We start from the raw sequence: 57,342 nt of genomic DNA, 5'->3' as shown, positions 1-57,342 counted from the left end.
GCGGCGAGCGCGGCGGCGGTGTCCTGTGACTTGACGGTGAGGATCAGCACCGTGTCCGCCGGCAGCGGCTCGTCGCCGGGCCCGTCCGCCGCGGTGAGCCGGGCGGTGACCTCGCCGTCGGGCTGCCGCAGCGTCAGACCCCGTTCCCGGATCACGTCGAGGTGCGCTCCCCGGGCCACCAGGGTCACGTCCCGGCCCGCCTCGGCCAGCCGCACACCGATCGTTCCGCCGACCGCGCCCGCCCCGATGATCATGTATCGCATGCCCTCATTCTGCCCGCCCCGCCGCCCTGGCCGCCCCGCCCGCTGACCCCACGTGTCCCCGGCCCCGCCCTCCCCGGTCGATCATGGACTTGTGGTGCCCGATCCGGGGATATTCGCGGCTTTCATCACCCGCCACAACTCCATGATCGACCGCGCGGGGCGCGGGCCGCGCGGGGCGCGGGCCGCCCGGGGCGCGGGCCGCCCGGGGCAGGGGGCGCGGGGAGGGGCGGGTCAGGCCGTCAGGCCGGCGTTCGTCAGGATCGGGCCGGCCAGCAGGAGTGCGCCGGCGACCAGCGCGGCCAGGTTGATCAGGGCGAAGACCGTCACCCAGAAGATCGCCGGGAACGGGGTCAGCCCGGCGAGCTGGTCGGCATCGGAGGCGGGCATCCGGCCCCGCGAGCGCAGCCGTTGCAGCTCCACCACCGGCCGCACCCCGCCGAGCAACAGGAACCACACCCCGGCGTACGCGAACGCGGCCTGGACCTGCGGCGATGCGTACCAGGAGACGGCGAATACCAGCGCACCGGTGACCAGCAGCGACACCACGCCGAAGGCATTGCGGATCATGACGAGCATGGCCAGCAGCAGGGCCACCGCCACCCAGAGCAGGAGGGTGATCCGGTTGCCGCCGAGCAGCCAGGCGCCGGCCAGCCCGACCAGCGGCGGGGCGACGTACCCGGCGAGGAGGGTGAGGATCATTCCCGGCCCGGTGGGACGACCGGCGGAGAGCGTCAACCCGGACGTGTCCGAGTGCAGCCGGATGCCGCGCAGCTTGCGGCCGGTGAGCAGGGCCACCAGGGCGTGCCCACCCTCGTGCGCGATGGTGATGGCGTTCCGGGCGATCCGCCAGGGCAGACGCGTGGACACCACCACCAGCGCGACCGCCGCGGTGATCAGCACCAGCAGCGCGGGCGGGTCCGGCTGCGCGCCGAACAGCGTGTCCCACAGGTCGCCAAGCCCGTCGATCGACATCATGGGGCGCGAGCCTACCGGCGGCGTTCCGGGTCGCTCCGGAGGCATCGGCTCGTATCCTGTGAGACTGATCGGGTGGCGAGTGGAGCGGGAGGTGAGCGCCGGTGAGCACTGCGCCTCTGGAGCCGCACGTCGGCCTGTGGACCGAAGCCGACTACTTCGCCCTGGGCGAGACGCCTGACCGGATCGAGCTGCTCGACGGGAGCCTGCTGGTGAGCCCTGCCCCGAGCCGACGGCACCAGCGGGTGTCGCGCCGGCTGGCGAACAGCATCGAGGCTGCCGCGGAGCCCCGCGGCCTTTTGGTCTACGACGCGATCAACGTCCGGCTCGGCGTCGACCGGGTCGTCATCCCGGACCTCGTCGTGACCGACGACGACGACGAGGGCACCTTCCTCGACGCCGACCGGGTGCGCTTGGTCGGAGAGGTCGTCTCACCGGGCAACGCAGCCGCCGATCGCCTGCTCAAGATGCAGCTCTACGCCATCGCGCGAATCCCCTGGTACCTGCTTGTCGAGCAGGACGGGGACGGGCACTCGTTGCGGTTGTACCGGCTGGACGGTGAGCACTACGTCGAGGACCAGATCGCCAAGGCCGGCGAGACGTTGACAGTCGTCGAGCCGTTTCGTTGGCAGCTCGACCCGGCCGCGCTGCACTGATCCTTCCGACCCCGGGCAGCGGACCTTCATGAACCATCAATGAAGCTTTCTTCAGCCGCACTTGCGATCTTGGGCACTAACCTCCAAAGATGATTGTCGATAGAGCGATCCTCTTGGAGGCACTCATGGCCCGTACCCCGTCATCGCTGCGCCGCGCGCTCGCGGCCGGCCTCACCGTCCTCGCCACCGCGGCGGCGGCCCTCGTCGCGACCGCTGGACCGGCGGCCGCGGCCACCACACCCGGCATCGACGTGTCCCGCTACCAGGGCACCATCAACTGGACCAGCGTCCGCAACGCCGGAGTCCAGTTCGCCTTCATCAAGGCGACCGAGGGCACCAGCTACAAGGACCCGAACTTCAACGCGAACTACGTCAACGCGTACAACGCCGGGGTGATCCGCGGGGCGTACCACTTCGCCCGGCCCAACATCTCCGCCGGCTCCACCCAGGCAAACTACCTGGCCTCCAATGGCGGCGCCTGGTCGGCGGACAGCCGCACCCTTCCGGCGGCGCTGGACATCGAGGCCAACCCGTACAGCGGTGGCTACTGCTACGGGCTCAGCACGACCGGCATGCGCAACTGGGTGCAGGACTTCCTGAACACCTACCGCTCCCGCACCGGCCGGTACGCGGTCATCTACACCACCACGAGCTGGTGGAACCAGTGCACCGGCAGCTGGACCGGCCCGTGGGCGAACCACCCGCTCTGGCTGGCCCGCTGGTCGAGCACGCCGGGCGCCCTGCCGGCCGGGGCATCGGTGTGGAGCTTCTGGCAGTACACCAGCACCGGCGCTGTCTCCGGGATCAGCGGCAACGTGGACCGCAACTACTGGAACGGCGACCGGAGTCGTCTGATCGCCCTGGCGAACAACACCTGACCGTGCCGTTGGCGGCAGCGGGATCGACGATCGACTCACGGTCGACAATCGGTCCTGCTGCCGCCACACCGTCGTTCAGGCCCGACGCCGACTCAGGGCCGGCACCACAGCTTCCTCGCGGGCCAGCGCACCCCGGCGCGACAGCCGCCAGGCGGCCACCCCGGAACCGGCAACGATCACGACGCTGAGCAGTGCGATGAGCGCCGGAACCCCCACGGCGACCAGCAGCAGGATCGCGTCGCCGAGCGCGACGAGCATCCACAGTGCCAGCCGAGGCCGGGTGTCCCTCCGTCGGTAACCCATGTCGTGCCTCCCTCCGTCGTCGAAGGTCAAGTACCCAGGACGACGGAGGGTCATGCGAATGAGTTTCAGTCCTGACGGTCGGGCACGAAACCCTTGGCGATCCGGTCGAAGTTCGGCAGGTTGGCCTGCCAGTCCTTCTCGGCGATCTCCCACCGCAGGGCGTACCCGCGATCGCTGGCCGTCACGAAGCCCCGGTTACGGACGTGGATCCGCTGCCCGTCCCGGGTCTCCAGCCACTCCCAGTCGCCGCAGGTCTTCCAGAAGTCGCAGGACTTGATGCCGAGGTTCTGGTAGTTGCTGACGATCCGCTTGCGGTTCGGCTCCTGCTCCTGCCAGTCCGCTACCGCGTCCTTCTTCGGGCTGTTGGTCCACTGCACAAGCAGCTTTCCCGGACCGTTGGACTGATTGAAGACGACTGTGTTGCCGTTGACCTGGCTACGCACCCAGCCGTCGGGGATCGGCAGGCTGAAACCGGTGGGGTCCTTGTGCAGCTTCCATCCTGCCGGTAGCGCGTTCGGGTCCGCCGAGGGCGTGGCCGAGGGCGTCGGGCTGGGCGCGCCGCTGGTCGGCGGCGGTGCCGCCGGTGCGGACGTCGGCGCAGCCCCCGAGGTCGCGGCGGCCGCTGTCGGGTTGGCCTGTGGGGTCTTCTCGTCGTCCTTGGTGAGCATCGGCACGATCACCGCGAGGCCGATCAGCAGCAGCGCGACCAGGGCCCCGACCAGCACGTTGCGGCGGGTGTTGTTCGGCTTCGTGCCGTCCGACAGCGGCACCGCCGCGCGGCCGGGAGGACCCACCGGAGGCATGAGCGCCGTCGGCGTCGACGGCTTGCGCTGCACCGGCGCCACCGGCGGACCGTCGACGACGGTCGGCTCGTCGTCGTCGTTCGTCGTACCGTCGCCGGTCGTGTCGCTCGTCGCCGTGACCTTCGCGGTCGGGTCGGCGTCGGCCGGGGCCGGGCGGTCGATCGTGGCGGTCGGCTCCGACGCGGCCGGACCGGCGTCCACACCGGACGACACCACGGCAGTCGGTGTGGCGTCGGCCGTCGTCGTGGGAGCCTCGGCCGGTGCCGCGTCCGCGGCCGAGGTCACGGCGGCGACAGACGCGGCGGCCGGCGGTGGCGACACCGGCCGGTCGGCACTCTCGGCAGGTCGTGGTGCCGGCACCAGCGGCGGGCGCGGCTCGCGTGGGCCGTTCGGCCCCGGCCGGCGTACGCCATCGAGCAGTGAGATCCCGCGCGACCGCTTGCCTCCGGCGCGGCGCAGCAGGCGCTCCGCCACCTCGGCGGTGATCCGTTCGTTCGGGTCCTTGCGCAGCAGCCCGTTGAGCACGGCCTTGAGCGGGCCGGCGTTCTTCGGCGGCGGGATCGGCTCGGTGGCCAACGCGGCCAGGGTGCCGATCGCCGACGGCCGGGCGTACGGCGACTTGCCCTCGACCGCCGCGTAGAGCGTTGCACCCAACGACCACAGGTCGGCCTCGGGCCCGGCGGTGCCGTCGCGGGCGCGCTCCGGGGAGATGTACGCGGGTGACCCGAGCACCATGCCGGTGCGGGTCACGTTGGGGTCGCCGGGGATCGTGGCGAGACCGAAATCGGTCAACACCACCCGGCCGTCCTCGCCGAGCAACACGTTGCCCGGCTTGACGTCGCGGTGCATGACGCCCGCCTTGTGCGCGGAGCTGAGCGCACCCAGCACGCCGAGCCCGATCTCCACCGCGCGGGCCACCGACACCGGGCCGTCCTCGGCGAGCGTGTCCTGCAACGACTTCGACGGCACGTACTCCATGACGATCCACGGATCGCCGTCGGTGCGCAGCACGTCGAAGATGCGGACGACGTTGGCGTGGTTGAGCCGGGCGATGGCCCGGGCCTCCCGCAACGAGCGCTCCCGCATCTCGCGGCGCTCCTCGTCGGTGAGGCCGGGCGGCGGCACCAACTCCTTGATGGCGACGTCCCGATGCAGCACCTCGTCACGCGCCTTCCACACCCGGCCCATGCCACCCTGGCCGAGCGGCGACAGGAGCCGGTATCGGTCAGCGACAAGTTGGGGAAGCGCGTTCGACATCGCTGAGACGGTACCCGGACCCGCCGACGCTCACACCGTCGGCACGCCACTGTCCGCTTCCCGCGACTTCGCGCGGCGTACCCTGGCGTCATGTCTGCCGAAGAGCCGCTGATCCGGGTCGTCCGCGGTGTGCCCACCGCCGAGGAGTTGGCCGCTCTCGTCGGGGCGGTCGTCGTCCGCTCCCGCCCGGCCGTGACCCCCGCCCCGAAGACCGCGTCCGCCTGGGCGCGCAGCGGGCGACCGGCCGGTCCCGGCGGGTGGCGCGCCGCCGGGCTGCCCCGCTGACCCGACCTACCCGGACGGGGGCTGCCAGGGGCCGGTCGAGCCGTTACCCTCACTCAGGGAAGTGGTGCCGTCACACGTAGGGAGGATCCGTGATCCCTGAGGAGGACCGGCCAGCGCCCTGGTTGCGCGGTTACGGCGGCATCGAGGCCGACATCAGCCAGCTCCGCGACTTCGCCGACCGGCTCGCCGCCGAGGTCGAGAGCAACTACGCGCCGCACCTGTCGTACATCGCGGAGGACATGTCGGCGAAGCTCCCCAACCCGTGCGACGCCTTCGTCGAGCTGGTCACGTTCCTGCACGCCCACCACGAGACGCAGCAGGCCACCGCCGACATGGTGTACGCCGTCCGAGGCGCCACCGGCCACCTCGCCGCCGCCGCCGACCGAGTCGCCACCCACTACGCCGACAGCGACGCCTTCACCGCCGCGCGGGTGGTCGACGTCCGACGTGCCCTCGCCGACCCGAGCGCCGTCCTCCCCGGCGGGCCGACGCCGATGCTGACCGACCCGACCAGCCCCGACATCGAAGGGCCGGTGGTGCTGCCGTGATCGAACGAGGCACCGGCCGCACCTCCGGCCTCACCGACTGGCAGCTCATGGACGTCAACAGCATGTGGGCCTGCCTACAGGACCACGACACCACCAACCACTGGAAACAGGTCGCCGGCTGGCGCAAGGTCTGCGACCTCGCACAGACCCACCTCGGCCGTCTCCACGAATACCGGCGCGGCCTCGCCGCCGCCTGGCCACCCGAAACCAGCGCCGCCTCCAGCACGTACCTCGCCGAACTCGACGAGCTCATCGACAAGGTCCAACGCACCCACGACGCCGCCGCCGCGAACTACACCGCACTGTCCGCCGCCACCCAGGCCATCGGCACCACCCGCGCCGCGCTCCGCAAAATCCACGAGGTGTACGCGACCAAGCTCCAACAGAAGCAGGCGTACGACGCGATGGCCGCCGACCCGAAAGCGGTGATGGGCAACCGGGTGACGACGCCGCCGGTTGCGGACGGGGAATTGGAACAGCTGAACGCGCAGGCCCGGAGCATGATGTTCGGCCTCAGCAGCGAACTCCAACAAGCCCAAGCAACCCTCCAAAAACCACCCGCAGCACCAAGAAGTACGCGACAGCCGGACGATCCCGACGTATACAGCGACTATCCGTCCCCTGTCATCCCGCCGATACTGCCGGTACCGATGCCCAGCCCTTCACCCTACAAATCAGCGACTCTAAATGGAGAACGGTCCAGCACCACCCCCTCGTTGCCAGGGATGGGGCCAATTCTTGGCGGAGCCACGTCGGGAGTTCCCTCAGCACCCAGCCTCACATCTCCGCCCACCATTCAACAAATTGGAGCGTCAGGCTCACCAGCCGTCGGCGGAGCTAGCTTCACGCCAGGGATTCCCCCCACTCCCACTAGCCCAACAGCCACGCCTACGATAAGGCCCAACCAGCCTGGTCCCCAAGCGAAGCCGATCAACTTCGGAACCCGGGAAGGCACACCCCACACCACGCCAGCAGTTCGCTCAATTCCTTCCCCTAATGGGCTAATTGGAGGTCTTCCAGGATCGAATCTAGGCCCGCCTGGGGGAAATGCCGGCAGTCCGAAAAGAGTCAATCCCATTGGCGGGGTCATCGGCGGCGGCGGCGCTGGGACGGCACCCACAGGTTCAGCCGGAAGCCGGCCGGGTGGGGGGCGCAGCCTCGCCGGAGGTGTGAACAATTTCCCGGTGGGTGGCGCCCCAGGATTATCTACAACTGCGGGACGGCTTGGACTACGACCATCAGAGGCTGACAAGGAATCTCGCCGCTGGGATCCGGACGACCCCTGGAAGACTGATCAAGGCGTCCCACCGGTAGTTCGCCCCTCAGATAGGGATGATCCGATCGATCCTGGTCCAGCAATCGGATTCAGTAAGTGATCAAACCCCTGCTCACCGGCCTTTCCACGCTCACCCTAGCTGGAACGCTGCTTCACGCCGGTCTTGGCGAGCCGCTGGACGATGCAGACCGCGTGCGGGGTGACCAATGGCATTTGTCATTTCTGCACACCAATCAGGCACATCTGATAAGCGAAGGCTCTGGCATAATCGTCGCCGTGCCGGACACCGGAGTCGATCCACATCCAGATTTGAGCGAAAATCTGCTCGTCGGAACCGACGTTGTTCCCGGAGGGAGCGGAAAAGGCCACCAAGATCGAGACAGCCATGGCACGGCAATGGCTGGCTTGATCGCCGCGCACGGAAGCGCAAACCACCAGGGCGCCCTTGGAATCGCACCCAAGGCGAAGATACTTCCAATATTTGACACCCCGGCTGACCGTGACGGCGATCCTGATGCGCTGGCATCCAGCATCGAGTTCGCCATTACCGAGGGTGCCCGGGTTATCAGCATTTCGGCGGTCGCCGGTGCGAGTGTGCGACTTCAAAAAGCTATTAGATCCGCCATGGACGCAGACATTGTAATAGTGGCAGCGGCAGGTAATTGGCCTCCTGATACCAGCGTTCGCTATCCAGCCAGCGAAGAGGGCGTGATCGCGGTCGGTGGCGTCGATCGCGCTGGAAAGCGCGCCGCCATCTCAGTAACCGGGCCGGAGATCGACGTGGTCGCGCCCGCCGTCGACATCTATAGCACCAGCTACGGTGGAAAATACTCGAAGGGGACCGGCACATCGAGTGCGACGGCGATTGTGGCCGGGGCGGCGGCTTTGATCAGGTCCAAGTACCCCTACCTGCCTGCCCGCGAGGTCGCGCACCGGCTCACGGCCACCGCTATCGACAAGGGTCCACCTGGGCGTGACGACGAGTACGGCTACGGCGTGATTGATCTCGTGGCAGCGCTGACGGCAGACGTACCGCCGCTGGGGTTCGAATCGGCGAGCGCTCCGGTCGGGGCTGGCCCTACGACGTGGGCCGGCGGCCAGCGGGGTGATGATGACGGCGCTGCCACAGCACGTGGCCTGGCCACCCTGGGTGTGATCGTGGCTGCCGGGGTCGGGTGGGCGGTGGTGGCGCGGCGTCGCCGCCGTGGTGACGATCCGCCGCCCAGGATCAGCCGCTGACCGGCGCGAGAACGCTCTGATCGCCTCGGGTTTCGCGGAATCGGGGTGTCCGGCAGCGTCGGATACCCCGGTTTCGCGAAGGGCGGGCGTCGCCGAGGTCAGGTTGGCTGATCGACTCCAGGTCCCCGATGTGGCGGTATCCGTTGGGCTGGTTAGGCCGATATCGGCGATGTGGAGTGGATCATGGGCGGGCGGCGCGCGACGTTGGGGAGCAGCGCCGGACGCGGCGACTGGGTAGCCGGTAACGTCGGGTTCGTGTCTGATTCTCTGCCGCTCCGTCTTGTGCTCGCGTCGGCGAGCCCTGCCCGTCGTAAGCTCCTCCAGGCCGCTGGCATCGAGCCGGATGTGCTGGTCAGCGGGGTGGACGAATCCCTGGTGATGGCCGACCGGGCCGAGGAGTTGTGCCTGGAGTTGGCGCGCCTCAAGGCCCAGGCGGTGCTGACCAGGTTGAGCCCGGCCCGTGATCAGCGGACGCTGGTGGTCGGCTGCGACTCGGTGTTGGCCTTCGACGGGGAGATTCTCGGTAAGCCGGCGGATCCGACGGACGCGACGCGCCGTTGGCTGCGGATGCGGGGGCGCAGCGGGGTTCTGCACAGTGGGCACTGCCTGATCGACGCCGTCGCCGGGCGGCGCGCTGAGGCGGTGGCCTCGACGACCGTTCACTTCGCCGACATCAGTGACGACGAGATCGCCACGTACGTGGGCAGTGGCGAGCCGCTGGCGGTGGCCGGGGCGTTCACGATCGACGGGCTGGGCGGGTCTTTCGTGGAGCGGATCGAGGGGGACCCGGGCACGGTGGTGGGGTTGTCGATGCCGCTGCTGCGCCGTCTTCTCGCCGAACTCGACCTGCGGATCACCGATCTCTGGACGACCGTCGCGCCGGGCGGCCAAACCGTCGAGCCGATCGGTAACGTCCGTTCATGACCACCAAATCGATCCCGCTCACCGACGAGCTGCACGCGTACCTTGTCGCACACGGTTCCCCGCCGGACGAGATCATCCGGGACCTGGCCGAGGAGACCCGGTCGGTGTTGCCGGAGCACGCCACGATGCAGGTGGCACCGGAGCAGGCGGCATTTCTGACCTTCCTCACCCGACTTCTCGACACGCGGCAGGCCGTCGAGGTCGGCACGTTCACCGGGCTCTCGTCGCTGGCGATCGCCCGCGGTCTGCCCGAAGGTGGGCGGCTGACCTGCTTCGACATCTCGGAGGAGTTCACCGGCATCGCCCGGCGCTACTGGGATCGGGCCGGTGTGCAGGACCGGATCGACCTGCGGATCGGCCCGGCCGGGGACCGGCTTCGGGAGTTGCCGCAGGAGCGCTACCTGGATTTCGCGTTCATCGACGCGGACAAGACGGGCTACCCGGTCTACTGGGCGGAGTTGGTGCCCCGGATGCGTCCGGGTGGGGTGATCGCTGTCGACAACGTGTTGCGCGGCGGCCGGGTCATCGCGCCGCAGGACGTCAGCGACCGGGCGATCGCCGCCTTCAACGACGAGGTGCTCGCCGACGTACGGGTAGATCCGGTGATGCTGCCCATCGCGGACGGCCTGACCCTGGCCCAGGTGCGCTGAGCGACGGCTTGATTCACTCGGTTTCCTGAAAGTCGCGGTATCCCAAGCGGCAGGACACCCCGACTTCCAGAAAACCGAGTCGATCAAGCCAGGCCAAGGCCGGGCCAAGCCAGGGGCCGGACCAAGCCGGGCAGGGCCGGGCCGGGCCGGGCCGAGGACCAGGGTCGTACGTCAGCGGACGCTGCGGGCGAACTGTCGCGCGGCCCAGACGACGCCCAGCACGGCGAGCACTGCGGTGATGCTCAGGCCCTGCCAGACCTTGTCGCTGCCCAGGTCGCCGGCGAACAGCGCGCGGGTGCCGTCGACCGCCCAGGAGAACGGGTTCCAGTCGGCGATTCCCTGCAGCCAACCGGGGGCGAACGTCAGCGGCAGCAGGATGCCGGAGAGCAGCAGCACCGGCTGCGCCACGGTGTTCATCAGCGGGGCCAGCGCGTCCTCACTCTTGACCTTGAGCGCCACGCCGTAGGAGACGGCCGAGGTCATCAGGGCGATGAGGGCGAGCATCAGGTACGCCAGCAGCAGGTCGCCGAGGAAGACCCGCAGGTCGAACAGGAGCGCCAGCAGGGTGATGATGACGGCCTGCACGAGGAGCGAGACGACGTCGCGCAGTGAGCGGCCGAGCAGCAGGGCGAGTCGGCTGATCGGGGTGACCCGGGAGCGTTCGATCACCCCTGCTCGCAGTTCGGCGATGAGGCCGAACCCCTGGAACAGGCCGCCGAAGATGGCCAGCAGCACCAGCAGACCGGGTACGAAGATCTTGTAGGCGGCGGCCTGGGTGGGTGCGTTCAGGGCTGGCTTGAGCAGCGGGGCGAAGAGCAGCAGGTACATCACCGGCTGGAACACGCCGACGAAGACCCAGACCGGATTGCGCAGCAGCAGCTGGGTCTGCCGCTGGAAGATCAGCCACGTGTCACGGGCGAATTTCATGAGTCGTCTCCGAGTGGTCAGGACTCGCGCAACGAGCGCAGCGAGCCGCAACGAGCGCAGCGAGCCGCGACGAGCGCAACGAGCCCGCAGCGAGCGGTACGAGCGAACGGTCAGGACTCGCGCAGCGAGCGGCCGGTCTTGGTGAGAAAGACGTCGTCCAGGCTGGGCCGGTGCAGCTCGATCGAGCGCAGCTCCAGGCCCGCGTGGTCGAGTCGGCGCAGCACCTGCGGGATGGCGGTGGCGCCCTCGTCGACGTAGAGGCGTAGGCCACCCTCGTCGACGGTCTCCAGCTTGTTGACGAACGGCTCGCCGTCGAGGGCCTTGGCGGCCTGCTGGGTGGCGCTCAGGTCGAGGCCGACCAGCACCACGTCGCCGGAGATCTCCCGCTTGAGCTCGGCGGGGGTGCCCTCGGCGACGACCTCGCCATGGTCCATGATCGCGATCCGGTCGCAGAGCGCGTCGGCTTCGTCCAGGTAGTGCGTGGTGATGAAGACGGTCATGCCGTCGCTGCGGAGTCGGCGGATCTCGTCCCACATGTGGGCGCGGCTCTGCGGGTCGAGGCCGGTGGTCGGCTCGTCCAGGAAGACGATCTTCGGCTCGTGGATGATGCCGAGGGCGATCTCGACCCGTCGGCGTTGACCGCCGGAGTAGGTCTTGCACGTGCGGTCGGCGTACTCGGTGAGTTGGAAGGCGTCCAGCGCGCTGACGGCGCGGCGCTGCGCGTCGGCCTTGCCGATGCCGTACATGCGGGCGTGCAGCACCAGCTCCTCGCGGGCGGTGGACTCGTCCCAGGTGCTGCCGCCCTGTGGCACGTAGCCGATGCGGCGGCGCACCTCGGCCGGGTCCTTGCGCAGGTCGGCGCCCGCGATGGTGGCTTCGCCGCCGTCCGGTTCGATCAACGTGGCGAGCATCCGCAGCGTGGTGGTCTTGCCGGCGCCGTTCGGGCCGAGGAAGCCGAAGATCTCGCCCTCGGCGACCGAGAGGTTGACGCCCCGCACGGCGTCCACGGTCTTCGTCTCTCGACCTGCGCGGGAGCGGAACGACTTCCGCAGCCCCCTGGTCTCGATCATTTCTGCTCCTGGTCGTTCGGGCCGGTCGAGCCGGCCGCCGAAATCGGGCCGGTCGAGCCGGCCGCCGAAATGGGGCCGGTCGAGCCGGCCGCCGAGTGGGACGACGCCGGACGGCGCACTCCCCCGCTGTGCCATCAGCAGGCTAACGCGATATAGCTTTTTTAGTCAACGTTGATTATTTCGCGCCGGGCTCGGGCCGCTCCTCACCGTCCCGCCACCCCGGCCAACCATCCGCGTTCTCCAGTTCAGCAGGCAGGTACGACACACCCGACTCGACACGTTCCGCGATTCGCTCGCACCAGCCGATCTCCGCCTCCGCACGGGCGGACCACAGCTCGACCATCCAACTGACGTGCACCGGCTTGGCGTTACGGATCCAGTCCGACTCGAGCGAGGCACGCATCGAGGCGACGTTGGCGCGGAGCAGGTTGGCCCGGTTCCGCAGGGCCGCCGCCGCCTCCGAGCGGGGCATCGCTGGCAGGAACGAGAACGCCGCGGTGAACGGGTCGGGCGGCTCGCTGAGGTTCCACCACAGGTTGCGCAGCAACGTCTCGAACTCGTCCTCCCCCTTGGCGGTCACCTCGTAGGTGGTCCGCGCGGGACGAGCGCCGACCTGCTCGGTCGCGACGGCGTTGAGCAGACCTTCCTCGGTGAGTTTGCGCAGCGCGTGGTAAATCGATCCGGGTTGCACGTTGGCCCACTTGTCGGCGCTCCAGCTCAGCAGCTCACGGCGTACGTCGTAGCCGTGCACGGGCTGCATCCACCGCACCAGACCAAGGATCATCATTCGAGTCGCAGACACCCCACAAGCGTAATAGCCAAGTTTGACTAAGCCGGGGCGGTGCAGTGCCGCATCCCACACTGAGTGATCGTTAGGGTGCCGGCAGGGTGGCCGATACACTCCCCGTCAGTAACCTGCCCGGGAGGAGCCACGAAGGTGCGCAAGGTACTCATCGCCAACCGCGGCGAGATCGCCGTCCGGGTGATCCGTGCGTGCCGTGACGCCGGCCTGGACAGCGTCGCCGTCTACGCGGACTCCGACCGCGACGCCCTGCACGCCACCCTCGCGGACGAGGCGTACGCGCTCGGCGGTGACAGCGCGACCGAGACGTACCTGCGCATCGACAAGCTGCTCGACGTCGCCGCCCGGGCCGGCGCCGACGCCGTACACCCGGGTTATGGCTTCCTCAGCGAGAACGCCGACTTCGCCCAGGCGGTCATCGACGCCGGGCTGACCTGGATCGGCCCCACCCCGGAGGCCATCCGCGACCTGGGCGACAAGGTCACCGCCCGACACATCGCTCAGCGCGCCGGCGCGCCGCTCGTCCCCGGCACCCCGGACCCGGTGGGCAGCCCGGACGAGGTGATGGCGTTCGCCGTCGACCACGGCCTGCCGGTCGCCATCAAGGCGGCCTTCGGTGGCGGCGGCCGCGGCCTCAAGGTCGCCCGGACCATGGAGGAGATCCCCCAGCTCTTCGAGTCGGCCACCCGGGAGGCGGTCGCGGCGTTCGGCCGGGGCGAGTGCTTCGTCGAGCGCTACCTGGACCAGCCCCGGCACGTCGAGGCGCAGGTCCTCGCCGACCAGCACGGCAACGTGATCGTGGTCGGCACCCGGGACTGCTCGTTGCAGCGTCGGCACCAGAAGCTCGTCGAGGAGGCCCCCGCGCCGTTCCTCACCGACGCCCAGCGGGCGCAGATCCACGACAGCGCCAAGGCGATCTGCCGCGAGGCCGGCTACCACGGCGCCGGCACCGTGGAATACCTGGTCGGCATGGACGGCACGATCTCCTTCCTGGAGGTCAACACCCGCCTGCAGGTCGAGCACCCGGTCACCGAGGAGACCGCCGGCATCGACCTGGTCCGCGAGCAGTTCCGGATCGCCGACGGCGACAAGTTGCGGATCACCGAGGACCCGACGCCGCGCGGGCACGCCATCGAGTTCCGGATCAACGGCGAGGACCCGGGCCGCAACTTCCTGCCCGCTCCGGGCACCGTCACCGCGTTGCGGCTGCCGACCGGCCCGGGCGTGCGGGTCGACACCGGCATCTCGGCCGGCGACGTGATCGGCGGCAACTTCGACTCGCTGCTCGCCAAGGTGATCATCACCGGTGAGACGCGGACCGAGGCGCTGGAACGCGCCCGTCGCGCGCTGGACGAGATGGTCCTCGACGGAATGGCCACCGCGCTGCCGTTCCACCGGCTGGTCGTGCGGGACGAGGCGTTCACCGCCGAGCCGTTCAGCGTGCACACCCGGTGGATCGAGACCGAGTTCCACAACACCGTGCCGCCGTTCGCCGCCGCCGTCGGCGCCGCCGAGGCGCCGGCCGAACGCGAGACCGTCGTGGTCGAGGTCGGCGGCAAGCGCCTCGAGGTCAGCCTCCCCGCCGGCTTCGGCGGGAGTACGACCACCGCGGCACCCGCCTCCCGCAAGCCGACTCGGCGCGGTGGCGGCGGCGCGAAGGCCGGTGCTCCGGTCGGTGGAGACGCGCTCACCTCGCCGATGCAGGGCACCATCGTCAAGATCGCGGTTGCCGACGGCGACACGGTGGCCGAGGGCGACCTGGTGGTGGTGTTGGAGGCGATGAAGATGGAGCAGCCGCTGCACGCCCACAAGGCGGGTACGGTCAGCGGGCTCACCGCCGAGGTCGGTGCCGTGATCACCGCCGGGGCCCCGATCTGCACCATCGCCTGACGGCGGGGCGAAGGACCGGCCGGGCTGCGACGGCCGGTCGCCGGAGTGCCGTCCCGTCCGCTTTGTCGGGCTGGGCGCCGCACGGCGGGGGTGGTTTGCGGCACCGGCGTGGGCGATGGCGACCAGGGGCGGGAATGATGGCCGGGTGCGGTTCCTACACGGCGCGGTTCCCGCGCACGACCTGACCTATACCGACGTCTTCATGGCGCCGGCCCGCTCCGACCTGGGTTCCCGGCTCGATGTCGACCTCTCCACCAGTGACGGCACCGGCACCACCATCCCGCTGGTGGTGTCGAACATGACGGCTGTCGCCGGGCGGCGGATGGCGGAGACGGTGGCCCGTCGAGGCGCGATCACGGTGATCCCGCAGGACATCCCGATCGAGGTGGTGGCGAACGTCGTCGCCTGGGTCAAGCAGCGGCACCTGGTCTACGACACACCGATCACCCTGGGGCCGACCGAGACCGTGGGCGACGCCATCCACCTGCTGCCGAAGCGCTCGCACGGCGCGGTGATCGTGGTCGACGACGCCGGCCGACCGATGGGCGTCGTCACCGAGGCGGACACCACCGGTGTGGACCGGTTCGCGCAACTGCGCCACGTGATGTCCACCGAACTGCACACCGTTCCGGCGGACGCGGACCCGCGTACCGGGTTCGACAGGCTCTCGGCGGGCCGACGTCGGCTCGCCCCGGTGGTGGACGCCGACGGTCGGCTCGTCGGGGTGCTGACCCGCCAGGGCGCGCTGCGGGCGACCCTCTACACACCCGCCGTGGACGACCGGGGCCGACTGCGCATCGCGGCGGCCGTCGGCATCAACGGTGACGTGACCGGCAAGGCCCGGGCGTTGCTGGAGGCGGGGGTGGACACCCTGGTCGTGGACACCGCGCACGGCCACCAGGCGCGGATGATCTCCGCCCTCCAGGCGGTCCGGAAGCTGGACCCGGGAGTGCCGGTGGCGGCCGGCAACGTGGTCACCGCCGAGGGGGTACGCGACCTGGTCGAGGCCGGCGCGGACATCATCAAGGTCGGCGTCGGGCCGGGCGCGATGTGCACCACCCGGATGATGACCGGCGTGGGCCGGCCGCAGTTCTCCGCCGTCCTCGACTGCGCGGCGGCGGCCCGCGAGCTGGGCCGGCACGTCTGGGCCGACGGCGGGGTGCGGCACCCGCGGGACGTGGCGCTCGCGCTCGCCGCCGGGGCGTCCAACGTGATGATCGGCTCCTGGTTCGCCGGCACCTACGAGTCCCCCGGTGACCTGTACACGGACGCGGACGGCCGGCGGTACAAGGAGAGCTTCGGGATGGCGTCCGCTCGGGCGGTCAGCGCCCGTACCGCCGACGACAGCCCGTACGACCGGGCCCGCAAGGCGGTGTTCGAGGAGGGCATCTCCTCGGCCCGGATGTACCTGGACCCGGCCCGCCCCGGCGTGGAGGACCTGATCGACGAGATCATCGCCGGGGTGCGCAGCGCCTTCACCTACGCCGGCGCCCGCAACCTGACGCAGTTCCACGAGCGGGCGATCGTCGGCGTCCAGAGCGCCGCCGGCTACACCGAAGGGATGCCCCTCCCCACCAGCTGGTAACCCCCCGGTGCACTCCGGTCGATCATGGAGTTGTGGCGCCTGACAGATCGGGCGATGGTGGGCGAACCGTCCACCACAACTCCATGATCGACGCAGGGAGGGGGTTACGCCGTCAGGCGGCGTAGGACTTCGCGGGCCGCGTCGCTCGGGTTGTCTCCCACTCGGTTCGGTAGGGCGCCGGCCAGCCAGAGGGTGGCGAAGCCGTGGGCGATCGACCAGGCGGCGAGCGCGTCCCGGTCGGTGTCGGCGGGCGCGCCACCGCCGGGCAGGGCGGCCACCCCGGAGCGGAGTGCCGCGCCCGCGCGCTCCCGTGCGGCGAGCAGTTCGGGGTCGTCGGCCCGGTGCAGCTCGGGCCGGAACATCACCTCGAAGTACGCGCGGTGCCGGACGGCGAAGTCCACGTACGCGACGCCGGCTTCGAGCAGGTCGTCATCGGCTCGGACGAGCGCCTGCGCCAACCGGTCGAACCCCTCGGCGGCGAGTGCGGTGAGCAGGCCCGCCTTGTCTCCGAAGTGATGCGCGGGTGCGGCGTGCGAGACGCCGGCGCGGCGGGCCAGGTCCCGCAGGCTCAACGCGGTCGGTCCGACCTCCTCGATGGCTTCCTGCGCGGCGACGAGCAGTGCGCGGCGGAGATCCCCGTGATGGTACGCACGCGTTTCAGTCACGCCGGAATCCTATCTTGCCATTGACAAGATGCTCCTTCGCCCCGCAATCTTGTCACTGACAAGTTTGAGGAGGACTCGATGGCACCCCTGATCGCCCTGCTCGTCGGCACGACGCTGGCCCGTCTCGCCGGTCTGGCCGGCGTCTCCGCGCTGGACGGATGGCACCCGGCGCTGCGCGTCGGACTGGCCGCGATGTTCACGCTGACCGCCGTCGCGCACTTCGTCGGCGAGCGCCGCGCCGACCTGATCGCGATGGTCCCGCCCCGCCTGCCCCGACCGGGCCTGCTGGTCACCCTCACCGGAGTGCTGGAACTGGTCGGCGCGGTCGGCCTGCTGGTGCCGGCCACCGCCCGGGTCGCGGCGGCCGGGCTCGCCCTGCTGATGCTCGCGATGTTCCCGGCCAACGTCTCGGCCGCCTACCGGAGATTGACCCTCGCCGGACGCCCGGTCACCCCGCTCGGGCAGCGCACCGCTCTGCAACTCGTGTTCGTCGCGGCTGCTGTGGCTATTTCGTTTGGCCCCTGACTATCAGGGGGCTAATCTACGTCCCGTGGAACTCGTGACCCTTCAGGACGTGCCGCTGGGCCGGCTCCTGGTGGTGGCCGGGCACCTGGTCGGGCAGCGGTGGAACCGCTACCTCGCCGAGGAGCACGGCCTCACCCAGGCCGGCATGATCACCCTGATGACGCTCGCCCGACACGGCGAACTGCCCCACCGGCAGGTCGCCGAGAAGGGCTTCGTCCGCCCGGCGACCCTGACCGGCATCGTCGACACCCTCGAACGCGACGGTCTGGTCGAGCGGCAGCGCGACGACAGCGACCGGCGCAGCATCCGACTCGCCCTCACTCCCGCCGGGCGGGAGCGGGCCGCCGCGCTCAGCGCGCTGATGCACTCCGGACGCCCGCTCACCTCGGTCGACGCTGACCCGGAGAAGGCCCAGGTGATCCGCGAGTTCCTGCTGGAGGTCATCGGCAGCGGGGACGACCCGCGGATGACCGGACGCCTCACCGAACCGAAGGATCCGGCGTGCTGATCCGACTGCTGCGCGACCAATTGCGCACCTACCGACGACCGTTGCTGGGGGTGGTGCTGCTCCAGTTCGTGGGCACCATGGCCTCGCTCTACCTACCGAGCCTCAACGCGGACATCATCGACCAGGGCGTCGCCCGGGGCGACACCGACTACATCGTTCGCACCGGCGGTTGGATGCTGCTGGTCAGCCTGGTCCAGATCGCCTGTTCGATCGCCGCCGTCTATCTCGGTGCCCGGGTCGCGATGGGCTTCGGCCGGGACGTCCGCGCCGAACTGTTCGGGCACGTCAACAGGTTCTCCGCCCGTGAGGTGGCCCGGTTCGGGGCGCCGTCGCTGATCACCCGCAACACCAACGACGTCCAACAGGTGCAGATGCTCGTGCTGATGAGCTGCACGATGCTGGTCGCCGCACCGATCATGAGCGTCGGCGGGGTGTTCATGGCGCTGCGCGAGGACCTCGGGTTGTCCTGGCTGATGCTCGTCAGCGTGCCGGTGCTGGCCGTCGCGCTGAGCGCGATCATCCGCCGGATGGTGCCGGGCTTCCGGCTGATGCAGACTCGCATCGACACCGTCAACCGGGTGCTGCGCGAGCAGATCACCGGAATCCGGGTGGTCCGCGCCTTCGTCCGTGAGCCGTACGAGACGGACCGCTTCGGTGTCGCCAACGCCGACCTGACCGCCACCGCCCTGCGTACCGGCCGGTTGTTGGCATTGATCTTCCCGGTGGTCATGCTGGTGCTGAACGTCTCCAGCGTGGCGGTGCTCTGGTTCGGCGCCCACCGGGTCGACTCCGGCGCCATCCAGATCGGCGCACTCACCGCGTTCCTGGCGTACCTGATGCAGATCCTGATGGCGGTCATGATGGCCACCTTCATGCTGATGATGGTGCCCCGGGCGGCGGTCTGCGCCGAGCGGATCGTGGAGGTGCTGGACACCGACTCCTCGGTGGTCCCGGCCAGCGCGCCGATCACCGAGCTGGCCGGGCGCGCCGAGTTGGAGCTGCGCGGGGTGCGCTTCCAGTACCCGGGCGCGGTGGAGCCGGTGCTGCGCGACATCTCCTTCCGGGCCACCCCGGGCACCACCACGGCGATCATCGGCAGCACCGGCGCCGGCAAGACGACACTGCTGTCGCTCATCCCCCGCCTGGTCGACGTCACCGCCGGTGCGGTGCTCGTCGACGGGGTGGACGTGCGGGAGCTGGCACCCGACGAACTGTGGCGGCGCATCGGTCTGGTGCCACAGCGGCCGTACCTGTTCACCGGGACGATCGCGAGCAACCTTCGCTACGGCAACCCGGACGCCACCGACGAGGAGCTGTGGGCGGCGCTGGAGATCGCCCAGGCCCGGGACTTCGTGGCGCAGATGCCCGGCGGGTTGGACGCGCCGATCGCGCAGGGCGGCACCACCGTCTCCGGCGGGCAGCGGCAACGGCTGGCCATCGCCCGTGCCCTGGTCCGAAAGCCGGAGATCTACCTGTTCGACGACTCGTTCTCCGCGCTCGACCTCGGCACCGACGCACGGCTGAGGGCGGCGCTGCGGCCGGTCACCGCGGAGTCCGCGGTGGTGATCGTGGCCCAGCGGGTCTCCACGATCGTCGACGCCGACCAGATCATCGTGCTCGAGAACGGAGGGGTCGTCGGGGTGGGACGGCACGCGGAGTTGGTGGAGAGCTGCCCGACGTACGCCGAGATCGTCGCCTCGCAGCAGACGGCGGAGGTGGCGGCATGAGCGAGCACGACGAGCCGCGCACCGCGGCCGTACCCAGTCAGAAGCCGGCCGGCGACGCGGCGCGGCAGCCCGGCGGGGAGGCCGCGAAGCAACCCGGCGGCGACGCGCGGACGCCGAAGCGGCTGCCTCCGGGCCGCCCGGGCGGCGGTCCGGGGTGGATGAGCGCCGGGATGCCCGCCGAGAAGTCGATGACCTTCGGGCCGTCGGCCCGGCGGCTGCTCGGCCGGCTGCGCCCGCACCGGCTGCACCTGGCGGCGATCATCACCCTCGCCGTGGTGAGCGTCGGTTTCAGCGTGGCCGGGCCGAAGATCCTCGGTCACGCCACCGACATCATCTTCAACGGCGTGATCGGTCGGCAGTTGGAACCGGGCACCAGCACCGAGCAGGCCGTCGCGGCGGCCCGGGCCGGCGGCAACGAGGGCTTCGCCGACATGCTGGCCCGGATGGACGTGGTGCCCGGGATGGGCATCGACTTCGGCGCCCTGAGCCGGGTGCTGCTGCTGGCGCTCGGCCTCTACCTGGCGGCGAGCCTGCTGTCCTGGTGGCAGGGCTGGCTGCTCAACGGGGTGGTCCAGCGCACCGTGCTGCGGCTGCGCGCCGAGGTGGAGGAGAAGCTCAACCGGCTGCCGTTGCCCTACTTCGACAGGCAACCCCGGGGCGAGCTGCTCAGTCGGGTCACCAACGACATCGACAACATCTCCACAAGCCTCCAGCAGACCCTCAGCCAACTGCTCACCTCGTTGCTGACCGTCGTCGGCGTGCTGGGCGTGATGTTCTGGATCTCGCCGCTGCTGGCCCTGGTGGCGCTGGTCGCGGTGCCGCTGTCGGTGCTGGTCACCCAGCGCATCGCGAAGCGTTCGCAGAAGCAGTTCGTCGCCCAGTGGACGCACACCGGTGCGTTGAACGGTCAGATCGAGGAGGCGTACACCGGCCACGAACTGGTGAAGGTCTTCGGTCGGCAACGCGAGGTGGAGGCCGCGTTCCACGCGAAGAACGAGGAGTTGTTCCGCGCCAGCTTCGGCGCGCAGTTCATCTCCGGGATCATCATGCCGTCGATGATGTTCATCGGGAACCTCAGCTACGTGGCGATCGCCGTGGTGGGTGGCCTGCGGGTCGCGTCCGGCACGATGAGCCTCGGCGACGTGCAGGCGTTCATCCAGTACTCCCGCCAGTTCACCCAGCCGCTCACCCAACTCGCGTCGATGGCCAACCTCCTCCAGTCCGGGGTGGCGTCCGCCGAACGGGTCTTCGCGGTGCTCGACGCCGACGAGCAGACCCCGGACCCGGTCGAGCCGACCCGGGTCGCCGACCCGCACGGCCGGGTCGAGTTCGAGCACGTCTCGTTCCGGTACGAGCCGGACAAGCCGTTGATCGACGACCTGTCGCTGGTCGCCGAGCCGGGGCACACCGTGGCGATCGTCGGCCCGACCGGCGCCGGCAAGACCACACTGGTGAACCTGATCATGCGGTTCTACGAGCTGGACGCCGGCCGGATCACCCTGGACGGGGTGGACGTCACCACGATGCGCCGCGACGACCTGCGCGGACGGATCGGCATGGTGCTGCAGGACACCTGGCTCTTCGGCGGCACCATCCGCGACAACATCGCCTACGGGAGGCCCGACGCGACCGAGGAGGAGATCGTCGCGGCGGCCCGGGCCACCTTCGTGGACCGGTTCGTGCGCAGCCTGCCCGACGGCTACGACACGGTCATCGACGAGGAGGGCAGCAACGTCAGCGCCGGCGAGAAGCAGCTCATCACCATCGCCCGGGCGTTCCTCGCCGAGCCGTCACTGCTCATCCTCGACGAGGCCACCAGCTCGGTGGACACCCGCACCGAGGTGCTGCTCCAACGGGCGATGGCCGCGCTGCGCTCCGACCGGACCAGCTTCGTCATCGCGCACCGGCTCTCCACCATCCGCGACGCCGACCTGATCCTGATGATGGAGAACGGCCGGATCGTCGAGCAGGGCACCCACGAGCAGTTGCTCGCCGCCCAGGGCGCGTACCACCGGCTCTACCGTTCCCAGTTCACCGGTGCCGTGACCGACGAGGAACCGGCCGCCCAGCCGGCGTCGGTCTGAGCACGAGCGGTCGTGCGCACATCCTGGTCAGCCCGGCGGCAGCAGGTCGGTCGCGCGGGCGGCGACCTGCGCGCCGATCAGGGCGAGCGCGGCGGCGGCGGGCATCGGGTCCAGAGCCCGCCCGCCGCGCAGGCGCAGCGCGAGACGGCCGTCGGCCGCCTCCCGGGCACCCACCACCCCGAGGTACGGGACGCGGCGGCGGGCCGCGTCCCGGATCCGGGCGCCCAGCGAGCCGGAGACGTCGATGTCGGCCCGCAGGCCCGCGTCGACGGCCTGCCGGGCCAGCTCCGCAGCCGCGTCGACCTGCGCGGCGTCGACCGGCAGCAGGAGCAACTGGACGGGCGCATACCAGGCCGGGAAGGCACCCTCGTGCACCTCGACGAGGTACGCGAACAGCCGCTCCATGCTGCCGACCAGGCTGCGGTGCAGCATGACCGGTCGACGCCGACTGCCGTCGGAGTCGGTGTAGGACAGGTCGAAGCGCTCGGGTTTGTCGAAGTCGAGTTGGATGGTGGAGATGGTGGACTCCCGACCGGCCGCGTCGACGATCTGGATGTCGATCTTCGGCCCGTAGAACGCGGCCTCACCGGGCGCCTCGACGTACGCCATCCCGGCCAACGCGCCGCGGAGCAGGTCCTCGGCGCGGGCCCACTGGGCATCGTCGCCGACGTACTTCTCGCCCGGCCCGCGCAGCGACAGCCGGAACCCGGCCGGGCGTACGCCGAGCGCGGCGTGCGCCTCCCGGATCAGCCGGAGGATCTCGGCGACCTCGTCGCCGACCTGCTCGGGGGCGCAGAAGGTGTGCGCGTCGTTGAGCGAGATGGCGCGTACCCGGGACAGCCCGCCGAGCACCCCGGAGCGCTCCGGGCGGTACATGCCGCCCAGTTCCGCGATCCGCAGCGGCAGCTCCCGGTAGGAGCGGCCGCGGGCCCGGAAGACCAGCGCGTGGTGCGGGCAGAGCGCCGGACGGAGGACGAACTCGTCGTCGGCGCTCAGCCGCATCGGCGGGAACATGTCCTCGGCGAAGTAGCCGAGGTGGCCGGAGAGTTCGAAGAGTTCCCGCTTGCCCAGCGGCGGCGAGTAGACGTGCTGGTGGCCGGAGCGACGCTCCAACTCCCGGACGTACTCCTCGACGGCGTGCCGGGCGGCGGCACCGGCGGGCAGCCAGATCGGCAGGCCGGCGCCGGCCAGTGGATCGGAGACGAAGAGGTCCAGCTCACGGCCGAGCCTACGGTGGTCGATCATGTCGGGCTCCTGGATCGGGTACGACCCGGAGGCGACCTGGACACCGAACGCCGCACGGCCCTCGGGGGCGGATCGCCCCGGGGCCTGGTCGACGGTGGTTACGTCAGAGCGGCGCGCCGGGGACACCCGGCGTCGTGGTCACCACTACCGCACTGCGCATACCGCGACGCTACCCCTCGCGCGAGCGCTGACGCACCTGGATTACGACCGTCGGAGCGTGGACGGGGGCGGGCCGCCGGCGCGGGACCCGCCGGCGGCCCTGGCGGCCGGAATCGTCGGGAACGGGGGACCCGACGGGCGTGGCCGCGCGGACAACGGTACGCCGACGTACGCCGATCCGCCGACCGCTCCGGCGGCCGTGGGACGGTAGTGGAACCGTCACCCAGGATCGTTCTGCCTCGTTGTACTCCGGGCGGCCTCGCCGTGTCGGCGGTCACGACCGGCCGGGGTTGTCCATGGTGACGCCGGACACGCCGTCAGGCTCAAGTCACCCAATCGGCCGCATCCGGCGAGGTGGCAGGCGTGCCCGAACTACTGACTGACGTCGCGTCTCCGACGTGGGCGTACCTCGTGCTGGTCGCCCTGCTGATCGCGGACGCCTTCGTCCCGGTGATCCCCACCCAGATCGTCATGATCACCAGTGGTGCGCTCACCGTCTACGGCGGGCTCAGCCTGCCGGTCACCATCGCCGTCGGCGCGCTCGGCGTGTTCGCCGGTGACCTGGCCTGCTATCTGCTCGGGCGGAGCGCACCGGACCGGCGGCCACCCCGGCACGCCGAGCTGAGCCGGGCCCGCCGGGTCGCCAGCCGGGTCACCCAGGGGCTCCGACAACCCGGGCCGATGGTCATCCTGCTCTGCCGGTTCGTGCCCGGCGGGCGCATGGCAGCCTGCTTCTCGGCCGGTCGCAGCCGCTACCCGTACCGGCTGTTCATGCTCTACGAGGCGGTCGCCGCGCTCGGATGGGCCACGTACGGCGCACTGGTCGGGCATCTCGGCGGCACCGCGCTCACCGAGTCGGCGTGGCGCCTGGCCATCATCGCCACCGCCGCAGCCGTCGGCTTCGCCGCAGCCGGATGGGCGATGACAGTGGTCAGCGCCCGCCACGCCCGCACCGCCGGAGCCGACCTACCGATCGACTGACTAGGGGTGTTCCCGGGGTCGTAATTCGGTGGGCGTCCCGGATTCGGCTCGGGTGCCTCCGGCGACAGGCTGAGGCATGCCTGGAACCCGGAACACCGGTTTGCTGGCCCTCGGTGGGATCGCCGTGGCGGCGCTGCTCACCGTGATCGGCCACCTGGAAGTCAACGACGACCTCAGCCCGTGGGCGTTGACCATCAGCGACTTCGCGGTCTCCGATCGCGGCGGGGTCATCGACGTCGCCATGGTGGTGCTCGCGCTCGCCACCGTGGCGCTGCTGTACGGGCTGCGCCGCACCGGCCCGGCGCAGCCCGATCGCCCGGTCGAGCTGCTGCTCGGCGCGTGGGTGTCCGGGCTGGTGCTGGCCGCGCTGGTGCCGACGAACGAGCCCGGCACCGCCATGACCACAGCGGCGTACGTGCACCGGTACGCCTCGGTGGTCGCCTTCCTCGCCCTGCCGGCGGCCGGTTGGCTGCTGGCCCGTCGGCACGACCTGTCCCCCGCCGCTCGGACGCTACGCACCCTCGTCCTGCTGAGCCTGGCCCTGGCGGCGGCGATGATCTGGTCCGCCTACCCCGGTGACCGTCTGCTGATCGGCCTGGCCGAACGCCTTCTCATCCTCACCGAGGTGGCGGTGCTGGCAACCGTGGCGCTGACCCAAACCCGCCCCCGCCCGGCCACGTTGCGCGGAAGGGCTATTCCAGCTCGTGGAGCATCAGCTGGCGGGCCGCTTCGGTGATCGAGCCGGACAGGCTCGGGTAGATGGTGATGGTCTGGGCCAACTCGTTGACCGTCAGGTTGTTCTCCACCGCCATGGTGATCGGCAGGATCAGCTCGCTGGCCTTCGGGGCGACCACCACACCGCCGATCACCTGACCGCTGGCGGGGCGGCAGAAGAGCTTCACGAAGCCGTCCGCGAGGTCGTCCATCTTCGCCCGGGCGTTGCCGGACAGCGGCAACATCACCTGCCGGGCCGGCACCTTGCCCGCGTCCACCTCGTCCTGCGAGACGCCCACGGTGGCCAGCTCGGGATCGGTGAAGACGTTCGCCGCGACGGTACGCAACCGCAGCGGACGAACCGCCTCGCCGAGGGCGTGCCACATGGCGATCCGGCCCTGCATGGCGGCGACACTGGCCAGCAGCAGCACCCCGGTGCAGTCACCGGCGGCGTAGATGCCGGGCACGTTGGTCCGGGAGGCCCGGTCGACGGTGATGTAGCCGCCCCGGCCCAGCTCCACCCCGTATTCCACCAGGCCCAGGTCGGCGGTGTTCGGGATCGAGCCGACCGTGATCAACGCGTGTGAGCCGGTCACCTTCCGGCCGTCGGACAGCTCCACCTCGACGCCGTCGGCGGTACGCCGGACCGCGTCAGCCCGGGAGTTGTTGAGGATCTCCATGCCCCGGTTGCGGAACACCCGCTCGATGGCGGACGCGGCGTCGGCATCCTCGTGCGGCATCACCCGGTCCCGGCTGGAGACCAGGGTGACCTGCACCCCCATCGCCAGGTACGCGCTGGCGAACTCCGCGCCGGTCACACCCGAGCCGACCACGATCAGGTGCTCGGGCAGCTCCGGCAGGTCGTACACCTGACGCCAGGTCAGGATGCGCTCACCGTCCGGTACGGCGGTGGGCAACTGGCGGGGTGTCGAACCGGTCGCGACCAGCACGGTCGAGGCGTCGATGAAATACTGCTCGCCCCCGTCGGCGGGGGTGACGACGACCCGGTGGGTGTGCCCGAGGGAGTCCTCACCGAGCCGGGCGGTGCCGGCCACGAAGGTGACACCGGCCTTGAGCAGCTTGGCGTGGATGTCGGCGGACTGCGCCAACGCCAACCGCTTCACCCGCTCGTGCACCGCCTGGGCGTCGACGGTGACCGCCTCCAGGCCGTCCGAGTGCACCCCGAACTCCTCGGTGTCGCGGTAACCGGTCACCACCCCCGAGCTGGCGATGAAGGTCTTCGACGGCACGCAGTCGGAGAGCACACAGGCCCCACCCGCACCGTCCGCCTCCACCACTGTGACATCGGCGTCCAGCTGGGCGGCGACCAGAGCCGCCTCGTACCCGGCCGGCCCTCCACCGATGATCACGATCCGGCTCACAGCGTTCGCCCTTCGTCCATGCTCACAGTGACTTTCTTCTCCCGAGCGCGTTCGACACGCACAGTCGTATTCTCCCCCACCCGTCCGCCGGGCTATCGTCATCGCCGTGCGTCATCACGCCGCCTACGGCTCAAATCTCGACCCCGCCCGAATGCGCGCCTACTGTCCGCATTCGCCGATGGTGGGCACCGGCTGGCTGGAAGGCTGGCGGCTGACCTTCGCCGGGGCGGACGTGATCGGCTGGGAGGGCGCGGTGAGCACCCTCGTCGAGTCTCCCGGCGACCGGGTCTTCGTGGCGCTCTACGACATCCACCCGTACGACGCCGAGCAGCTCGACGAGCTGGAGGGCGTCGCCGCCGGCACGTACCGCAAGCTGCACGTCCGGGTCTCCACCCTCGACGGCGACGTGACCGCGTGGATCTACGTCTTCAACGGGTACGAGGGTGGCCTGCCGACGTCGTGGTATCTCTCCGAGATCGCGAACGCCGCCGAGAAGGCGGGCGCCCCGGACGACTACGTCACCGAGCTGCGGTCCCGCCCCACCGGCACCGCGTCGGCGTAGCAGCGCGTATCGCACGCCTCCAGTCTGCTCCCGCTGTCGACCGGGTCGCCCGTCGGGCCCGGCCGGGGTCGTCAATCACACACCGGCCGCCGGGACGGACCGCTCGTACATGTCGGTCCACCGGGTCATCCGGAGGCCGACCGACTCGTACAGCGACAGCGGCGCGGTCGGGTTGCCGAGGTCGACGCCCAGACCGGCCGACCGCCGACCCTTCTCGGCGTAACGCGCGAAGGCGCGGCGCAGCAGCGCCGCACCCACACCCCGGCGGCGGTACGCGGACCCCACCGCCAGGTTCTTGACGAAGCCTTCCTGCTGGTCGAGCGCCTGGTCCGAGGACTGCAACACGCCGGCCGGCACCCCGTTCACCTCGGCGACGAACCACTCGTCCCAGGCGGTGAGGTCGCCGATCCGAGCCCGCCACCGCTCGTACGACAGTGGCTCGTGATCGGGGGTGTCGGCGAAGGAGGCGTCGTAGATCCGGTGGAACTCCCGAAGGTCGGCCTCGTCGTCGGGGCGTACCTGTCGCACCGTCACACCGGGTGGCGGCGCGGGTTCGTCGGGCAGGTCGGCCAGCGGGCGGCTCATCCGGACGTACCGCTTGGCGAGGGTGAACCCGGCCTCGGTCAGGTCTCGTTCCCAGGCACGTTCGGGCGCGAAGACCGCGCAGCGGACGGTGAGCGCCGGCAGCCCGCGCTCGGCGGCACGCTCGGCGACCCGGTCGAGTTGCCGGGCCAGTAGGGCCGCCCGAACTGTCGACGCGCGTACGGGGTCGACGTAGACCTCCACGAACTCCCGGCCCACGCCGGTCGGGTTGTCCACCGTCGCCCAGCCGACCACCGTGCCGTCCGGGTCGACCGCCAGCCAGGAGTCCCGGGTGGGGTCGAAGTGTGGGGCGGTCAGCGACTCCGCCACGTCCTCGGCGTCGAAGTCGGGATGGCCGATGGCGAAGGTGTCGGCGGCGTGCACCACCGCGAGGATCGCCGGCACGTCGGCGAGGGTGGGCCGACGCGTTGTCCAACCAGCGGGAAGGGTCACGGCAGAGCATCCTGACAGCGGACAGCCGACGGCGCCGCTCATTTTTCCGCGGGTCGAGGGGTGGGAATCCTGCCGCGACCGCAGCGGCGGGTGGGTCGGTGCCGGCAGACGCGGGACCGCGAGTCAGTTCTGGCCGGGGCTTGCCACGGGCAGCCCTACTTCCTTGGCGCAGTCGAGTAGTCGCCGGTCGTAGGAGACGAAGGCGACGAGTTCGGTTCCGGACTCGTTGGTCAGGACCTGGGCGGTGGCCAGGTGGATGGCGTCGAGGCTGCGCAGCATCGGTTCGGCGAACGCGGCGGCGGTCGCGCGGATCGTACTGTCGATCTCCAGCCGGAAAAGCCGCCCGACGGCCGCAGGCACTCCGATCAACGCCTGCGGAGCTGATCGGCGCAGCGCTCTGGGCACTTCCACGTCGACGAGGGCAGAGGACACCAAAGCCGCGTCGGGATGGGCGTTGAGCCAGGAGACGAGCTCAGCACTGCACGCCTCCTGCCGAACCAGCTTCACGACCGCGGCGGAATCGAGGTAGATCACCAGCGCTCCTCGTCACGCATCGCGGTGAGCGTGGCGGCCACGTCGACGTCCTCGTCACCGAGCTTCGGCGGAAGTGGCACGGGACCGGTGCCGTTCGGGGGGACCGCTCGCCCCGCAGCTACCAGCTTGGCCAGCATCGACCTGTCATCTCCGACCGGAACCAGGCGGGCGATCGGGTGGCCGCGGTCGGTGATCTCAACGGTCTCGCCGCCGCTCACCCGCGCCAACACCTGGCTCGTGTTCTGGTTCAGCTCCCGCACACCGATGCGCTCCATGGACGAAGTGTAGAACAAAATGTTCTACGTACCCAGGTGTTCGGCCTGCCCAGCGAGGTCGGCGCGGGTGCGGTGCAGCAACTCCACCAACTCGGCGCAGTCGGCCGGGCCGAGGGCGGTGAACGCCGGCGCGGCCAGCCGGTGGGTCACGGCCTCGGCCCAGAGTCGCCGACGCACCAGCGGCCCGATCGGCGGGTACGGCGGCGGCCAGCCACAGGCCACCGCCCCGGCCTCCCCCTCCGGCCCGGCCAGCACCGCCTCCAGCGGGGTCATCCCGGCGGCACGCACCGCCAACAGGTACGCGCCGGTGAAGTGTTCGCGGAGCAACCGCAGGCCGGCGGCGGTCCGGGCCCCCGCGCTGAGATCCGGCAGCGGCATGGCCCGCCAGGCGGCGAAGAGCGGCATGCCGCTGGCGTCGGCGGCGACCACCGCCCGCTCGACGAGCGCCGCCAGGCGCTCGGTGCCGGGCAGGGCGCCGAGCTGCTGCGCGCCCCATCGACAGCACTCGGCGAGACTCGCGGCGGCCACCTCGATCGGCGGGACGACCCGGCCGGCGGCGTCCCAACCGTCGGCGACGGCGTCCGGGGCGAGGAAACCGAGGGCGGCTGCGACGGTCTCCGCCCGCACGTGACCGAGGGCGCCGGCCCGGCCGCCGATGTAGAACGCCCAGCCGGAGATGCCGAGCAACCGGGCCCGGCGCAGCGTGGTCGGGTCCCGGCTGAACGCGTCCCCCAGGTCGAGCACGAGGGGTTTGCTGGCGGCGGCGGCCTGCTCCGGTGTCATCCGAGCGCCGCCCATCCGGATCGCCCTCGGGTCGGGGGCGTCCTCGGACAACCCGACCCGGCACCCACGACGACGGCTTCCCGCATCGGGGTCACCCGCCGTGGACGCTCCGCGTACTCGTCGTCGTCCATCGATCGTCAGTCTGCCGCGCCGGCACCCGCGTCCGCATCCCCCTCTTCGGCCGCCAACGCCTCGATCGCCGCCTCCACCTCACCCGCGCGCCGCCGCGCCGAGGTGACCGTGCGCTCCGCGGCGCGCCGGGCGAGCTTGGCCCGGCTGAGATCCTGCTCGGCCACCGCCCGCCGCCGCTCCAACTCGGCCAGCTCGGCCTCGATCCCGTCGAGTACGGCCACGCCGTCCCGCTCCTGGGCGGTCGCCTCGGTCAGTTCGGCCTCGACGCGTTCCTGGTCGGCCCGGGCCGCCGCCAGTTCCCGGTCCAGGGCGCGGCGTTGCCGGGCCCGCTCGGCGCGGGCCGCCAGCTGCGCAGCCCGCTCCGCCTGCTCGGCGCGCTCCGCTGCCCGGTCCTTGCGGGAGGTCGCCTGGTCGGTGCGGGAGGTCACCTGGTCCGGGCGGGGAGCTGTCCCGGCGCGTTCCCGCTGGGCACCGGGTCGGCGGGGCGGGCGTTCCTCCTCCGGCTCCTCGTCGGTGACCAGCCGCAGTTGTGGCCGGGGCACCTCACCGAAACCGGCGTAGCTGGCCGCCCGGAGCAGCCGGCCCGCCCGGACCTGCTCGGCGACCTCGGCGTCGGAGAACGCGGCGTTGAGGGTCGCCTCCACCTCGGCCAGCGGCAGCCGACCCGCCGGTGGCGCGTCCGGCTCCGCCGCGGCGAGCTTGCGGACCTCGACGACCAGGGCACCCACCACCGCCCGGCGCTGCGCGGACAGCTCCCGCAGCCGGGGTCCGCGCAGCTCCCGTTGGGCGGTGCGCAGCGCGTCCGCGAGGTGCACCAGGTCGGCGACCAGCTCAGGGCGTCTGATGGCGAGCAGGTTCACCAGCCAGGCGGCCACCGTCGGGCGACGCAGCCGGGCCAACTGTCGGGCGGTGCTCGCGTCCCCGGCCCGGCGGGCCTCGGCCACGGCGGCGTCCCGGGCGGCCACGAACCGGTCCGGTGGGGTGCGGTAGAGCTGCTGCACCAGCTCCGTCGAGGGGCCGGGCATCGGGTCAGACGTCCACCCGGCTGCCGGGCTCCAGCCGCTGGTAGTCGGTGCCGGACAGCGCCGCGTACTGCCTGTCGAGCACACCCAGCCCGTTGTCGTTGAGCAGGGCGTCGTGCAGGGCGTACGCGCGTCGCGGCGCGACCGCCCGGATGAAGTCGAGCACCTCGGAGAACTTCGACCAGGGCGCATGGATCGGCGCGAAGAGCGTGTCGACTGGTGTCTCGTCGGGCACCACCAGGGAGTCCCCCGGGTGGTAGACGACGTCGTTGATCAGGTAGCCGAGGTTGTCGATCACCGGGATGTCCGGGTGGATCACCGCGTGCCGCCCCCCGTACGCGCGCACGGCGACCCCGGCGGCGGTGAACGACTGCCCGGCGGTGATCGGGCGCAGGGCTTCGGCCGCGTCGCCCAGGGCCTCGGCGAGCGAGGCGGGACCGTGGATCGGGAACGGCCGCCGGTCGAGCTGGAGGCGGAGCGCCGCCAGGTCGAGGTGGTCCGGGTGCTCGTGGGTGATCAGCACCGCGTCCGCACCGTCCAGCGCCACCGCCGGGTCGCTGAACACCCCCGGGTCGACGACGAGCACCCCGCCGTCGTGCTCCACCCGAAGGCAGGAGTGGGCGTACTTGGTGAGCCGCATCGTGACTCCTCGATTATCGAATCGTGACGTCCTCAGCGCAGTCTGCCGGAACCAGCCGGTGCGTGCGCCGCGTCCGAGCTATCGCCACACCGGACGACGACGATGGGAGCGGGGATGGATGAACGGGCGGTACGACGGCGCGGGACACCGCTGGCGGTAGCGGCACTGGTGGCCGCGCTGGTGCTGACGGGGTGCAGCGCCGGCGACAGCGGGGCGGAGGACACCGCGGGTTCGGCGGCCGAGGCACCGGCGGCGGCCAACGGCGGCGAGGCGGCTCGGGACGCCACCAAGGGTGGTGAGCAGCAGGCGGCGGGTGCCGGCGCACCGGACCTGCGGGTCGACCAACGGGCGATCATCTACACCGGAACGATGCGCGTGCAGGTGGACGATGTCGACGCGAAGGCCCGTGAGGTCGTCGCCGTGGCCACCCGGGCCGGTGGCTTCGTCGGCGGTGACCAGCGCCGCAGTGCCGACCAGGACGCGGTGGCGGAGTTGCAGTTGCGGGTGCCGGCACCGAAGTTCACCGAGGTGGTGGAGGAGATCTCGAAGCTCGGCCAGCAGCAGAGCCGGGAGATCGACACCCAGGACGTCACCGAGGAGACCGTCGACCTGGACGCCCGGATCACGAGTCAGCGGGCCCGGGTGGACAGCGCCCGCCGTCTGCTCTCCCGGGCCAGCTCGATCACCGACCTGGTGACGTTGGAGAACGAGTTGGGTCGCCGGGAGGCCGACCTGGCATCGTTGGAGGCGAAGAAGCGGCGACTGGCCGACCTGACCGCCCTCTCCACGATCACCGTGTCACTGGCCGGGCCGGCGGCGAAGAAGGCCGCCGAGGAGAAGGCCGAGACCGGTTTCCTGGTCGGGCTCAAGGGCGGCTGGAAGGCCTTCGTCGCCTCGTTGACCGTCCTGCTCACCGTGCTGGGGGCGCTGCTGCCCTGGCTGGTGGCGTTCGGCGTGCCGGTGGCGGTGCTGCTGCTGGTGCTGCGTCGGCGGAAGAAGACAGCCGGCCCGGCCGCACCGGTCAGCGCGCCGCCGCCAGTGCCCGCAGCGCGGTCTGCACCATGACGCGTACGCCGGCCGGTATGGCCCGCTCGTCCACGTCGAAGCTGGCGCGGTGCAGGTCGACGTTGGGCCCGGAGCGACCCACGCCGAGCCGGGCGAGGGCGCCGGGGACGTACTCCAGATACCAGGAGAAGTCCTCGCCACCCATGCTCTGCGGGGTCTCGGCGATCCCCTCCGGGCCGAGCGCGGCGGCGGTGGCGGCGGTCAGCACCTGGATGGCCCGGGAGTCGTTGCACACCGGCGGTCGGCCACGCAGGTATTCCAGGTCGACAGTCGCGCCGGTCGGGGCGATCACGTCCCGGACCACCTGAGCGACGATCTTGGGAGCCTGCTCCCAGGTGTCGCGGTCCATCACCCGCAGGGTGCCGGAGGCACTCGCCTCGGACGGGATGACGTTGTACCGGGTGCCGGCCGAGGCGTGGCCGAAGACCAGCAGCAGCCCGCTGTTGGCCGGCACCCGGCGGCTGACCAGCGCGGGCACCTCGGTGATCAACCGGCCGAGCGCGTCGACCAGGTCGACGGTCAGGTGCGGCCGGGCGGTGTGGCCGCCCGGACCGGAGAGCCGGACGGTGACGTTGTCGGCGGCGGCGGTGATCGGGCCCACCCGCAGGCCGACCTGTCCCACCGGCAGGTTCGGGTCGCAGTGCAACGCGAAGATCTGCACCACGTCGTCCAGGCCACCGGCCTCGATGACCTCCAGCGAGCCGCAGGGCAGGATCTCCTCGGCCGGCTGGAAGATGAGCCGGACCCGCCCGTCCAGCTCGCCGAGGTCGGCGAGCTGGGCCAGCAGCATGCCGACGCCGAGCAGGATCGAGGTGTGCACGTCGTGGCCGCAGGCGTGGCAGACGCCCTCCACGGTCGACCGGTAGGACACGTCCTTCGGGTCGTCGAGGGGCAGGGCGTCGATGTCGGCGCGCAGCGCGACGACCGGGCCGTCCGGCCTGCCGTTGACGTCGCAGATCACACCGTTGCCCTTGGGCAGCAGGCGCGGGGTCAGCCCCGCCAGCGACAGCTCCCTGGCGATCAGCGCGGCCGTCTCGAACTCGTTGCCGGACAGCTCGGGATGCGAGTGGAGGTGACGGCGCGTAGCGATCAGCCCCGGTACCCGGAGCGCGAGGAGGTGGTCCAGGTCGCGGGGCAGGGGCTGGGACCCGGGCGGCGTCTCCAGCCAGGACGACGCAAGCTGGCCATCCGTGGGCAGCGTCAACGCACTCGTCACGTCGAATTCTCGATCACTAGGAATGGATGGATCATCGGGGACAGCAGACAGCCTAGACCTCCGGCGGTGACGCTGCGCAACCTCGTTACGGTAATGATCGGCGCGCGTAGCGTCACGTATGCCCTGCTGAGGACGCTCGGAGATGTGCGGGACAGCAGGTAGATCGTGCTCGAACGCCGCCATCCGCCCCTCACCTCCTACAACGCGTAACCAGTCGTGGCGGTCACGAATCCGGCGACACTCAGGGGACCCCTGTTGCAAATTGTCGCATTAGTCGGGGTGGTGAACTGACACTCCGACAATTAGCCGACCACACTCCGCAACGAGCCGGATAAGGACGCTCACACGCAGGCACCCACCACGGGCGCACACGGTGTGCGTTCGCACTCGACCGAGGGGGTACCCGCTGAGCGCGATGGACACACCGCGCTCAGCGGTCGGCGATGATCAGAAGCGATCGGTCGGGCGGTACAGCCCCCACGCCTCGCGCAAGGTGCCACAGACCTCACCCACCGTGGCGCGGGCCTTCAGTGCCGCCTTCATCGGGTACAGCACGTTGTCGGTGCCGTCGGCCGCCGCCCGCAGATCGGCCAGCGCCCGCGCCACCGCGTCGGCGTCCCGCTCGGCGCGCAGCCGCGCCAGCCGTTCCGCCTGGGCCGCCTCGATCGTCGGGTCGACCCGCAGCGGCTCGTACGGCTCCTCCTCGTCCACGGTGAACCGGTTGAGCCCGACCACCACCCGCTCGCCCGAGTCGATCTCCTGGGCGATCCGGTACGCGGACTGCTCGATCTCCCGCTTCTGGAACCCGGCCTCGATCGCGTCCACGGCGGAACCGTGGTCGGCGACCCGCTCCATCAACTCGACGGCGGCGGCCTCGATCTCGGCGGTCATCGCCTCCACCACGTAGGAGCCGGCGAACGGGTCGACGGTGGCGGTCAGGTCCGTCTCGTACGCCAGCACCTGCTGGGTGCGCAGCGCGAGCCGGGCCGCCTTCTCGGTCGGCAGCGCGATCGCCTCGTCGAAGCTGTTGGTGTGCAGCGACTGGGTGCCGCCGAGCACCGCGCCCAACCCCTGCACCGCCACCCGGACCAGGTTCACCTCGGGCTGCTGCGCGGTGAGCTGCACACCGGCGGTCTGGGTGTGGAACCGGAGCATCATCGACTTCGGGTCCTTGGCGCCGAAGTCGTCACGCATCAGTCGGGCCCAGATCTTCCGGGCGGCGCGGAACTTCGCCACCTCCTCCAGCAGCGTGGTGCGGGCCACGAAGAAGAACGACAGCCGGGGGGCGAAGTCGTCCACCGCGAGCCCGGCGGCCAGCGCCGCCCGCACGTACTCCACGCCGTTGGCCAGGGTGAACGCGATCTCCTGCGCGGGCGTCGCGCCGGCCTCGGCCATGTGGTAGCCGGAGATGGAGATGGTGTTCCACTTCGGCACCTCCTTGCGGCAGTACGCGAACGTGTCGGCCACCAGGCGCAGCGACGGCTTCGGCGGGAAGATGTACGTCCCGCGGGCGATGTACTCCTTGAGGATGTCGTTCTGGATCGTGCCGTTGAGCGCCGAGCCCGGCACCCCGTTCTCCTCGGCGACGAGCTGGTAGAGCAGCAGCAGCACCGAGCCGGGCGCGTTGATGGTCATCGAGGTGGAGACCTTGTCCAGCGGGATGTCGGCGAAGAGCAGCCGCATGTCCTCGATGGAGTCGATGGCGACACCCACCTTGCCGACCTCGCCGTGCGCGATCGGCTCGTCGGAGTCGTACCCCATCTGGGTCGGCAGGTCGAAGGCGACCGAGAGACCCATCGTGCCCGCCCGCAACAGTTGGTGGTACCGCGCGTTGGACTCGGTGGCGGTGCCGAAACCGGCATACTGGCGCATGGTCCACGGACGGGAGGTGTACATCGTGGGGTAGACCCCCCGGGTGTACGGGAACTCGCCGGGGCCGCCCAGCCGGGAATCCAGGTCCTCCGGAAGGTCGGCAGCCGTGTAGACGCCGTTGATCGGGAAACCGGACTCGCTTGACCGCCGTTCACTCATCCCCGGATGGTAGGACGCCTGGCCACGCCGTCGGGTGAGGGATAGCGCACAGTGCGTCCCGAGCGGTCGACACGAGGTGAACGACAGGGCACGTTCTGTCGACTTCGATAAACGTCCGTCGCGTCGGCTTTCGCATCGGGCGTCGGAACCAGCAAGATAGGGGGGTTGTGTCCCAGCCCCCCTCGATTTCCCCCGGTGGCTTTTCTGTGACTCAGATCCCGACGTGGAGCGGCGGACCAGTCAGTCCCGCCAACGGACGAGCGGCGCCCGGCACCACCATCGGTGGCCGGTACTCGCTGCGGTCCTCGGTGGGCAACGGCGGCATGGGCACGGTGTGGCGCGCCACAGACACCCTGCTGCGCCGTGACGTGGCGGTCAAGGAGGTCGTCCTACCTCCGGGGCTGGCCCCCAGCGACCGTGACGCCATGTACGAACGCACCCTGCGCGAGGCCCGCGCGGCCGCCGCCATCCAGCACCCCGCTGTGGTCCAGGTGTACGACGTGGTCACCGAGGCCGGTCGGCCGTGGATCGTGATGGAGCTGCTGGACGCCCGCAGCCTCGCCGACATGGTGATCGAGGACGGTCCCGTCGCGCCCCGGGCCGTCGCCAAGATCGGCATCGCCCTGCTCGGCGCGTTGGAGGTCGCGCACGCGATCGGCGTGCTGCACCGGGACGTGAAGCCCGCCAACGTGCTCATCTGCACCGACGGACGCTGCGTGCTCACCGACTTCGGCGTCGCCCGGATGCCCACCGACGTGCAGCTCACCACCCCCGGCATGGTGCTCGGCTCACCGCACTTCATCTCCCCCGAGCGCGCCATGGGCCAGGATTTCGGCCCGCCGAGCGATCTCTTCTCGCTGGGTGTGACGCTCTACACCGCGGTCGAGGGGCGGCCGCCGTTCGACAAGGGCGACCCGATCGAGACCATGCACGCCGTCGTCGAGGACCCGCCCGCGCCGCCACAGCGCAGCGGTCCACTGACCCGCGTGCTGATGGGCCTGCTGGAGAAGGACCCGGCCCGCCGTCTGGACGTGCACACCTCCCGGGCCATGCTGCGCGAGTTGCTCGCCGGCCCGTTGGGCAGCACCGCGACCGCGGTGCACTCGGTCACCGACCCGTACGCCGTGGTGCCGGTGCAGCAGCGCCCGGTGCCCGTCCTGCCCCCACCTCCGGCGGAGCCGAAGCCGGACAGCCAGATCGGTGGGCCCGCCATGCTGGCCCCCGGCGAGTCGTTGACCGACCGGCTGGCGGCACTCAACCGGGGCAAACGCCAGCCGCCCGCCGCCCCGTCCGGCGCCACCGGGCTCGACGAGACCAGCGCGGACGCGTTGGCCGGCCCACTGCACACTCCCACCGGGGCGATGCCCGCACCCGCGCGCTCCTACGGCGGTAGCGCGGACGCCACCCAGCGGGTGGACGCCGGCGCGCACCCGGACGCCACCCAGCGGGTCACCTACGGCACGCCGGCCGACGCCACCCAGCAGGTCGGCTTCGGCGGCGCACCGGAGGCCACCCAGCGCGTGGGCGGCACCTACGGCGGCGGCAACCAGTGGTCGGTGCCCGGCACCGGCCAGCCCTGGGCCACCACCCCCGCCGCTTCGAACGGTGGCGCTCTGGGCAAGGTCCGCGCCACCGGTGGTCAGCTCGTCGACCGGGTCAAGGGCTGGCCGCGCAAGGTTCAGCTCGCCGCGGCCGGTGGCCTGGTCGTCGTGCTGCTGATCACGGCGGTGGCGCTCAGCGGTGGCGACGACGCCCCGCCGAACACCCCGGCGGCGCAACCGACCCCGTCCGCTCCGGCGGCTCCTGCGGTCGAGATGCAGGAACACGCCGCCCGGGGCATCCAGGTCATGGTGCCGAAGGGCTGGAAGAAGGCCACCGGCGGTTCCTACACCGACTACATCGACCCGGAGGACAGCGGCCGCAAGGTGCGCATCATCACCGAGAAGTGGTCCAGCAGTTCGGCCCGGTGGGCGGAGACGGCCGAAAACGGCCTGAAGTCCAAGTCGACCTCCTGCGTCAAGCCGTACCAGCAGGTCAGCGCCACCGAGACCGAGTTGGCCAGCAAGGCGGCCGCCGAATTCGAGTACACCTGCGGCGAGGGCGACACCATGCGGCACGGCGTGTGGCGTGGTGTGGCGGAGGGCGGAAAGGCGTACTCGTTCTACCTCACCGCCACCGACGCCAAGTTCGCGGAGAGCAAGCCGATCTTCGACGAGATGGTGCGGACGTTCCAGCTCACCGGCGACGGCTGAGCCGGAGGGAACCCGCAGCGGTGATCCGCCGCCGTGCTATCAAGGGGCATGGCGGCGGACACCACTGACATCGACGACATTCGCGAGCAAGCCCGGCGCTGGTTGGCCGAGGACCCCGACCCGGCCAGCCGGGACGAGCTGACGGCGGTGCTCGACGGGCTGCCGGCGAGCGCCCCGGAACTGGCCGACCGGTTCGCCGGCCCGCTGACCTTCGGCACCGCGGGCCTCCGTGGGCCGCTGCGGGCCGGCCCGAACGGCATGAACCTCGCCGTGGTCACCCAGGCCGCTGCCGGCCTGGTCGGCTGGCTCGCGGCCCAGGGCGGCACCGGTCCCCTGGTGATCGGGTACGACGCTCGGCACGGCTCCAAGCAGTTCGCCGAGCGCACCGCCCAGGTGGCCACCGGGGCCGGCCGCCCGGCGCTGCTGCTGCCCCGCCCGCTCCCCACCCCGGTGCTGGCGTACGCGGTGCGCCACCTCGGCGCGGTCGCCGGAGTGATGGTGACGGCCAGCCACAACCCGCCCCAGGACAACGGCTACAAGGTCTACCTCGGCGCAGAGCTGGGCGGTGAACCGGGTGCCGGCGCACAGATCGTGCCGCCCGCCGACGCCGGCATCGAGGCGTCCATCCGAGCGGTCGGTCCGCTGACCCAGGTCCCGCTCGGCCAACCCGGGCAGGTGCTCGGGGACGACCTGGTCGCGTCGTACGTCGAGCAGGCCACCGCGGTGATCGACCCGGACGGGCCACGGGACCTGTCGGTGGCGTACACCCCGCTGCACGGGGTGGGCGCGGCGGTGCTCACCGCCGCCTTCGCCCGCGCCGGTTTCCCGGTGCCCGGCGTCGTCCCCGACCAGGCCGAACCGGACCCGGCGTTCCCCACCGTGTCGTTCCCCAACCCGGAGGAGCCGGGTGCGGTGGACCGGCTCATCGCCCTGGCCGATGCCACCGGCGCCGACCTCGCCATCGCCAACGACCCGGATGCCGACCGCTGCGCGGTGGTGGTCCGCGAAGACCGGCACGGCTGGCGGATGCTGCGCGGCGACGAGGTGGGGGTACTGCTCGCCGACCACCTGATGCGCCGAGGGGTGACCGGGCTCTACGCGACCACCATCGTGTCGTCGTCACTGCTGCGGGCGATGTGCGCGGCCCGGGGTCTGCCCTACGACGAGACGCTGACCGGCTTCAAGTGGATCGTGCGGGCCGGTGGCGGGAACGCGCCCCTGGTCTTCGGCTACGAGGAGGCGCTCGGCTACTGCGTCGCACCGGGGCACGTGCGGGACAAGGACGGCATCACGGCCGCGCTGACCGTGGCCGAGCTGGCCGCCGGCCTCAAGACGCAGGGTCGCACCCTGACCGACCGGCTCGACGAGTTGGCCGCCGAGTTCGGCGTGCACCACACCGACCAACTGTCCGCCCGGGTGGACGACCTGCGGCTGATCACCGACGCGATGGCCCGGATCCGCGCGCACACGCCGACCGCCCTGCTCGGGCAGCCGGTGGACAGCGTCCGGGACCTGCTACCCGAGTCGGACGTGGTGATCCTGCGTACCGGGTCGGCCCGGGTGGTGATCCGCCCCTCCGGCACCGAACCGAAGCTCAAGGCGTACCTCGAGGTGGTGGAGCCGGTGTCCGACGGCGATGTCGCGGCCGCCCGGAGCCGGGCCGGCGCGGCGGTCGCGCGGCTGCGCACCGAGGTCGCCGCCGCTCTCGGCATCTGACCCGGCGGGCCGCCGACGGTCAGGCGCGCTTGCCGAGCGCCGCGTCCACCGCTCCGGCCAGGGCGGCGACGACCAGACCCACCGACGGGCGGACCACCGAGTCGTCGGTGCTCACCTGACCGGAGAAGCCCGCACCGGTGGCGATCTCCTCCAGCCGTCGGCGAGCGGTGGCCACCTCCTCGCCACTCACGCCCAGCGCCGTCTCCATCCGGAGCACGACGACCAGGGTGGCCAGCGCGGCGGTCCGCTCGTCCGGTGCCGCCGCGCCGGTCAGGGCCTCGGTCAGCCGCTGACGGGTCTCCGCCTCGACGGAGGCGTCCACCACCGGATAACGGTGCACGTGGATGAAGCCCAGTTCGGTCTCGTCGACATCCCGGACGACACCCTGGGCGCACAGGTCGTTGAGGATCTTCTCGCGTAGGCCGTGCCGCAGGCGTTGCACCCACGACGCCGGGGTGTGCGGGGTGTCGGCCGCGATCCGGCCCAGCACCTCGTCGGCCACCGGCTCACCGGTGGGCGTCGGGTCGACCACGGTCAACGACCCGTCGGCGTACGCGATCCGGCCGGCGATGGCCAGCTCGACCAGCACCGCGGCGGCCATGCCGAGGTCCAGGCTGATCCGCGGCATGGTCGCCTTGCCGGTCGAGTCGTCGTAGGCGAGGAGCAGCAACTCCTCGGCGAGCGCAACACCAGTCATGGCCGCAGACGGTAGCGGGTCCGCGCACCACCGCGCGCGGACCCGCCGGACCCGGCATCGACCGGGTGGAGCCCTCAGAACCGGGGCATGCCGCCGAACTGACGGTCACCGGCGTCCCCGAGCCCGGGGACGATGAACATGCTGTCGTTGAGCCCCTCGTCGATCGAGGCCGTGACCAGGCGGATCGGCAGACCGGAGCGTTCCAGCCGCTCGATGCCCACCGGGGCGGCGAGCACGCAGAGCACCGTGATGTCGGTGCAGCCGCGATCGGCCAGCAGGCGGCAGGAGTGCTCCAGCGAGCCACCGGTGGCCAGCATCGGGTCCAGCACCAGCACCGGCAGCCCGGCCAGGTCGCGGGGCAGCGACTCCATGTAGGCGCGCGGCTCGTAGGTCTCCTCGTCGCGGGCCAGGCCGACGAAGCCCATCGACGACTCGGGCAGCAGGCCGAGTGCGGCGTCCGCCATGCCGAGACCGGCCCGCAGCACCGGCACCAGCAGCGGCGGGTTGGCCAGCCGGGTGCCCTCGGTGCCGGTGACCGGCGTCTGCACCGGGTACCGCTCGACGGGGAAGGAGCGCGCCGCCTCGTACACCAGCATGGTGGTCAGTTCGTGCAGCGCGGCCCGGAACGTCGAGGAATCGGTGCGCGCGTCCCGCATGGCGGTCAACCTGGACTGGGCCAGCGGGTGGTCAATGACGTGTACGTCCACGATCGCTCAACCTACCGTTCCGTAGGGCGCGGTGGTGCGCGCGCGGTCGGACCAGCGACGCCGCTCACGTCCACACACCGATCGTGAGCAAGATCACTCCGCGTCCCGGTGCGTAGACTTCGGGGCATGACGGCGACAACGACGTCGGCCCGGTCGGAGCTCTCCGAGCTGGGACGATCCGAGACCGCTCTGCGGACCTTCCTCCACGGCCTGCCCGGGGTGGACCAGGTCGGCGCGGAGCAGCGGGCGGCACAGCTCGGCACCCGATCCATCAAGACCACCGCCAAGGCCCAGGCGATCGACCTGGCGATCCGGATGGTCGACCTGACCACGCTGGAGGGGGCGGACACCCCGGGCAAGGTGCGCGCGCTGGCCGCGAAGGCGCTGCGCCCGGACCCGGCCGACCCGTCCTGCCCACACGTCGGGGCGGTCTGCGTCTACCCGGCGATGGTCCCGTACGTCGCCGAGGTGCTACGCGGATCCGGTGCCGGGTCCGGGCAGCCATCCGGCGAACCCGGACATCCGGGCGGCGCCAGTCCGGCCGGACTTGGCATTGTGCACCTGGCCAGCGTGGCGACCGCCTTCCCGTCGGGCCAGGCCCCGTTGGAGATCAAGCTGGCCGACACCCGGGCCGCCGTCGCGGCCGGCGCCGACGAGATCGACATGGTGATCAACCGGGGCGCGTTCCTGGCCGGCCGGTACAAGGAGGTCTACGACGAGATCGTGGCCACCAAGGAAGCCTGCGGGGACGCCCACCTCAAGGTCATCCTGGAGACCGGCGAACTGGCCACGTACGACAACGTCCGGCGCGCCTCCTGGCTGGCGATGCTGGCCGGCGGCGACTTCATCAAGACCTCCACCGGCAAGGTCCCGGTCGCGGCGACCCTGCCGGTGACCCTGGTGATGCTGGAGGCGGTCCGCGACTTCCGGGCGGCGACCGGGCGGCAGGTGGGCGTGAAGCCCGCCGGTGGCATCAAGACCACCAAGGACGCGATCAAGTACCTGGTGATGGTCAACGAGACCGTCGGCCCGGACTGGCTCGACCCGGACTGGTTCCGCTTCGGCGCGTCCAGCCTGCTCAACGACCTGCTGATGCAGCGCACCAAGCTGACGACCGGCACCTACTCCGGTCCCGACTACTTCACCCTGGACTGATAGCCGATGTTCGAATACGCCCCCGCCCCCGAGTCCCGCTCGGTGGTGGACCTCAAACCCTCGTACGGGCTGTTCATCGACGGTAAGTTCGTCGACCCGAGCGACGGCGGCAGCTTCAAGTCGATCAACCCCGCCTCGGAGGAGGTGCTGGCCGAGGTCGCCGAGGCCGGCGCCCAGGACGTGGAGCGCGCGGTCCGGGCCGCCCGGAAGGCGTACGACAAGGTGTGGGGCCCGATGCCGGGCCGGGACCGGGCGAAGTACCTGTACCGGATCGCCCGGCTCGTCCAGGAGCGCTCCCGCGAGCTGGCCGTCCTGGAATCGCTCGACAACGGCAAGCCGATCCGCGAGTCCCGGGATGTCGACCTGCCGCTGGTCGCCGCGCACTTCTTCTACTACGCGGGCTGGGCCGACAAGCTGGGTCACGCCGGCTTCGGGCCGAACCCGCAACCGATCGGCGTGGCCGCGCAGGTCATCCCGTGGAACTTCCCGCTGCTCATGCTGGCCTGGAAGATCGCCCCGGCGCTCGCCGCGGGCAACACGGTGGTGTTGAAGCCCGCCGAGACCACCCCGCTGACCGCGCTGCTCTTCGCCGAGATCTGCCAGCAGGCCGACCTGCCGGCCGGCGTGGTCAACATCGTCACCGGCGCCGGCGAGACCGGTCGGGCGCTGGTCGAGCACCCCGGCGTGGACAAGGTCGCCTTCACCGGCTCCACCGAGGTGGGTCGCGCCATCGCCCGGTCCGTCGCCGGCACCCGCAAGAAGCTCACCCTGGAGCTGGGCGGCAAGGCGGCCAACATCGTCTTCGACGACGCGCCGATCGACCAGGCCGTCGAGGGCATCGTCAACGGCATCTTCTTCAACCAGGGGCACGTCTGCTGCGCGGGCTCCCGCCTGCTGGTCCAGGAGAACGTGGCCGACCGCGTGCTGGAGTCGCTGAAGCGGCGGATGGCCCAACTGCGCGTCGGCGACCCGCTGGACAAGAACACCGACGTCGGCGCGATCAACTCCGCCGCACAGTTGGAGCGGATCCGCGAGCTGTCCGACGCCGGCTCCGCCGAGGGCGCCGAGCGCTGGTCACCGCCGTGCGAGCTGCCCGACCGCGGCTTCTGGTTCGCGCCCACCATCTTCACCGGCGTCACCCAGGCCCACCGGATCGCCCGCGAGGAGATCTTCGGGCCGGTGCTGTCGGTGCTCACGTTCCGCACCCCGGCCGAGGCCGTGGAGAAGGCCAACAACACGCCGTACGGGCTGTCGGCGGGCATCTGGACCGACAAGGGCTCACGGATCCTGTGGATGGCCGACCGGCTGCGCGCCGGCGTGGTCTGGGCCAACACGTTCAACAAGTTCGACCCCACCTCGCCGTTCGGCGGCTACAAGGAGTCGGGCTACGGTCGCGAGGGCGGCCGGCACGGGCTGGAGGGGTACCTCAATGTCTGAGCGGGTCGCCGTACGCAAGACGTACAAGCTCTTCATCGGCGGGAAGTTCCCGCGCAGCGAGTCGGGACGGTCGTATCTCGTGCAGTCCTCGAATGTGTCACTGGCCTCCCGCAAGGACGCCCGGGACGCGGTGGTCGCCGCCCGCGCCGCCGTGAAGGGCTGGGCCGGCGCGACCGCGTACAACAGGGGTCAGATCCTCTACCGCGCCGCCGAGATGCTGGAGGGCCGCCGGGAGCAGTTCGTCGCCCTGGGCATCCCGGGCGACGAGGTGGACGCGGCGGTGGACCGCTGGGTCTGGTACGCCGGCTGGGCCGACAAGCTCGCCCAGGTGTACGGCGGCGCGAACCCGGTCGCCGGCCCGTACTTCAACATCTCCGCGCCCGAGCCGACCGGCGTGGTCGCCGTGGTCGCCCCGGAGCGCCCGGCGCTGCTCGGCCTGGTCAGTGTGATCGCCCCGGCGATCGTCACCGGCAACACGGTGGTGGTGGCCGCCTCCCCGACCGAGCCGCTGGCGGCGGTGACGCTGGCCGAGGTGCTGGCCACCTCCGACCTGCCCGGCGGGGTGGTCAACATCCTCACCGGCGCGATCACCGAGACCGCACCGACGCTGGCGGCGCACATGGACGTCAACGCGCTCGACCTGACCGGGGTGACCGACGCTTCGCTCGCCACCGAGTTGGAGGTCAAGGCGGCCGAGAACCTCAAGCGGGTGCTTCGACCCGCCCCGGCCGACCACGACTGGACCGCCGACCCGGGCGTGACCCGGATGACGACGCTGTTGGAGACCAAGACGGTGTGGCACCCCAAGGGGGTGTGATCGGTCTTGGTTTTGGGTTTTCCGGGGGAGCCCGCCCACTCCGGGCGGTCAGGCTTGATCCCTGCGTGGGCGGGCTCCCCCGGAGAACCTGACGTGGGCCGGGTCCGTCGGGATGGGTCAAGATCTGCGCAACTTCGGCGATGTTGCTGCTTCCGGAGCGCAGGAGGCAGCAACATCCCCGTTCTTGTGCGGATCTTGGGCGTTCGGAGGCCGGGGTGGCGGGGGTGAGCTGGGGTTCTACTACCGGGGGTAGGATTGGCTCGTGACTCGGCTGGGCGATCTTGAGCGTGCGGTGATGGACGTGTTGTGGGACGTGGTCCCCGGCACGTCGGATGGTGTGACCGTGCGTGAGGTGGCCGACGCGCTCGACGGCCGCGAGTTGGCGTACACGACGGTGATGACCGTGCTGGACCGGCTCGCCGGCAAGGGCATGGTGCAGCGGGAGCGTGAGGGCCGGGCCTGGCGGTACCGGCCGGCGGCCAGCCGGGAGGCGCACATCGCCCAGCTCATGCTCGACGCCCTCGACCTGGGCGGCAGCCGGGACGCCGCGCTGGTGCGGTTCGCCCGATCGGTGACCGGCACCGAGGCGGAGGTGCTGCGGGCGGCGTTGGGGAGCGAGGCCGGTCTGACCGGGCCGGGTGCCGCCGACGCCGACGGCGGCTCCGAGCTGACCGACCGTCTGGACGGGCCGACGGGCCGACGGTCCGCCGGCGAGGCAGCGGAGCGGTAGGGCGCACGCCGTGGCCTACGCCGTGCACTTCGCCGCAACCATGCTGGCCTGCTATCTGACGGCCCAGGTGTTGGCCCGCTCCACCTGGACGTGGCGCAGCCCGCGGGTGGCGATCATCTGCTGGCAGGCAGTCGGGCTGGCGCTGGGGCTCTCGGCGATGGGCCTGCCCATGGCGCTCGGGCTGAGCGCGTACGGCCTGCCGACCGGGAGCGCACTGCTCGCCCTGGCCGACCACCTCGCCCACGGCACGCTGCCGGTCGGGCTGAGCACCTTCCATCTCGCTGGTGTCGGGGTCGGTTTCGGCATCGGCGCGGTCCTGGTCACCACGACCGTGCGCAGCATCCACGGCACCGTACGCGCCCAGCGTCGGCACCGGGACCTGCTCTCGCTGGTCGCCCGGGACGATCCGGCCGCGCCCGGCGCGCTCGTGCTGGATCATCCGAGCGCCGCCGCGTACTGCCTGCCCGGGGTGAAGCCGCAGGTGGTGGTCAGCGCCGGCACGTTGAGCATGCTGGACCGCGCCGAGTTGGCCGCGGTGCTCACCCACGAGCGGGCGCACGCCCACGAACGGCACGATCTCGTGCTGTTGCCGTTCACCGCGCTGTGCCGGGCGTTGCCCTGGTTCGGCTGGGTCCGCGACGCCCACGAGCGGGTCGCCCTGCTGGTCGAGATGCGCGCCGACGACAAGGCGCGCGAGTTGCACGCGGAGGCGCCGCTGGCCGGAGCGCTGCGCCGGTTCGCCGCAGCCGGTCACCGGATCACCCCGGCCGGCGCGCTGGGCGTGGGCGACCGGGACCTCGACGTACGGGTGCAGCGTCTGCTGGTCAGCGACCGGCCGCCCCGGGTGCTCGGCGCCACCGCCCTCGCGGTGGCCAGCACGCTCGTCGCCCTCCCGATCACCCTGTTCCTGTCCTGAGCTGACCTGGGCGACCTGACGCGGGGTCGCCTGGGCCCGAGCACCGCACCCCTGCGCCCCGCACTGCCGCGCCGCGACGCCCGCGCCGCCGCCGCCGCCCCTGCACCGCAACGCCCGCGCCGCCGCCGCCGCAACGCCACCCGCTGATCACAAGATCGCGCTCGATCCACCCACCCCACAACTACTACGGCATGTCGTAGACTTGCCTACGACGTCGCGTAGTAGACAGACGTGTAGAGAAACTACGTGTAGGGTGGCTACGACAAGGGAGCCAACACTACGGAGAGCCGGCCATGGACACCCTGCTCCTCGCCCGCCTGCAGTTCGCCACCACCACCTCGATCCACTTTCTCTTCGTGGTCGTCACGCTCGGGCTGGTCACTCTGCTGGTCGCGATGCAGACCGCCTGGGTGCTCACCGGCAACCCGAAGTGGGAGCGGCTGACCCGCTACTGGGGCCAGCTCTACGTGATCAACTACGTGCTCGGCATCGCCACCGGCATCGTGATGGAGTTCCAGTTCGGGCTGAACTGGAGTGGCCTGTCGCGCTACGTCGGCAACGTCTTCGGCGCGCCACTGGCCATCGAGACACTCGTGGCGTTCTTCCTCGAATCCACGTTCCTCGGGATGTGGATCTTCGGCTGGCACCGGCTCCGCAGGGGCGTCCACCTCGCACTGCTCTGGGGCGTGGCGATCACCGCGTACGCCTCGGCGTTCTGGATCATGGTCGCCAACTCCTGGCTGCAGAACCCGGTCGGCTACGAGGTACGCGACGGCATCGCCCACCTCACCGACTTCGGCGCGCTGCTCACCAACCCCAGCCTCGGCATGGCGTTCGGGCACGTGGTCTCGGCCGCGCTGCTGGTCGGCGGGATGCTGATGGCAGCGGTCAGCGCCTGGCACCTGATCCGGCGCACTCCCGACTTCGCACTGTTCCGCACCTCGCTGCGGATCGGTCTGGTGACCTCGGCGTTCGCGATCAGCATGGTGCAGGGCTTCGGGTTCGCCCAGTTCGGCCCGGTCGGTGCGGTGCAGCCCACCAAGTTCGGCCAGGGCCCCGAGGGCCAGGCGTTGATCGCCGAATGGACCACCCGCTTCGGCCCCGGTGACTACACGCCGCCGGTGCTGGCCAACGTCGGGCTGGGCTTCATGATCCTGATCGGGTTCACCCTCGGCTGCGTGTGGTTGCTGCTCCCCCTGCTCTTCCGCGACTGGATCATCCGGCTGCGCTTCCCGCTCTGGCTGGTCCTGCTCGCTCTGCCGCTGCCGTTCGTCGCGGTGATCCTCGGCTGGATCGCCCGCGAGGTCGGCCGCCAGCCCTGGGTGGCGTACGGGCTGCTCCCCACCGAGCAGGCCGTCTCCCCGGTCGGCGCGCCGGTGATGCTCACCTCGCTGATCGGCTTCAGCCTGCTGCTCGGCACCCTCGCCGTCACCAACTGGGTGCTGCTCGCCCGGCACGCGGCCCGAGGCGCGGCCGATCCGGCGCTCGGCCGCCCGCCCGCGCCCCCGAACGAGCCGACCCATCCCGAACCCGCCCTCGTCTGAGTACCTGAGGAGAAGACCGTGGACCTCGCCTGGTACGCCCTGCTCGGCCTCTTCTTCGCCGGCTACCTGGTGCTCGCCGGTTACGACTACGGCGTCGGGTTGTTGCTCGCCCGAGGCGGCGGAGCGGCGCGGCGGCGGGAGGCGCTCACCGCGCTCGGCCCGTTCTTCCTCGGCAACGAGGTCTGGCTGGTGGCCGCCGTGGGCATCCTCTTCGGCGCGTTCCCGATGCTGGAGGGTGAGCTGCTCTCCGGCTGCTATCCGGCCGTCGTCGGCGCGCTGGTCGGCGTCATCCTGGTCACCGTCGGGGTGCAGCTGCGCAGCCGACCCGACGACGAACGGGTCCGCGCGCGTTGGGACCGCGTCGTGATGGTCGGCAGCGCACTCGCCGCACTGGGCTGGGGCGTGGTGCTCGCCGCGCTGTTGCAGGGCGTTCCCCGGCAGGCCGACGGGCACGTCGCCGGGGTGTCGCACCTGGCCACCCCGTTCGCGGCGGCCGTCGGGCTGGCCATGGTCGCGCTGGTCGCGGTGCACGGCGCGACGTTCCTCGCCCTGCGCCTACCGGCCGAGGCCGCCGCCGTGGTCGGCCGCACGGCCCGCCGACTGGTGCCGGTGGCGCTCACCGCGATCGCCCTGGCCACCGTCGTGGGTCTGCTCTCCGCCCGGGTACGCGACGCCGTCCAGCGGCCGGCGGTCGCCGTACTCCTGCCGATGCTGCTCGTGGTGGCGCTGCTGGTGGCCCGCGCGGCGCTGGGGCGGCGGCGGCCGGGGTGGGCTCTGATCGCCACCGGCGCGGCCCTGGCGCTGCCGGTGGTGCTGGTCGGCGCCGCCCTCTGGCCCTACGTGCTGGTGTCCACGACCGACCCCGGCGCGTCGCTGACCGTGGCCGACGCCGCCGCGAGCGCACCGACGCTGCGGCTGCTCGGCTGGGTGGCGCTGCCGCTCCTTCCGGCCCTACTAGGCTTCCAGGCGATGTGCTGGTGGGTTTTTCGAGGACGGACCGACGGTAGGGCACCGGTGTACTGGTGAAGCGCCGTCCGTTCGACAGGCGTCTGCTGCGCCGGGTCCCTGCGGCCCGGCGCGACCTCGCCGTGCTCGCGCTCCTGGGCGTCCTCGCCGCCGGCTTGATCGTGGCGCAGGCCACGGCCCTCGCGGCGGTGCTGGCCACCGCCTTCGACGGTCGGCTCGACCGGCCGGCGCTGGGCGCCTTCGTGGTCGCGGTCGCCGCCCGCTCCGCACTGGTCTGGGCGCAGGGCACGGTCTCGGCGCGGGTCGCCGCCACGGTCAAGGCCACACTGCGGGCCGACCTGCTCGGGGCGGTCGGCCGACACGGGCCCGGTTGGGTGGCCGGGCAACGGGCCGGTGAGGTGGCCACCCTGGCCGGTCGCGGGCTGGACGCGCTGGACGCATACTTCACCGGATATCTGCCGCAGCTCGTGCTCAGCGTGACGGTGCCGGTGGCCGTGCTGGCCCGGGTCGTCTTCGCCGACTGGAGCTCGGCGGTGATCATCGCGCTGACCCTGCCGCTGATCCCGGTCTTCGGCGCGCTGTTGGGCTGGCAGGCACAGGCCGCCACCGAACGGCAGTGGCGGCGGCTCTCGTTGCTGGGCGGGCACTTCCTGGACATGGTCGCGGGGCTGCCCACGCTGCGGGCGTTCGGGCGGGCCCGGGCACAGACCGACGTGGTGCGCCGGATGGCCGACGGCCACCGGGTCGCCACCATGAAGACGTTGCGGATCGCGTTCCTCTCCGCGCTGGTGTTGGAGTTGGTCGCCACCCTCTCGGTGGCCCTGGTGGCGGTGCCGGTCGGCATCCGGCTGCTCGGCGGCGGGCTGGCCCTGCAGACCGCGCTGCTGGTGCTGTTGCTCACCCCGGAGGCGTACCTGCCGCTGCGGGCCGCCGGCAGCCGCTTCCACGCGAGCATGGAGGGCCTCGCCGCGCTGGACGAGGCGCTGACCGTCTCGGCCGCGCCGGCCACACCCCGGGCCGCCGAGGGCGCCGCCGTGCCGGACGCCCGGCGCGACATCCGGTTCGAGGGGGTGACCGTGGCATACGAGCGGACCACCGCACTGCGCGACGTCACACTGACCATCCGGGCCGGCGAACGGATCGCCGTCATCGGCCCCAGCGGCGCCGGCAAGAGCACCCTGCTCGGCCTGCTGCTCGGCTTCGTGACCCCGACCACCGGCCGGATCACCGTGGGCGGAGTCGACCTCGCCACCGCCGACCCGGACGCCTGGCGCCGACAGCTCGCCTGGGTGCCGCAGCGGGCGCACCTCTTCGCCGCCTCGCTGGCCGACAACATCCAGCTCGGCGCACCCGACACCCCTCCGGACGCACTCGCCGCCGCCGTGCGCGACGCCGCGCTGGACGACGTGGTGACCGGCCTACCGGACGGCCTGGAGACCCTGCTCGGCGAGCGCGGGCACGGGCTGTCCAGCGGCCAACGGCAGCGGGTGGCGCTGGCCCGGGCGTTTCTGCGGGACGCTCCGGTGGTGCTGCTCGACGAACCCACCGCCCGCCTGGACACGGCGGCGGAGGCGGTGGTTCTCGACGCCACCCGCCGCCTGGTCGCCGGACGGACCGCACTGCTGGTGGCGCACCGGCCCGCGCTGCTCGCCGACGCCGACCGGATCCTGCGCGTGGAGGACGGCCGGGTGACGGAGTTGACCCCCGAGCCGACCGGGAAGGCGACCCGATGAGCGCGCCACCCGGGCCGGGCCCGGCAGACGCGACGCCGGTCGCCGACCCGGCACCGCCCGGGCGGGCCGCCACCGACGCCGCACCGGGCGGCCGGGCCGCCGCCGAGCGGGCCGTGCTGCGCCTGGCCCGCCCGTACCTCGGTCGGCTGGTCGGGGCCGGGCTGCTCGCCGCCGCCACCGAGTTCGCCGGGCTGGCCCTGATGGCCACCGCCACCTGGCTGTTGATGAGCGCCGCCGGGCAGCCCCCACTGGACCGGCTCACCGTCGCGATCGTCGCGGTCCGGGCACTGGCGATCGGCCGTGGCGTGTTCCGCTACACCGAACGGCTCGCCGGGCACGACGCGGTCCTGCGCATGATCACTGACGTCCGGGCCCGGGTCTTCGCCACCCTCGCGGCCCGCCGCGACGCCACGCACCGGTCGGGGGACGTGCTGAGTCGCCTGGTCTCCGACGTCGAGGCCGTCCAGGATCTGCTGCTGCGGGTGCTGGTTCCCGGCGCGGCGGCGGCCCTGGTCGGTGTGCTCGCGGTGGCCGGAGCGGCGCTGATCTCACCGTCCGCCGCCGGGGTGCTCGCCGTCGGGGTGTTGGTCGCCGGGGTGGCGCTGCCCGCGCTGGCCACCGCGGTCACCCGCCGCAGCGCGGCCCAGGTGGCGCCTCTGCGCGGCGCACTGGCCACCGACGCGGTGGACCTCACCCACGGCGCCGCCGACCTGGCCGCGTTCGGGGCGACCGACGTCGCGTTGCGCGCCGCCGAGGAGCGCGCCGACCGACTGGCCCGGTTGGAGCGACGGCTGGCCGCCACCGGGTTCGCGGTGGACGCGGCCGGCGTGCTGACCGCCGGCCTGACCGCGGCGGCGGTGGTGCTCGCCGCGCTGGCCGCCGACGTGTCCGGGGTGCTGGTGGGTGTCCTGGCCGTGGGCACGCTGGCCGCCGTCGAGGTGACGCTGGCCCTGGTCACGGCCGCGCGGCAGTGGACGCAGCTGCGGCCCGGCCTGGCCCGGGTGGCCGCCCTGCTGGACGCCGGTACGCCGGCTCCCCCACCCCCCGATGCGACCACCGAGCTGGTCGGGCCGCACGAGCTGCGCTTCGTCGACGTGACAGTGCGGTACCGGGAAGGTGCGGCGCCCGCCCTGGACGGCGTCAGCCTGGACCTGCCCGCCGGGCGGAGGATCGCCGTGGTCGGCCCGAGCGGCGCCGGCAAGAGCACTATGGCCGCCGTGCTGACCGGCACCGTCCGGCCCGTGTCCGGCCGGGTCACCGTCGACGGCCGGGACCTCTCGGCGTACGCCGAGGAGGCACTGCCCCGGGCGGTCGGCGGCCTGCTCGCCGAGGCGTACGTCTTCCACGCCACCGTGCGGGAGAACCTGCTGCTCGGACGGGCCGGTGCGGACGAGGACGAGCTGACCGCCGCCACCGCCGCAGCCGGTCTGCTGGAGTGGGTACGCGCCCAGCCGGCGGGTTGGGACACGCTCGTCGGCGAGGAGGGCGGGCAACTCTCGGGTGGCCAGCGGCAACGCCTGGCGCTCGCCCGAGCACTGCTCGCCGCGCCACCGGTGCTGGTCCTCGACGAGCCCACCGAAGGTCTGGATCCGGCCGCGGCGGACGCGGTACTCGCGTCCGCTCTCGCCGCCACGCCCGCCACGCACTCGGTGCTACTGATCACCCACCGGCTCAGCGGGCTGGCCGAGCTGGACGAGATCGTCGTCCTCGACAACGGCCGGGTGATCCAGCGCGGTCGGCACGCCGAACTGGTCGCCGTCCCGGGCTGGTACCGCGACCAGTGGTTGCTCCAGGCCGCTGCCGAACGGGGTTACCTGGCTCTCGCTCCCTGACCGGGCTCGGGGACGGACCAGGGTTCTCCCCGACGTCGGGGGCGGGTTCGGCATGGCAGGGTGGGGTCATGCCGCACCGTGAGGACGTGTTGGTCGACGAGCACCTGCGGGAGTTGGCCGCCCGGTTGCAGGGGCCGGCGCGACTCAAGTCCGACCTGCTGACCGAGGCCCGGCACGGGCTGCTGGATGCTGTCGAGGCGTACCGCGAGAGTGGGGTGCCGCCTACCGAGGCGCAGCGCCGGGCCGTCGTCGAGTTCGGTTCGCCGGCGCAGCTCCTGCCCTCCTGGCAGGCCGAGCTGGCGACCGGTGCGCTGCGCGGGTTGTCCCTGCGGATGCTGGCGATCGCCGGGGTGGGGATGGTCGCCGGTGATCTGACCTGGCACGGGGCGAGCTGGACCGACGGCCCACGCCCTCCGGCCGGCTACCTGCTGCTCTCCACCTCGGTCGACTGGATCTGGGCGGGTGCACTGCTGCTCGCGGTGGCCGGTCTGCTGGTGGTCGCGGCCAGCGCCCGGTCGCCACGGCCGGCCCTGGCCCGGGCGCAGCGCGCGGTGGGCGTCGGCCTGACCGGAGTGCTGGCGCTGTCCATCCTCGCCGGATGCGCGCTCTTCGGCTGGTCGGTCAACCTCTGGGACGCCGCGCTGCGCTGGCCTCCGATGATCATCGGTGCGGTGCTGGTCGGCGGCGCCTACTTCTCGCTGACCCGGGCGGTACGCGGTTGGCTGCTGGCCGTCGCCCGCTGAGCCACGCCCGGCCTGGGCGTCAGGCCGGGGAGGTGGGCGTGTCGCCGGGGCCCAGGAACCGGCCGACGGTCAGTTGGAAGTCGTGCCAACCGGCGCGTTCCCCGGCCAGCGCCCGCCGACCGGAGTCGGTGAGCTGGTACGTCCGTCGCTCCCGGCCGTTGACGGTGCTCCAGGTGCTCGCCACGTGCCCGGCGCGCTCCAGGCGACGCAACGCCGGATAGATGGTGCCGGTGGGCAGATCGAGGCTGCCGTCACTGCGCTCGCGCAGCGCCTCGATGATGGCGTAGCCGTGCAGCGCGCCCTGTTCGAGGACGGCGAGCAGCAGAGCGTCGAGGTGGCCGTGCAACGCCTGGGCCTTCATACGTAGCTACGCTACTTGTCGAACGGCCGGTTCGCCAGCGCCCGCAACCAGCAGGTCGGATCCGTGCGCCGAGCGGCCACCGGGGTGCGGGCATCGGTCACCCAGGTCCGCCGACTAGGGTATGTGCCCAGAGTCACTCGCCGGTCGGAGACCCCGGCGAGTGGGCAACCCGAAGCACACGGAGGTCAGCGTGGCCCGCCAGTCGCCCCAACGGCCCGACGCCGACGAGCCCGAGCTCGACGACACCACCGGCGCGGCCGAGCCAGACGAGATCGAGGAGACCGACCGCCCAGCCGGTCCGGTCGACCGTGCGCTCTGGGACGAGCTGCGCATCGATCCGGTGGAGATCGCCCTCCCCGCCGGCACCGGCTTCACGCTGCGCGCGTACCGGCCGGCCAACACGCTGACCCCGACCGACGTCACCGAGCGGGACCTGGACGACCCGTTCCTCGCCCGCCGCCAGGTGATCGAGGAGGAGCAGGACGACGAGACCGTCGTCATCCTCGACGAGGAGGTCGCCGCCGAGTTCGCCGACAGCGACGAGGACGAGTCGACGCGCCGCCGCGCCGCCGGCACCGACACCGACGACACCGAGGACGAGGCCGACGAGGACGAGGCCGGCGACGAGGAGGTGCCGGTCTTCCTCAGCAACCAGGGCAAGCTGCTGCTGTTCAAGACGCCCGAGTCGTTGGTCAGTTTCATCCGGTCCGGTGCTCCCAACGATCTGTCCCAACTGGACAGCTGGAATGAATTGTCCGATCGGGTGGAGCCGGCAGATATCGTGCCGCTCGACGAGGACACCTACGAGCTCGACCTCGTCGTGGAGAACCTGCGCGGCGGTCACGACAGCTGGGATTCGACCCTTCTGATCGAGGCCGGCGAGGTCGCTCGTGACCTTTCGTACGCATTGCGGCTGCCTGCGGTGCTGGACATGCTCTCTGCCGGCTCCAGCCTCGACGATCTGGACGAGGCGCTGCGCGCCACCGCCAACGGTGGCATCGGCGCCTTCATGGGTCGGCGGCGGCTGAAGAAGATCGGTGCGCAGACCGCGAGTTTGGGTTGGCGCACCATTGTCGGCAAGATCTCTGCGGTGGTGGACTGGCGCGACTGACCCGTACCGGGGAGCATCAGTTGCTGGCAGAGGAAAGACCTGTCCCGGGAGGAGGACGACGCCGTGGCGCTCGTGCGCGTTTACTGCGGTCTGGCCTCGGCGGATCCGGCTGACCGACCGGCCTCCGCCGGCTCGACGCTGACGTCCGCTGTGGTCGACGACGCAGGCCGTCTGCTGCATGTCTGCGAGATCGGCGACGACGCCGCTGGCTACGCCCAGCTCGTCGCGCTGCTCGTGGAGCGGTCGGGCGGGCCGAGCGGTGCGGCCATCGCCGCCGACAGCGACGACCACACGGTCATCTCGCTGTTGAGCGCGGCGGGTCGACCCCTGGCGATCGCCGACGACGACTCGGTGGACGACTTCGCCGAGCGGTTCGCCGACGACGACTCCCTCGAGGAGATGCAGTCGCCTCCGGCCGAACGACGGGCCGTCGGCCTGGCCCGCGCGTTGCAGGCGGGCGCGCTCTCGGCCGTCACCCTGCCGGCGCCCCGGGATCTCGCCGGCTACAAGCAGGTGCTCTCCGCGCACGCCGCGCTGGCCAGTGGTCGACACTCGGCCGCCGTCGCATTGCGCGAGGTCCTCCGTGAGCTCTACCCGGCGGCCCTGCGGGCATACCCGGACCCGGCCGAGCCGGTCTCGCTGGCGGTGCTCGACGCGCTGCCCGAGCCGGGCATGCTCGGCGGCACCGTCGCCCGTGGTCGCGAGGTGTCGGTCGCGGCCGACGCCATCGCCGCGCATCTCGCCGCCGACGGGGTCGCCGACGCCGAGGAGATCAACGAGGCGGTCACCGCCCTGCGGGTCGCCATCTCCGAGACGCCCCGACGTGCCGCGGTCAACCGGGCGCTCACCTCGGCGGTGGCCGAGACGGTCCGGCAGGCCGTCGCCTCCGTCCGCGCCTGCGACGCGGGGTGTGAGGCTCTGGTCAGTGCGCTCGGCTCCCGGGTGACCACGCCTGCCCAGGCGCCCGGCCGCCGTGCCGCCGCCCGTCGCGGTGAGCCGGTCGGCGAGCTGACCGGGCTCGCCGGCACCGGTGCCGGGCTGCGCTCGGTCCGGCCCACGCCGCCCGCCGAGCCCGCCCCCGCCGTGGGTCGACGCAGCCGTCCCGAGCCGGTTCCCGGCAACACTCCGGTGGCGTCGCCCCGCCCACTCGGGCCTCCGCCGACGGCACCGGCTCCGGTCACGCCTCCGCCGGTCGCACCCGCGCCGGTGGCTCCGGCCGCCTCGGCCACGCCCCCAGCGTCCACACTGCCCAGTCGCACCGAGCCGGCGCCCAGCCGGATCGACGGCCCGACCAACCGGCCGGTGTCGTCGCCGCCACCTCCGCCGCCGGGGATCACCCCGATCGCACCCGCGCAACGCGGCACGGTGCCTCCGGCCGAGGCCGGTGAGCCGTTCCGGCCGACGTTGACCACCGCAGCGATCAACAGCGCGCGGGCCGAGCGGCAGCGCACCGTCATCCCGCCCCGCCCGAAGACCAACGGCGAGCGGCCGAGCCACCTGCAACGCCCGGTCGAGGAGCCGCCGACCGGCGGGTTCAGCGCCACCGACCTCAGCATCCCGGTGCCGATCCCCCGGCCCGGTCAGGACGCCGCTCCCCCCGGGTCCCGGGCCAACTGGCCGCTGGTCAACAACCCGGAGGACCCGGCCGACAGCTCGCCGAACAACCCGGTGGCCTACCCGTACGGTGGCGGGCGCGGTATCGACGCCCCCACCGACCCGGGCCGGGCCGACGGTCGGGTGACCCCGCCCTGGTTGGCCGACGACCTGCCCCAGGAGCCGCCCATGCTGCGGCTGGTGGAGCCACCGCCGCTGGCCGACCGCGCGCTGCGAGAAGGGCTCAACCCGCCCACGGAGCCGCACCTGGAGACGCCCCCGCTGCGGTTGGTCGACCGGGAGCAGGCTGCTCGCGGCGGCCGAGCGGCTGCTCGCGCCGACCGCGCCGCCGAGCACCGGCCACTACCCACGATGGAGCACCGACCGCCGCCCATGGAGCACCGGCCACCGCCGGTCGAGCACCGGCCACCGCCGGTCGCCGACGAGGGCGACGGTGACCTGCTGATCTTCGCGCAGGCCAAGTCGGCGTGGTTCGTCGGCCACGCCGACGAGTCCGATCTGGACTGGTCGACCACTGCCGACACCGGCTGGCAGGCCGCCGAACAGGCCGCCCGTCCCGCGGTGGGCGCCGAGACCAACGCCGGGCTGCCGAAGCGCGTGCCACAGGCCAATCTGGTCCCGGGCTCCCCGCTGCGCGAGGAGCGTCCACTGCGGATAGTGCGCGATGCGGCAAGCCTCGCGGAGAACACCACCGGCTACTTCCGTGGCTGGCGTCGCGGTCAGGAGATCGGCGGTTTCGCGGTGGGCGGTCGGCCCGGCCGCGAGGCGGCCGGCGGCTGGGACTTCAGCCGCGACCACGGGGACCGCGACGACGACCGGGAGTACGAGTACCGCTCCGCCGGTTACCAGTCCTGACCCTCTACACACGACAGCGCCCCCGGTCGGTCGACCGGGGGCGCTGTCGCATGTGTGGTGGGGGGCAAGGGAGGCCAGGACGCGACAACGCCGCCTCCTGAAGAGCCCGGAGAGCTACCGGCCACAGGGTGCCGGGGGTCGACAGCTCCAAGGCTCTCTGGAAGCGGCGTGGGGCGCGCAGAGTGCCGCGCCCGGTGGGGGCCGGAGCCACCACCGGGCGTACGGCGTCCCGATCAGGCCGGGGCGACGGCGCGCGTACGGCGCATGGTGAGCACGTACTCGACCAGCGAGATCAGCACGTGCTTCGTCGACTCCCGGTTACGGGCGTCGCAGGCCACCACCGGCACGTCGCTGGAGATCGCCAAGGCGTCCCGAACGTCCTGCGGGTCGTGGTACTGCATCCCGTCGAAGCAGTTGATCGCCACCAGGTACGGGAGGCGTCGGTGCTCGAAGAAGTCGATCGCCGCGAAGCAGTCGGCCAGCCGGCGAGTATCCACCAGCACGACCGCGCCGATCGCACCCCGAACCAGTTCGTCCCACATG

54 protein-coding genes (2 of these 54 only partly in view) are annotated in these 57,342 nt (G+C 71.7%); 31 read left to right on the top strand and 23 right to left on the bottom strand.

Translation table 11 applies throughout. The annotated features are described in order from the left end of the window. Together O7616_RS09130 and O7616_RS09125 are read right to left on the bottom strand one after the other, a co-directional pair. A protein-coding gene (locus tag O7616_RS09130) for a 2-dehydropantoate 2-reductase N-terminal domain-containing protein (RefSeq protein ID WP_282306402.1) crosses the window boundary here: on the bottom strand, window positions 1-263 show its 5' end (the start). 721 nt of this gene lie to the left of the window's left edge; 263 of the gene's 984 nt are visible here — the first part of the coding sequence; the start codon lies at window positions 261-263; its stop codon lies beyond the left edge, outside the window. 231 nt (window positions 264-494) lie between these two features. Further along, window positions 495-1,238 carry a M50 family metallopeptidase gene (locus O7616_RS09125; protein ID WP_282306401.1) on the bottom strand — a complete coding sequence of 248 codons (744 nt, stop codon included), beginning with the start codon at window positions 1,236-1,238 and terminating at the stop codon, window positions 495-497. 101 nt (window positions 1,239-1,339) lie between these two features. Here O7616_RS09125 and O7616_RS09120 point away from each other — a divergent pair, with 101 nt between their 5' ends. Next, window positions 1,340-1,891 carry a Uma2 family endonuclease gene (locus O7616_RS09120; protein ID WP_282306400.1) on the top strand — a complete coding sequence of 184 codons (552 nt, stop codon included), beginning with the start codon at window positions 1,340-1,342 and terminating at the stop codon, window positions 1,889-1,891. Window positions 1,892-2,016: 125 nt separating this feature from the next. Then, window positions 2,017-2,769, top strand: a complete 753-nt coding sequence (locus O7616_RS09115; protein WP_348773878.1) for a GH25 family lysozyme — start codon at window positions 2,017-2,019, stop codon at window positions 2,767-2,769. Window positions 2,770-2,844: 75 nt separating this feature from the next. On the opposite strand, the gene O7616_RS09110 is transcribed toward O7616_RS09115, so the two are convergent. Together O7616_RS09110 and O7616_RS09105 are read right to left on the bottom strand one after the other, a co-directional pair. Then, window positions 2,845-3,072, bottom strand: a complete 228-nt coding sequence (locus O7616_RS09110; protein ID WP_282262595.1) for a hypothetical protein — start codon at window positions 3,070-3,072, stop codon at window positions 2,845-2,847. A 65-nt stretch (window positions 3,073-3,137) separates the two neighbouring features. After that, window positions 3,138-5,132: a serine/threonine-protein kinase gene (locus tag O7616_RS09105; protein WP_282306399.1), complete on the bottom strand. Its 1,995-nt coding sequence runs from the start codon at window positions 5,130-5,132 to the stop codon at window positions 3,138-3,140. A 90-nt stretch (window positions 5,133-5,222) separates the two neighbouring features. Between O7616_RS09105 and O7616_RS09100 the strand changes: the two genes are divergently transcribed. Beyond that, window positions 5,223-5,417, top strand: coding sequence for an acyl-CoA carboxylase subunit epsilon (locus O7616_RS09100; RefSeq protein WP_282306398.1), 195 nt, complete (start codon window positions 5,223-5,225; stop codon window positions 5,415-5,417). Between the two features lie 89 nt (window positions 5,418-5,506). Continuing rightward, on the top strand, window positions 5,507-5,965 hold the full coding sequence (locus O7616_RS09095) for a hypothetical protein (protein WP_282306397.1): 459 nt from the start codon (window positions 5,507-5,509) through the stop codon (window positions 5,963-5,965). Window positions 5,966-6,039: 74 nt separating this feature from the next. Here O7616_RS09095 and O7616_RS31140 read toward each other — a convergent pair whose 3' ends face one another. Next, window positions 6,040-6,498 carry a hypothetical protein gene (locus O7616_RS31140; protein ID WP_348773859.1) on the bottom strand — a complete coding sequence of 153 codons (459 nt, stop codon included), beginning with the start codon at window positions 6,496-6,498 and terminating at the stop codon, window positions 6,040-6,042. A gap of 890 nt (window positions 6,499-7,388) precedes the next feature. Between O7616_RS31140 and mycP the strand changes: the two genes are divergently transcribed. From mycP to O7616_RS09075, 3 genes are all read left to right on the top strand, one after another. Next, window positions 7,389-8,480, top strand: coding sequence for a type VII secretion-associated serine protease mycosin (gene mycP / locus O7616_RS09085; RefSeq protein WP_282307570.1), 1,092 nt, complete (start codon window positions 7,389-7,391; stop codon window positions 8,478-8,480). Window positions 8,481-8,735: 255 nt separating this feature from the next. Then, entirely contained in the window at window positions 8,736-9,404 is a 669-nt protein-coding gene (locus tag O7616_RS09080; RefSeq protein ID WP_282306396.1) for a Maf family protein, read from the top strand. Continuing rightward, window positions 9,401-10,054, top strand: a complete 654-nt coding sequence (locus tag O7616_RS09075) for an O-methyltransferase (RefSeq protein WP_282306395.1) — start codon at window positions 9,401-9,403, stop codon at window positions 10,052-10,054. Before O7616_RS09080 ends, O7616_RS09075 begins: the two co-directional genes overlap by 4 nt. A 171-nt stretch (window positions 10,055-10,225) precedes the next feature. Here the strand turns inward: O7616_RS09075 and O7616_RS09070 are convergent, their stop codons facing one another. From O7616_RS09070 to O7616_RS09060, 3 genes are all read right to left on the bottom strand, one after another. Further along, a complete protein-coding gene (locus tag O7616_RS09070; RefSeq protein WP_088986366.1) occupies window positions 10,226-10,981 on the bottom strand; it encodes an ABC transporter permease in 756 nt (251 codons plus the stop codon). Between the two features lie 110 nt (window positions 10,982-11,091). Further along, window positions 11,092-12,051, bottom strand: coding sequence for an ATP-binding cassette domain-containing protein (locus tag O7616_RS09065; RefSeq protein ID WP_282306394.1), 960 nt, complete (start codon window positions 12,049-12,051; stop codon window positions 11,092-11,094). A gap of 175 nt (window positions 12,052-12,226) precedes the next feature. Next, window positions 12,227-12,838 (bottom strand): PadR family transcriptional regulator, encoded by a 612-nt coding sequence (locus O7616_RS09060; protein WP_282264674.1) that lies wholly within the window; start codon window positions 12,836-12,838, stop codon window positions 12,227-12,229. Between the two features lie 150 nt (window positions 12,839-12,988). On the opposite strand from O7616_RS09060, the gene O7616_RS09055 reads away from it, so the two are divergent. Both O7616_RS09055 and O7616_RS09050 read left to right on the top strand, forming a co-directional pair. Further along, complete coding sequence (locus O7616_RS09055) at window positions 12,989-14,743, top strand: biotin carboxylase N-terminal domain-containing protein (RefSeq protein ID WP_282306393.1); 1,755 nt, start codon at window positions 12,989-12,991, stop codon at window positions 14,741-14,743. A gap of 145 nt (window positions 14,744-14,888) precedes the next feature. Beyond that, complete coding sequence (locus O7616_RS09050; protein WP_282306392.1) at window positions 14,889-16,328, top strand: GuaB1 family IMP dehydrogenase-related protein; 1,440 nt, start codon at window positions 14,889-14,891, stop codon at window positions 16,326-16,328. A gap of 104 nt (window positions 16,329-16,432) precedes the next feature. Here O7616_RS09050 and O7616_RS09045 read toward each other — a convergent pair whose 3' ends face one another. Continuing rightward, the gene (locus O7616_RS09045; protein WP_282306391.1) at window positions 16,433-16,993 is read right to left on the bottom strand and encodes a TetR/AcrR family transcriptional regulator; all 561 of its coding nucleotides are present in this window, start codon (window positions 16,991-16,993) and stop codon (window positions 16,433-16,435) included. Between the two features lie 78 nt (window positions 16,994-17,071). Between O7616_RS09045 and O7616_RS09040 the strand changes: the two genes are divergently transcribed. From O7616_RS09040 to O7616_RS09025, 4 genes are all read left to right on the top strand, one after another. Beyond that, entirely contained in the window at window positions 17,072-17,518 is a 447-nt protein-coding gene (locus O7616_RS09040) for a DoxX family membrane protein (protein ID WP_282306390.1), read from the top strand. Between the two features lie 25 nt (window positions 17,519-17,543). Continuing rightward, entirely contained in the window at window positions 17,544-18,026 is a 483-nt protein-coding gene (locus tag O7616_RS09035) for a MarR family transcriptional regulator (RefSeq protein WP_088986373.1), read from the top strand. Further along, a complete protein-coding gene (locus O7616_RS09030; protein ID WP_282306389.1) occupies window positions 18,020-19,753 on the top strand; it encodes an ABC transporter ATP-binding protein in 1,734 nt (577 codons plus the stop codon). Before O7616_RS09035 ends, O7616_RS09030 begins: the two co-directional genes overlap by 7 nt. 170 nt (window positions 19,754-19,923) lie before the next feature. Continuing rightward, entirely contained in the window at window positions 19,924-21,837 is a 1,914-nt protein-coding gene (locus O7616_RS09025; protein ID WP_282307569.1) for an ABC transporter ATP-binding protein, read from the top strand. A 27-nt stretch (window positions 21,838-21,864) separates the two neighbouring features. Here O7616_RS09025 and thrS read toward each other — a convergent pair whose 3' ends face one another. Then, complete coding sequence (gene thrS, locus O7616_RS09020; RefSeq protein WP_282306388.1) at window positions 21,865-23,082, bottom strand: threonine--tRNA ligase; 1,218 nt, start codon at window positions 23,080-23,082, stop codon at window positions 21,865-21,867. Window positions 23,083-23,604: 522 nt separating this feature from the next. Here thrS and O7616_RS09015 point away from each other — a divergent pair. Beyond that, window positions 23,605-24,222 (top strand): DedA family protein, encoded by a 618-nt coding sequence (locus tag O7616_RS09015; protein ID WP_282306387.1) that lies wholly within the window; start codon window positions 23,605-23,607, stop codon window positions 24,220-24,222. A 76-nt stretch (window positions 24,223-24,298) separates the two neighbouring features. Then, window positions 24,299-24,958, top strand: a complete 660-nt coding sequence (locus O7616_RS09010) for a DUF998 domain-containing protein (RefSeq protein ID WP_282306386.1) — start codon at window positions 24,299-24,301, stop codon at window positions 24,956-24,958. On the opposite strand, the gene O7616_RS09005 is transcribed toward O7616_RS09010, so the two are convergent. Next, a complete protein-coding gene (locus tag O7616_RS09005; RefSeq protein ID WP_282306385.1) occupies window positions 24,915-26,318 on the bottom strand; it encodes an NAD(P)H-quinone dehydrogenase in 1,404 nt (467 codons plus the stop codon). The genes O7616_RS09010 and O7616_RS09005 overlap by 44 nt on opposite strands. A 106-nt stretch (window positions 26,319-26,424) precedes the next feature. Here O7616_RS09005 and O7616_RS09000 point away from each other — a divergent pair, with 106 nt between their 5' ends. After that, on the top strand, window positions 26,425-26,880 hold the full coding sequence (locus O7616_RS09000; RefSeq protein ID WP_088986378.1) for a gamma-glutamylcyclotransferase: 456 nt from the start codon (window positions 26,425-26,427) through the stop codon (window positions 26,878-26,880). Window positions 26,881-26,955: 75 nt separating this feature from the next. Here O7616_RS09000 and O7616_RS08995 read toward each other — a convergent pair whose 3' ends face one another. From O7616_RS08995 to O7616_RS08970, 6 genes are all read right to left on the bottom strand, one after another. Next, window positions 26,956-27,915, bottom strand: coding sequence for a GNAT family N-acetyltransferase (locus O7616_RS08995; RefSeq protein ID WP_282306384.1), 960 nt, complete (start codon window positions 27,913-27,915; stop codon window positions 26,956-26,958). A 123-nt stretch (window positions 27,916-28,038) separates the two neighbouring features. Continuing rightward, on the bottom strand, window positions 28,039-28,449 hold the full coding sequence (locus tag O7616_RS08990; protein WP_282306383.1) for a type II toxin-antitoxin system VapC family toxin: 411 nt from the start codon (window positions 28,447-28,449) through the stop codon (window positions 28,039-28,041). Then, window positions 28,446-28,724: a type II toxin-antitoxin system prevent-host-death family antitoxin gene (locus O7616_RS08985; protein WP_282306382.1), complete on the bottom strand. Its 279-nt coding sequence runs from the start codon at window positions 28,722-28,724 to the stop codon at window positions 28,446-28,448. The genes O7616_RS08990 and O7616_RS08985 overlap by 4 nt, the downstream gene beginning before the upstream one ends. 24 nt (window positions 28,725-28,748) lie before the next feature. Next, complete coding sequence (locus tag O7616_RS08980; protein WP_282306381.1) at window positions 28,749-29,507, bottom strand: hypothetical protein; 759 nt, start codon at window positions 29,505-29,507, stop codon at window positions 28,749-28,751. A gap of 137 nt (window positions 29,508-29,644) precedes the next feature. After that, on the bottom strand, window positions 29,645-30,664 hold the full coding sequence (locus O7616_RS08975; protein ID WP_282306380.1) for a hypothetical protein: 1,020 nt from the start codon (window positions 30,662-30,664) through the stop codon (window positions 29,645-29,647). Window positions 30,665-30,668: 4 nt separating this feature from the next. Beyond that, window positions 30,669-31,301 carry an MBL fold metallo-hydrolase gene (locus tag O7616_RS08970; protein ID WP_282306379.1) on the bottom strand — a complete coding sequence of 211 codons (633 nt, stop codon included), beginning with the start codon at window positions 31,299-31,301 and terminating at the stop codon, window positions 30,669-30,671. Between the two features lie 114 nt (window positions 31,302-31,415). Here O7616_RS08970 and O7616_RS08965 point away from each other — a divergent pair, with 114 nt between their 5' ends. After that, the gene (locus tag O7616_RS08965; protein ID WP_282306378.1) at window positions 31,416-32,366 is read left to right on the top strand and encodes a DUF4349 domain-containing protein; all 951 of its coding nucleotides are present in this window, start codon (window positions 31,416-31,418) and stop codon (window positions 32,364-32,366) included. Here the strand turns inward: O7616_RS08965 and O7616_RS08960 are convergent. Beyond that, the gene (locus O7616_RS08960) at window positions 32,323-33,582 is read right to left on the bottom strand and encodes an amidohydrolase (RefSeq protein WP_282262634.1); all 1,260 of its coding nucleotides are present in this window, start codon (window positions 33,580-33,582) and stop codon (window positions 32,323-32,325) included. The genes O7616_RS08965 and O7616_RS08960 overlap by 44 nt on opposite strands. Before the next feature lie 447 nt (window positions 33,583-34,029). Next, complete coding sequence (locus tag O7616_RS08955) at window positions 34,030-35,613, bottom strand: methylmalonyl-CoA mutase family protein (protein ID WP_282306377.1); 1,584 nt, start codon at window positions 35,611-35,613, stop codon at window positions 34,030-34,032. Between the two features lie 206 nt (window positions 35,614-35,819). Between O7616_RS08955 and O7616_RS08950 the strand changes: the two genes are divergently transcribed. Further along, on the top strand, window positions 35,820-37,865 hold the full coding sequence (locus O7616_RS08950) for a serine/threonine-protein kinase (RefSeq protein ID WP_282306376.1): 2,046 nt from the start codon (window positions 35,820-35,822) through the stop codon (window positions 37,863-37,865). A gap of 48 nt (window positions 37,866-37,913) precedes the next feature. After that, window positions 37,914-39,581: a phospho-sugar mutase gene (locus O7616_RS08945; RefSeq protein WP_282306375.1), complete on the top strand. Its 1,668-nt coding sequence runs from the start codon at window positions 37,914-37,916 to the stop codon at window positions 39,579-39,581. 19 nt (window positions 39,582-39,600) lie between these two features. On the opposite strand, the gene O7616_RS08940 is transcribed toward O7616_RS08945, so the two are convergent. Both O7616_RS08940 and upp read right to left on the bottom strand, forming a co-directional pair. Continuing rightward, on the bottom strand, window positions 39,601-40,278 hold the full coding sequence (locus O7616_RS08940) for a GPP34 family phosphoprotein (protein ID WP_282306374.1): 678 nt from the start codon (window positions 40,276-40,278) through the stop codon (window positions 39,601-39,603). 74 nt (window positions 40,279-40,352) lie between these two features. Beyond that, entirely contained in the window at window positions 40,353-40,985 is a 633-nt protein-coding gene (gene upp, locus O7616_RS08935; RefSeq protein WP_145786266.1) for a uracil phosphoribosyltransferase, read from the bottom strand. A gap of 126 nt (window positions 40,986-41,111) precedes the next feature. Here upp and deoC point away from each other — a divergent pair, with 126 nt between their 5' ends. The 10 genes from deoC to O7616_RS08885 all read left to right on the top strand — a co-directional run bounded on the left by deoC (window position 41,112) and on the right by O7616_RS08885 (window position 52,858). Then, window positions 41,112-42,140, top strand: coding sequence for a deoxyribose-phosphate aldolase (gene deoC / locus O7616_RS08930; RefSeq protein WP_282306373.1), 1,029 nt, complete (start codon window positions 41,112-41,114; stop codon window positions 42,138-42,140). A 6-nt stretch (window positions 42,141-42,146) separates the two neighbouring features. Beyond that, on the top strand, window positions 42,147-43,577 hold the full coding sequence (locus tag O7616_RS08925; protein WP_282306372.1) for an aldehyde dehydrogenase family protein: 1,431 nt from the start codon (window positions 42,147-42,149) through the stop codon (window positions 43,575-43,577). Then, complete coding sequence (locus O7616_RS08920) at window positions 43,570-44,394, top strand: aldehyde dehydrogenase family protein (RefSeq protein ID WP_282306371.1); 825 nt, start codon at window positions 43,570-43,572, stop codon at window positions 44,392-44,394. The genes O7616_RS08925 and O7616_RS08920 overlap by 8 nt, the downstream gene beginning before the upstream one ends. A gap of 262 nt (window positions 44,395-44,656) precedes the next feature. Next, window positions 44,657-45,124 carry a BlaI/MecI/CopY family transcriptional regulator gene (locus tag O7616_RS08915; protein ID WP_282306370.1) on the top strand — a complete coding sequence of 156 codons (468 nt, stop codon included), beginning with the start codon at window positions 44,657-44,659 and terminating at the stop codon, window positions 45,122-45,124. Window positions 45,125-45,134: 10 nt separating this feature from the next. Beyond that, window positions 45,135-46,040 carry a M56 family metallopeptidase gene (locus O7616_RS08910; RefSeq protein ID WP_282306369.1) on the top strand — a complete coding sequence of 302 codons (906 nt, stop codon included), beginning with the start codon at window positions 45,135-45,137 and terminating at the stop codon, window positions 46,038-46,040. A 293-nt stretch (window positions 46,041-46,333) separates the two neighbouring features. Continuing rightward, window positions 46,334-47,584: a cytochrome ubiquinol oxidase subunit I gene (locus O7616_RS08905; RefSeq protein ID WP_282262647.1), complete on the top strand. Its 1,251-nt coding sequence runs from the start codon at window positions 46,334-46,336 to the stop codon at window positions 47,582-47,584. A gap of 18 nt (window positions 47,585-47,602) precedes the next feature. Continuing rightward, complete coding sequence (locus tag O7616_RS08900; protein WP_282306368.1) at window positions 47,603-48,610, top strand: cytochrome d ubiquinol oxidase subunit II; 1,008 nt, start codon at window positions 47,603-47,605, stop codon at window positions 48,608-48,610. Beyond that, window positions 48,607-50,283, top strand: a complete 1,677-nt coding sequence (cydD, locus tag O7616_RS08895) for a thiol reductant ABC exporter subunit CydD (protein WP_282262649.1) — start codon at window positions 48,607-48,609, stop codon at window positions 50,281-50,283. The genes O7616_RS08900 and cydD overlap by 4 nt, the downstream gene beginning before the upstream one ends. Then, entirely contained in the window at window positions 50,280-52,115 is a 1,836-nt protein-coding gene (gene cydC, locus O7616_RS08890) for a thiol reductant ABC exporter subunit CydC (protein ID WP_282306367.1), read from the top strand. The genes cydD and cydC overlap by 4 nt, the downstream gene beginning before the upstream one ends. Before the next feature lie 68 nt (window positions 52,116-52,183). Further along, window positions 52,184-52,858, top strand: a complete 675-nt coding sequence (locus O7616_RS08885; protein WP_282306365.1) for a permease prefix domain 1-containing protein — start codon at window positions 52,184-52,186, stop codon at window positions 52,856-52,858. A 19-nt stretch (window positions 52,859-52,877) separates the two neighbouring features. Here O7616_RS08885 and O7616_RS08880 read toward each other — a convergent pair whose 3' ends face one another. Then, on the bottom strand, window positions 52,878-53,219 hold the full coding sequence (locus tag O7616_RS08880; protein WP_282262652.1) for a helix-turn-helix transcriptional regulator: 342 nt from the start codon (window positions 53,217-53,219) through the stop codon (window positions 52,878-52,880). 160 nt (window positions 53,220-53,379) lie between these two features. Here O7616_RS08880 and O7616_RS08875 point away from each other — a divergent pair, with 160 nt between their 5' ends. Together O7616_RS08875 and O7616_RS08870 are read left to right on the top strand one after the other, a co-directional pair. Beyond that, window positions 53,380-54,330 (top strand): DNA primase, encoded by a 951-nt coding sequence (locus O7616_RS08875; RefSeq protein WP_282306364.1) that lies wholly within the window; start codon window positions 53,380-53,382, stop codon window positions 54,328-54,330. 39 nt (window positions 54,331-54,369) lie between these two features. Further along, window positions 54,370-56,799 (top strand): transposase, encoded by a 2,430-nt coding sequence (locus O7616_RS08870; RefSeq protein ID WP_282307568.1) that lies wholly within the window; start codon window positions 54,370-54,372, stop codon window positions 56,797-56,799. Between the two features lie 233 nt (window positions 56,800-57,032). Here O7616_RS08870 and O7616_RS08865 read toward each other — a convergent pair whose 3' ends face one another. Then, window positions 57,033-57,342: the 3' portion of an ATP/GTP-binding protein gene (locus tag O7616_RS08865; RefSeq protein ID WP_088986404.1), read on the bottom strand. The gene runs 284 nt beyond the window's last position; the window shows 310 of its 594 coding nt (coding positions 285-594); the start codon falls outside the window, past its right edge; the stop codon is at window positions 57,033-57,035.

Source organism: Micromonospora sp. WMMD964 (assembly GCF_029581455.1).
Lineage (GTDB): Bacteria > Actinomycetota > Actinomycetes > Mycobacteriales > Micromonosporaceae > Micromonospora.
The sequence above is the reverse complement of the archived record's forward strand: the minus strand, read 5'-3'. Positions and strand labels throughout refer to the sequence as shown.

Excerpts from the sequence above, each read along its gene's own strand:
- O7616_RS09125 (WP_282306401.1), bottom strand. The coding sequence starts at position 1,238 with ATGATGTCGATCGACGGGCTTGGCGACCTGTGGGACACGCTGTTCGGC.
- O7616_RS09115 (WP_348773878.1), top strand. The coding sequence starts at position 2,017 with ATGGCCCGTACCCCGTCATCGCTGCGCCGCGCGCTCGCGGCCGGCCTC.
- O7616_RS09110 (WP_282262595.1), bottom strand. The coding sequence starts at position 3,072 with ATGGGTTACCGACGGAGGGACACCCGGCCTCGGCTGGCACTGTGGATG.
- O7616_RS09105 (WP_282306399.1), bottom strand. The coding sequence starts at position 5,132 with ATGTCGAACGCGCTTCCCCAACTTGTCGCTGACCGATACCGGCTCCTG.
- O7616_RS09100 (WP_282306398.1), top strand. The coding sequence starts at position 5,223 with ATGTCTGCCGAAGAGCCGCTGATCCGGGTCGTCCGCGGTGTGCCCACC.
- O7616_RS09075 (WP_282306395.1), top strand. The coding sequence starts at position 9,401 with ATGACCACCAAATCGATCCCGCTCACCGACGAGCTGCACGCGTACCTT.
- O7616_RS09070 (WP_088986366.1), bottom strand. The coding sequence starts at position 10,981 with ATGAAATTCGCCCGTGACACGTGGCTGATCTTCCAGCGGCAGACCCAG.
- O7616_RS09065 (WP_282306394.1), bottom strand. The coding sequence starts at position 12,051 with ATGATCGAGACCAGGGGGCTGCGGAAGTCGTTCCGCTCCCGCGCAGGT.
- O7616_RS09060 (WP_282264674.1), bottom strand. The coding sequence starts at position 12,838 with ATGATGATCCTTGGTCTGGTGCGGTGGATGCAGCCCGTGCACGGCTAC.
- O7616_RS09040 (WP_282306390.1), top strand. The coding sequence starts at position 17,072 with ATGGCACCCCTGATCGCCCTGCTCGTCGGCACGACGCTGGCCCGTCTC.
- O7616_RS09025 (WP_282307569.1), top strand. The coding sequence starts at position 19,924 with ATGCCCGCCGAGAAGTCGATGACCTTCGGGCCGTCGGCCCGGCGGCTG.
- thrS (WP_282306388.1), bottom strand. The coding sequence starts at position 23,082 with ATGATCGACCACCGTAGGCTCGGCCGTGAGCTGGACCTCTTCGTCTCC.
- O7616_RS09010 (WP_282306386.1), top strand. The coding sequence starts at position 24,299 with ATGCCTGGAACCCGGAACACCGGTTTGCTGGCCCTCGGTGGGATCGCC.
- O7616_RS08985 (WP_282306382.1), bottom strand. The coding sequence starts at position 28,724 with ATGGAGCGCATCGGTGTGCGGGAGCTGAACCAGAACACGAGCCAGGTG.
- O7616_RS08980 (WP_282306381.1), bottom strand. The coding sequence starts at position 29,507 with ATGACACCGGAGCAGGCCGCCGCCGCCAGCAAACCCCTCGTGCTCGAC.
- O7616_RS08975 (WP_282306380.1), bottom strand. The coding sequence starts at position 30,664 with ATGCCCGGCCCCTCGACGGAGCTGGTGCAGCAGCTCTACCGCACCCCA.
- O7616_RS08970 (WP_282306379.1), bottom strand. The coding sequence starts at position 31,301 with ATGCGGCTCACCAAGTACGCCCACTCCTGCCTTCGGGTGGAGCACGAC.
- O7616_RS08965 (WP_282306378.1), top strand. The coding sequence starts at position 31,416 with ATGGATGAACGGGCGGTACGACGGCGCGGGACACCGCTGGCGGTAGCG.
- O7616_RS08955 (WP_282306377.1), bottom strand. The coding sequence starts at position 35,613 with ATGAGTGAACGGCGGTCAAGCGAGTCCGGTTTCCCGATCAACGGCGTC.
- O7616_RS08945 (WP_282306375.1), top strand. The coding sequence starts at position 37,914 with ATGGCGGCGGACACCACTGACATCGACGACATTCGCGAGCAAGCCCGG.
- O7616_RS08940 (WP_282306374.1), bottom strand. The coding sequence starts at position 40,278 with ATGACTGGTGTTGCGCTCGCCGAGGAGTTGCTGCTCCTCGCCTACGAC.
- deoC (WP_282306373.1), top strand. The coding sequence starts at position 41,112 with ATGACGGCGACAACGACGTCGGCCCGGTCGGAGCTCTCCGAGCTGGGA.
- O7616_RS08925 (WP_282306372.1), top strand. The coding sequence starts at position 42,147 with ATGTTCGAATACGCCCCCGCCCCCGAGTCCCGCTCGGTGGTGGACCTC.
- O7616_RS08920 (WP_282306371.1), top strand. The coding sequence starts at position 43,570 with ATGTCTGAGCGGGTCGCCGTACGCAAGACGTACAAGCTCTTCATCGGC.
- O7616_RS08905 (WP_282262647.1), top strand. The coding sequence starts at position 46,334 with ATGGACACCCTGCTCCTCGCCCGCCTGCAGTTCGCCACCACCACCTCG.
- cydC (WP_282306367.1), top strand. The coding sequence starts at position 50,280 with ATGAGCGCGCCACCCGGGCCGGGCCCGGCAGACGCGACGCCGGTCGCC.
- O7616_RS08885 (WP_282306365.1), top strand. The coding sequence starts at position 52,184 with ATGCCGCACCGTGAGGACGTGTTGGTCGACGAGCACCTGCGGGAGTTG.
- O7616_RS08880 (WP_282262652.1), bottom strand. The coding sequence starts at position 53,219 with ATGAAGGCCCAGGCGTTGCACGGCCACCTCGACGCTCTGCTGCTCGCC.